Source organism: Pseudochelatococcus sp. B33 (assembly GCF_053570585.1).
Window position 1 is genome coordinate 57,672 of the sequence record NZ_JBSEFH010000021.1, and the last position, 57,671, is coordinate 115,342.

Below are 57,671 nucleotides of genomic sequence, written 5' to 3' on the forward strand. Positions count from 1 at the left end.
CGCCGCCCGGATCGGGCTGACGCATTCCATCTACGTGGAGCACTACGGTCAGAAGTCCGGTACGACCCTGTGTTATCCCTTCACAAGCTGGTTCGTCGGCGCTCTCGAATGGGCCGGCAACGACCTGCAGCGCGCCTGGAAGCTCACGGCGCAGGAGGTGGAATGTGCAGAGCAGCAAGGGCACGATCATTGCGTCTTCGAGGTTGCCCCGGTGTCCTCCTAGGCGCATCCCCACCACTGTTCAAATCACACAAGCTTCACGTGCCGAAAGAACACCCCCATGCCCGCGATGACGCAAGACCTTGTCGACCTGGCCCGCAAACTGATCGCCCTCGACACGATCAACCCGCCCGGCCAGGAAAGCGAAGCCGTAATGTTCTGCGCGTCCTGGCTGAAGAACATCGGGTTCGACTGCACCGTTCATAGTCATTCCCCAACGCGCGCCAGCCTGATCGCGACGCGGGAGCGGGGCAGCGGGCTGCCGCTGTGCTTCAGCGGCCACCTCGACACAGTACCCTTGGGCAACGCTCCGTGGACCCGTCCCCCGTTCGACGGGCTGACAGAGGGAGACTGGCTCTTCGGACGCGGATCGAGCGACATGAAGGGCGGTGTGGCGGCATTTCTGCTTGCATGCCGAGAAGTCACCTCGGTCAAGGGTGGCGTGACGATCATCCTGACAGCCGGAGAGGAAACGGGCTGTGATGGCGCGCGTTGGCTGGCGGAGGCCGGCGTGCTGCCCGCTGCGGGGGCGATGATCGTGGGCGAATCCACGGACAACCGCCCCCTGGCCGGACACAAGGGCGCCTACTGGCTGAAGCTAGTGACGCACGGCAAAACGGCCCATGGCGCCACGCCGGATCGCGGCGTGAACGCCATCCTCAAGGCGACGCCGCTGCTCTCCCGCCTGACCGGGCTCGATCTTGGCGTCTCGCATCCCGTAATGGGGCGGGCGACCTGGAATCTCGGCACGATCCATGCCGGCCTGAACACCAATTCCGTGCCCGACCGCTGCGAGATGACGCTGGATCTGCGCTCGGTCGATGGTATCACGCACGCCGAAATCCGGGATAAGATGGGAGCGCTGGCCGGCCCGGATATCGATATCGAGACGCTTCTCGATCTGCCCGCAGTCTGGACCGACCCCGACGAGCCGTGGTTTGCGCAATCCGCCGGCACCATCGCCCGGATCACCGGAGTCGCGTCCGAACCTGCCGTCGCAAGCTATTTCACCGATGCATCGATCCTGAAGCCGGCGATGCAGGATCTGCCGGTGATGATCCTCGGCCCCGGCTCCGTCGATCAGCCGCACAGCACGGACGAGCATATCCGCATTTCGCGCATGATCGAGGCGGTCGAACTCTATTCCGCACTGCTTCGCGAGTGGGACGGCCGCAAGATCGCGTAACGATCGTAAACCGGGAAGCGTGCTTCCGCCTTACGCCGCCGCCTGTTCGAAAAGCCAGTCCTTGAAGATCCGGATTTCGCGATTTGCCTTCCTGCGGTAGACGACATAGTAGTCGTAATTCGTCAGCATGGTATCGAACGGCGCGACCAGATCGCCCTTCTCGATCTCGGCGGCCAGCAGTTGCGGATTGCTCAGGGCAACACCCTGACCGTTGATCGCCGCATGGATCCGCACGTTGGTGTCGTCGATGAAAACATGGCGCCTCGACCCGAGACTGGCATCTCCGGCCAAGGCGAGCCAACGCAGCCAGTTTCCATATGTCCCCTCGTGCAGCAGCGTATTGGTCCGCAGATCGGAAAGCTGTTGCGGCTTTCCGTCGTTGCCGCAAAGCGTGGGACTGCATACCGGCGTGAGTCCGCAAGGCATCAGGAACTCTACATCCACATCGGGCCAGTTTCCGTCACCGGCGAGGATCGCGATATCGAAATCGTCGCTGTCGAAATCAACTGTGCCGTTCGTATGATTGAGCCTGATCTTGCAATCCGGATGCAGCTCATAAAATCGGGAGAGCCGCGGGGACAGCCAGTTGGAGGAGAGCAACGGACGCAGAATGATGGTTATGACGTTATTCCAGGGCTCCGATTTCGCCTCGTCGACCGCCACGGCTATCATGTCGAATGCGTCGCGCACCGAGCCATACAGGGCACTGCCGGTCTCCGTCAGGCTCAACCCGGATGGCGAGCGCTGGAATAGCGGCTTGCCCATATAGTCCTCAAGCAGCTTTACCTGATGGCTGATTGCGGACTGGGTGACGTTCAGCGCCTCCGCTCCGCGCGTGAAGCTGAGATGACGAGCGGCGGCCTCAAATGCCTTAAGCGCGTTCAGGGGTGGCAGACGGGACATGGATGACAACCTCGCTGACGTCCTTGGAAACCGCTCTGGTCGCTTATGCAGCGTGCGTCAGCCGGCGGTGTCAAGGAAGATGGAGCGGCGGCTCCGGATCACCCTCGCCGCTCGAAGTCTTGCCTTTCAGGGCGCTTCAGCCCCAGATTCTCGCGCAGGGTCGTGCCGGTATAGGCGGAGCGGAACAGCCCCCTGTCTTGAAGTTCGGGCACGACCAGGCGCGCGAATTCGTTCAGTTCGCAGGGCAGGACGGCCGGCTGGATCAGGAAACCATCCACGGCGTAGTTCTCGAACCAGGACTGGATCTCGTCCGCCACGTCCACCGCGGTGCCCTTGACTACGTGCTGGCCGCGACCGATCCCATATTCCTCATACATCTGCTTCAGCGTCAACTCCCGCTCGAAAAGATAGGCATAGCGCGGATTGGTTCGGCGCTCTTCGGCCGAAATGTATTTTTCAGGCAGCGGCTGATCGACATCGCAATCGGACAGATCGATCCCGCCAAAGACGTTCGACAGCAATTCCTTGCCGATCGCCGGATGGATTTTCTCCTGCAGGTATTCGATCTTTTCATCGGCCTCCCTGCGGGTGTCGGCCACGATCACATTCAGCCCCGGCATGATCAGAATATCGCCCTCCTCGCGTCCTGCGCCGACAGCCGCGTTTTTCAGCTCGCGGTAGAATTTCTGACCTTGCGCCAGACTGTGCAGGGGCGTGAAGACGACCTCGGCGTGCTGTGCGGCCAGGCTCGTCCCCGTGACCGAGGCGCTGGCCTGGAACAGCACCGGATAGCCCTGGGGAGGCCGCGCCATGTTAAGCGGGCCGCGGACCCGGAAATAGTCGCCGACATGATCGAGCCGGTGCAGCTTCCGCGGGTCGAAATAGCGCTGGCTCTCACGGTCCCGGAGGAAAGCGTCGTCGGCATAGCTGTCCAGCAACCCCTTGACGACCTCGACGAACTCGCGCGCCCGTTCGTAGCGCGCGGTATGGTCGAAGTGCACGTCGCGACCGAAATTGTAGGCTTCCGACGCATTGCCCGAGGTGACGATGTTCCAACCCGCCCGACCACCGCTGATATGGTCGAGCGAAGCAAATTTCCGCGCGATCTGATAGGGTTCGTTATAACTGGTGGTTGCCGTCGACACGAGGCCGATATGGGCGGTCACAGCGGCGAGAGCGGGCAGGAGCGTCAGCGGATCGAAGAAAACCATATATTGCGGCCAGCGCGACAACGCCTCGAGATTCCCGTCGCGGGTGGCCTGCGCGTCGGCGAAAAAGATCAGGTCGAACTTCGCGGCCTCCGCAGTTTGCGCTAGTTCCTTGTAGTGCGTAAAATTGGTGCCCGCGTCGATCTGCGCTCCTTCATGCAGCCAGGCGGCAATGTGGTTCCCCGTCGGGTGGAAAAGTGCACCTAGCTTGATCTGTTCTTTTCTGACACTCGCCATCACAAACCTCCAGTCCGCAACGCATCACGCCAAGACGCGGGAAGTGTTTCCCGGATGCCCGGCTTCAATGATTCCCGGCGGCCGGCCCCTCCGTTGTCAGCAGCGCCCGCACATCGATCGCGGCGACGCCGCTGGCGTTGGCCATCAGGGGGTTCACCTCGAGATCAACCAGCCGGGAATCGAGTGCTTGAGCCACATCGCCCATCCTTACGATCGCCTCGGCTACCGCCTCCAGAGCGATCCTCGGCCTGCCCCGCCAACCGTCCAGCAGCGGCCAGATGCGCAGCTTGCGCAACATCGCCATCGCCGTCTCCCGGCTGACCGGCGCAAGCGCGATCTGCACGTCGGCAAGAAGTTCAACCAGCGTTCCTCCGGCCCCGACCGCGATCACCGGGCCAAGGCCAGGCTCGTTGCGGATGCCGACCAGGAGTTCGACGTCGGCGTCGAACATGGACTCGACCAGCACCCCGTCGATCGGCGCATCGGGGAGCGCCGTGGCGACCCCGGCCCTGACCGCCTCCCAGGCACGATGCAGCCCCGCTTCGTCAACGATATTGATCTTGACCGCACCGACATCGCTCTTGTGGATCAAATCCCGGCAGACCGCCTTCATCGCCACCGGATAGCCCAGCGTTGCCGCAGCAGCGCAGGCTTCATCCAGATTTGCGCAGAAATGGCCGGCAACCACCGGCACGCCGAACGCCTTGACCAGACCTTTGGCCTCGGGCTCGGTCAACCGCCCCTGAAGGTCGGACAAACCGGCGGGAGGGCGCTTCGGCGCCGACCTCTCCCCGACGCACAGCGGACCAGCGCGCCGCATCTCGCCGTAGGTCATCACCGCGCGCAGCACGCGCACCGCCCGATCGAGCGAATCGAAGAACGGAAGCCCGCGCGACCGGCAATAGGCGCGCGCCCCATCGGCTGCCGCCCCCGGGGTGAACCACAGGACGAAAGGCTTGCCCGAAGCGGCCAACGCCTCGGCCACCTCGGCGCAGATTTCGGTATAGGGACGGGAGGTATTGAGCGCCGCTATCACCGCGGCGACCCGCTCGTCCGCGGCCAAGACTCCGGAGCATGCCCCCGCCACGGCGTCCATACGCCCTGACGCGGCATGGACGCCGCCGAAGTCGACAGGATTGCGGGCATAGGCCGGCAGCAGATGATCGAGCAGGCGGGAACGTGTTCCCTCGCCGGGTTCGGCGAGCCCCAGGCCGTTTTCGGCCAGCTTGTCGGCTGCGATGGTCAGGCTGCCGCCGGAGGTCGAGACCAGCCCGACGTCCCCCTCGCCCGGCATCCCACAACGGATCAGCAGATCGGCGGCACGGATCATATCGTCGGGATCATCCATCAGGATGACGCCATGCTGCTCGCAGACCGACCGCAGCACATCATAGGAGCCGGCGACGCTCGCGGTATGCGACATCGCCGCCGAGACGCCGGCGTCAGTACGCCCGGCCTTGTAGAGAAAAAGCGGCTTGTTTGCGCGGCCGCAAGCCCCGGCAAGCCGCACAAACCGTCGGAGATCCTTGAACTCTTCCATATAAAGGCAGATCGCATGGGTTTGCGCATCCGCGATCATCGCCTCAAGGAAATCGCAGGCTTCGAGATCCGCCTGATTGCCCAAGGAGACGCAACGAGAGAAGCCGATGCCGTCGGTACGCGCCCGGTCGTAAAGAGAGACCATCAGGCCGCCGCTCTGGCTTATCAGCCCGATCTGTCCCGGCAGCAGCCCGTTGTCGTCGAACACAACCGATGAACAGAGTGCGAGATTCCGCGACGGTATGATGAGCCCCATGCAGTTGGGGCCGAGAATGCGCATTCCCGTCTCTCGCGCGATGCGCATCAGCTCTTCCTGGCGGGCCCGCCCGTCGGCATCCGCCTCGGCGAAGCCCGTGGTCACGATAATGCAGCATCCAACCCCCGCAGCCGCGCACTCGCGACAGATGTCGACCACAAGCTGCGGGCCGACCGAGAGCAGCGCCAGATCAACAGGGCCCGGGGCCTCGGCAATATGGGCGACGGCCCGCAGGCCCATGATTTCCGTCTCCTTCGGATGGATCGGCACGATCTCGCCGCCGAAGTCGAATTTCAGAAGCTGGGCAATGACCCTGGAGCCATATTTGGTGGGGTCTTTCGATGCGCCGATCACGGCGACGCTGCGGGGGTTGAGGATCGTCTCGATCCGGGATGGAAGGGGCGCACAGTTGTTGTCGGGCATTTCAGGATCCGGTTAACGTATCTTGTCAGGGCATCGGCTAACTTGTCAGCCTTTCGTCCCGGTCTTGTCCCGCCAGTTCTGCTGGCCCGAGGCGCCTTCGAAGCTGAGCCGGTGCAGCCGGTAGAGGTTCTGGCCTTGCTGGACGGCGGTCTCCCAGGGCAGGTTGAAACCCATGTCGAGCGCCTCCATCTCGACGCGCACGGCATTAGGCGGCATTTTCGCGACTTTCGCGGCAACCTCCTCAGCCGTTTCCAGCACCTTGTTGTCGGGCACGACGCGGTTGATCAGATGGATGCGGCGAGCTTCTTCCGCATCGATATAGTCACCGGTCAGCAACAGCATCGCCGCTTCGCAATAGGGAATGTGCTGCGCAAGCTGCATTCCGGCGCTCATGCCGGCATAGCCATAGGCGACTTCCGGCAGGCCGAATTTCGCACTCTGTCCGGCGATCCGGATACAGGTCAGCCGCAACAGATAAACTACGCCCTGGCCGATGCAATAACCGGAAACAGCGCCGATGATCGGCTTGAAGCGACGCAGCCGCATGATGTCTTCTTCCCAGCCGGGACGCGACGGCTGCTCGCCCTCGTTCTGGTGGAGAAAGAGGTAGGCATCGAGCTCCTGCTCCCGCGTTCGCTCCGGCCTGAAGTTGTTCTTCAAGTCCGCGCCCGCCGAGAAAGCTCGGCCGTCCGCGCCCATGAGAATGCCCACCCGCACATCGGCATCGAGTTCGAACTCCCTCAGATGGAAATAGAGCTCCTTGTGCATCATCGGGGTGAAGACGTTCACCTTCCCGTTGTCGATAATGAAATATCCGATCCCGTCTTTCTTTTCGTAGCGGACAGTCACGTCGAAATCCTTTGAAGAGAAGCACGTCAAAGCAGGAGAGTGTTTTTTCTGGTCCGGCGGGGAACGAGATAACTTGAGCGGCGTCCGTGGATCCGTGCTGTTCGCCGCTCCAGCCGCCCGGCCTCCAGTTGCAAGCGACTGGGTTGGAGGCGGTCAGAGCGAAGCGTTAGGGGAACGGAACCAGTTCCGACTTCACGATATACTGGCCGCTATCAGGATACTGGGCCGCCATTTCCTGAAACTTGCCACTGAAGATCAGATAATTCAGCGACGCGTTGACGAAATTCAGGAAATCGGCCTCACCCTTCTTGACGACCCAGGCGCTCGGATGAATATTGAATGGCTCTTTCAGCAGCGATTTCGCGTTCGGATCCTGCTCGAGATAGCGCTTCGCCGCCGTGGAGTCGTTCAGGCCCGCGTCGGCACGGCCAGCGGCCACCTCCAGGAAGGGTGCGGCCTTGTTCGTGGTGTTCAGCTCGATGAGCTGCGCATTCGGCAGCGCGCGGCGTACGAATTCTGCGCCCGAACCGCCTTGCAGTACGGCGATCTTGACTTCCGGCTGGTTCAGGTCCTCGATCTGCGAGAAGCGTTCCTCGTCCTTGCGAACGACAAAGGACTCGCCGACAAACAGGAGCGGGCGCGTGAAGTCGATCGCCGCCGCGCGCCGGACTGTCATGAAGCTGTCCGCAATCGACAGGTCCACCGCCCCGGACTGGATCGATGCGATCAGGTTGGCGAAGGACAGTTCCGAATATTCGATCTTCACCCCGAGTTCGCCAAAGATATAGTTGGCGGCGTCGACGAAATAGCCGGTCATCTCGCCGGTCTTGGGGTCGCGATCGATCAGGGGAGGATAAAGACTATAGCCGATCTTCACCACTTTATCACGCTGGATGCGGTCGAGAATGCCCTGAGCTTGCGCGGTACTTACCGACGCCATGGCGAGGGCCACGACCGACAACAGCAACACCCCGGTCATTCTGAGGAAATTAAGCAGTCTCATCGTCTTTTTCTCCAGATGATTGGTCATTGTTTGTCACCGTGCGAACGACGGATCCGCTTGAGGAAATCAATCGTCCGGGGATGATTGGGATGGCCGAAGATCTGCGCGGGGGGGCCCTCTTCGGCAATGAGGCCTTCATCGACGAAGATGATGCGATCGGCGATTTCCTGGATGAAGGCCATCTCGTGCGTCGCGATCAGCATGGTCATCCCGTCGTCGGCGAGCTGGCGCATTACTTCCAACACTTCGCCGACAAGTTCCGGATCGAGCGCGGAGGTCGGTTCGTCGAAAAGCATCGCCTTCGGATGCATGGCCAAGGCACGGGCGATCGCCGCGCGTTGTTGTTGGCCGCCCGACAGAGTGCTCGGATAGGCGTGCAGCTTATCCTCCAACCCCACCCGGGACAGGATCGCCATCGCTTCTTCCGTGGCTTCGTCGCGCGGGACCCCGCTTACCATGATCGGCCCCTCGATCACGTTCTGCAGCACAGTCATGTGCGGAAACAGATTGAAGTTCTGGAACACCATGCCGATCTGGGCGCGCAGTTTGGTGAACCGCCGCTCGGTGTTGGGCACCCAATTGCCCCGCGCATTCTGCGAAGCGTCGACCCGCGCGCCCTCGAACCAGATCTCGCCGCTATCCGGCGTTTCGAGGAAATTCAGACACCGCAGCAAAGTGCTCTTTCCCGAGCCGCTACGGCCGATGACGCCGACGACCTCCCCAGGCCCGATCTCGACATCAATGCCCCGCAGGACGCTATTCGCACCGAACGTCTTCTTCAGACCGATGGTCTTAATCATCGACATGCTCATGACCGTTTCGCCCAATACTTCTCAAGCCACCGCGAGAGCCAGATCATCGGCAGGATCAGCGCTGCGAAAGCGATCGCGAGGGCCGTGTATATCTCGAACGGCCGGAAAGTTGTGGTGACGACACCATTCGCCTCGTGCATCAACTCATAGACCGCAAGTGTCGAAGCCAGCGTCGTCAGCTTTACCAGGTTCGCCAACTCATTGATGAAAGGCGGGATCATCCGGCGTACAGCCTGCGGAAGGATGATCCGGCGCATCGCCGTCATGTAGTTCATTCCGATCGCCCGCGCCGCCAGGAACTGCCCTCGGTCGATCGAGGCGATGCCACCGCGGAATATCTCCGCCACATATGCAGCGGTATGCAGGCCAAGCCCGACCACGCAGGCCGAGAATGCCCCCAGCCGAACGCCCAGCAGCAGAGGCAACGCATAGTAAAGCCAAAAGAGCTGCACGAGCGTCGGCGTACTACGAAAGAATTCCACAAAGATCCCGGCCGGCAGACTGAGGATCCTACTCTTCGTGTTGCGCATAATACCGAGCGGAAGGCCGACCATCAGCGACACAAGCAACGACAGCGCCGTTAGCTGCGCCGTTACTATGGCACCACGGACAAAAACTTCCCGATAGTCCCATATGATGTATAGATGCCAATTATACTCCATGCTTCACCTCGAACATAGCAATGCCGGAGGCATGGAGCCAATACACCTGAATCGACTTCGTCCATTTCAGGCTGAAAGCAAACGCTCTTATTGGTTTATTCACGCGATTCCCCACTGACAGATAGATTTATTGGCGCCGGATTTTCCGCCGCGACAGATCGGGCACGCGGCCCGACACACGGGACCGCCACCACAGAAGCAGACTATCTCGATGCCGCACCATGTATCTCCCTGGAAACAGGAAAATACATTGGAGAGTTCCCCTGATGTTATTTATCGTAAATTGACAAATCAACCCTTATTAGTGCATTAAACGCACAAAAACAATCGATATTAATACAATAGTTGAACAAAAAATAACCGTATATGCTAATTTTTATTCATGCATCAACCTGTCGTCACCCGACTGAATAACGCAATTTCCCTGCAGAGCCTCCTCCCCGCCGGAATCACAAACAATCAGACATGCTGCCCCGCATTCCCCCGCGCGGATCGATTACCATTAGACCGGTCGACTAGACAGTCATCGCATTTAATGCTAACTATCGCGCCCTGTCAACGGGAACGACCATGTTGAAACAATTCCATAACAAAGGAGCAAGGGCATGAGGGCGCTGGTAGTGGACCAGGTCGAGGGCAAGACCTCTGCGGCATTGAGGGAGATCGAGCCGGCGCCGCTGGAAGACGGAAACGTGCTGGTGAAGGTCGAGTATTCGACCATCAACTATAAGGACGGGTTGGCGATCGCAAAGGGAGCCCCGGTGGTTCGGAAATGGCCGATGATCGCCGGGATCGACGGGGCCGGGATTGTCGAAGAGAGTGCGGACCCCGCCTTCCAGCCCGGAGACAGAGTCGTGGTGAACGGCTGGGGGCTGGGCGAAATCCACTGGGGGTGCCTGGCGGAAAAGGCGAGCCTCAAGGGAGCATGGCTGCAGAAACTGCCCCCCGCCCTGTCGAACCAGCAAGCAATGGCAATCGGTACGGCAGGCTACACGGCCGCCCTCTGCGTGACAGCTCTCGAAGAGCGCGGTGTGACTCCGGAAAGCGGGGACATCCTTGTCACAGGTGCGACCGGAGGCGTTGGGAGCATTGCGATCTCGCTGCTTTCGCAAGCAGGATTCCGGGTCGTTGCCTCGACCGGACATACGGCCGAGGCGGATTATCTGAAGGAGCTGGGTGCCGCCGAAATCATCGATCGGGAGACGCTCTCCGCTCCCGGCAAGCCGCTTCAGCGGGAGCGCTGGGCAGGGGCCATCGATGTGGCGGGAAGCACCACCCTGGCGAACATTTGTGCATCCATGCAATATGGCGGCACCGTCGCAGCCTGCGGCCTCGCGCAGGGCATGGACCTTCCGCTGACCGTCGCCCCCTTCATCCTTCGCAGCGTCGGACTGATCGGCATCGACTCGGTGATGGCGCCGATGGCCCGCCGCGTCGTCGCATGGGAACGGCTCGCCCGCGATCTGGACATGAAAAAACTTGACGCCATTTCCCGGGTGATTTCTCTAGACGAAGTCATCGAGAACGCCCCACGCATCCTCGCCGGCGAGATTCGGGGGCGTCTCGCTGTGAAGATAGGCTGACGGAGGCTCTCGCTCCGTATTAATAGACGACCGGTTGGTACACGATATGGATCTCAATTCCGAAACCATCTCAAAAAAACCCAAGAAGGCAGAGACCCGTGCCAGGCTCATCCAGATTGGAACCGAGATTCTGTCAGAGAAAGGTCTCGACGCCACCGGTCTGGATGAGGTGCTGCGGCTGTCCGGCGTTCCCAAGGGATCGTTCTATTATTATTTTGAAAGCAAGACCGATTTCGGCCTTGCCGTAGTCGATAACTATGCTTTCCTCTGGGAGCAGAAGCTTACACGCCTGCTGCGCGATCCCAGTGTCACTCCGCTTCAGCGGATTCACAATTATATTTCAGAAAGCATCCGCGGACTGGAAAAATATTCGTTTCGACGCGGATGTCTTGTGGGAAACCTTGCGCAGGAGCTTGCTGTCCTGGACGACGCGTTCCGGGCGCGTCTGCAGCAGGTGCTGAATAGCTGGGCACACTTCCTGCAATCTTGCCTGGATGAAGCCAAGAAAAATGGAGAGCTGGTCGCCGATTGCAACACCAGACAATTGGCGGAGTTTTTCTGGACCTCCTGGGAGGGAGCTATACTTCAGGCAAAACTGTGGCGTTCGACCAAACCGATCGAGCAGTTTCGCGAGGTATTCTTCCGCCTGATCAAAGCCCCGGCGGGCTGACCGGTTCATGGACACGCCGTCCCGAGCCGGCACGGCGGACAGAAATCGGAACCTTACCGCCGCGCCATCTCCTTATTGACGCGTCAATATCGTCCAAAAACGCCACCGTTTTCTGGTTCAATGCTCCATGCATTTGAAAGAATTGCAGGGCCTTTCCGATCGCTTATGATTGGAAAGGCTCTGTGGCGTCGAGCCAGAAAGTGTGCACACTTCTGGAAAAAATTTGATGCTTTAATAAATGGATAGAGTGGCGGCAGCGCGATGCCGGCTGAATGCCCTCCGCTCTAGACCATGTTGATAATGGCCCGTGGCACGGAATTCACCGCTTCGCCTCCGTTTTCGCCGACGATCGTCGTCTCCCCGAGGCCCATGCTCGTGCTCGTGGTCCCGTCGAACAGGATCATGTGCAAAAAGAATACCATGCCCGGCTCGATCACCTGGGGATTACCTGTCCAGAACATCGGCCAGTCCATCCAGGTCGGAGGATATGTTGCACCCAGCGTGTAGCCGCAGGCGCTCATGGCCGCCTCGCCGAAGCCCCGCTTGTCCATGACCTGCTTGTGGAGATCGAAAGTCTCGCCGACGGTTCGGCCCGGCCGAAGCGCTTCCTGACATGCGTCGAGCGCCTCGGCGCAGGCCTTGTACATGTCCTGCTGCAAAACGGAGGGCTCGCCAACGATTACATTATACATGGCGCAGGCATGATAATGGCGATAGGCGGCCGCCGGCTCGAAGAAGACCTGATCCTTCTCCCCGATGATTTCTTCGCCCGTATGGTAGCGTGCAAGCAGCGCCATTTTACCTGCACCTAGCGGCCAGCGGGACGCGGACGGATCACCGCCATTGGCGAGCAGGACCTGCATCATGTCGCCGAATATCGCCTTGGTCGACACGCCGGGGCGACATCTGGCAATGCTTGTCTCGCAGATCAGATCGCATATCTTTCCTGCCTTGCGTACGTACTCGAGCTCTCTCGGGCTTTTGACGAGGCGTAGCAGCCTTACGAGATCCGACGCGTCCACAAGGTTGCAGAAGTCGCACAGGGCGGCATCGACCGCCTTCGCCCTTTGCCCGGTGAATCCGTAGGCATGATACTCGACGCCCAGTTTCCTTCCCGCCATCCCGAAGTCTTGCAGCATATGGCGCAGATCGATCGCGGGATTGGCCGTGTCGCTGTCGCGCCAGATGCGGACGTCCTCGATGATCGATGTCATCATCGACTGGAGGCGATCGATCGGCCTCGTCAACAGCGCGCACCGCCCGTCGGCCCCCAGATACATGGTCTGGAACATGGAGTATCCCGACGTATCGTAACCCGTGAGATAGTACATGCTCTCCTGACGGAAGATGAGCAGGCCATCGAGGCCCTGCGCCTGCATCTGCGCGCAAGCGGCCTTCTTTCTGGCGAGGAATTCTTCTTTCGGAAAATGGAGCGTTGGCATGTGTCTTACCGGCCCTGTGTCACTAAAAGCCTCTATTTGAAGCACTTCGGAATTGCGACGCGGGAACGGATGTATGCTGGCCCCAGCACTAGAATCCGCGCCAAACAAAGTCGTGCATTGCACGATCCGATCCGGCCGGATCGTGCACTAGTCGATATCGGGCCGCTGATGGAACGGCAGCCGATCAACCCTGGGCGTCCACGTCTTCGACTGGATGAGCGACTGAACATGGCTGCAGACCTGATCGAGGCGGGCAAACCATACGTGATCGCACTCGCGCATATAGGCGATCAGATCGACGATCGCCGACAGGCGGGCAAGCCTGCCCGAGAGGAAGGGATGCCAGACGGTGATCCAATGCGCGCCATAGTCCCGAGTCGCATCGAATTCCGCGCGGAAAACTTCCATGGCGCGGCTGGGCGCCGAGATCGGCATCATGAAGTCGAAATCCCGGTTGTGCATGTAATGCGGCCAGTCATCCGATGTCCAGTCGACCGGAAACTCGATCAGGCTGCCCCGCTCGGTCGCCAGCACGGAGGGGATTTCGCCGCCCATCAGCGAGGAATCGTATTCGAAACCGGTGTCTACCAGCAGATCCGCGGACCGGTCCGAAAAGGTAAACCCCGGCGCACGCCATCCCCTCGGCTTCACGCCCACCTGTCTGACATAGGCCTCGATCGCCCGATCGAGCAGCTTCGCCTCTTCCTCCAGTGAAAGATCGTGCGATCTCTCGTGCATATAGCCGTGCAGACCTATTTCGTGGCCGTTATCGAGAAGCAGATCGACCGTGGCGGGATAACGCTCGATGACCCAACCGGGCATGAAGAATGTCTGCTGCAACTCCAGGTTTTTAAGCAGCTCGACGAGACGCGGGATCGCAATCGTCGGCTCATATCTCATAAACGACCGCGTTGAGACGAGCTTGCTCACGCGCTCGCGATGCCGGTAAGCAAGACCGCTTTCGACGTCGATGTCCCACGTGAGTGAAACGCAACACTTTTTGCCCTCGGGCCACGGAATGGGATTGGCAATCATGTCTGGCTCATCTGACAAGGACGCATGACGATCGGGTTCGATAGCGCTGCAGCCGCATTTTCAGGACACGTCCTGCAGCGGGACTGAAACGACATCATAGCCAAAAAGCCACTGAGGGTCCCGCGCTCCGCGCCCGATCTTGTTTTCCTGCGAGGCGAGCTGCACTTCGGCAGTACGCTCGAAACGATTGACCTCGTAAAGCCGGAAGGCGAGTTCCATATCCGTGCCGTCGACAGCTTCAATGCAGCGAACCAGCATTGCCGCATCTTCCACCGCCATGCCGCCGCCCTGCCCCAGATGCGGGGTCATGGGATGAGCCGCGTCGCCGAGCATGGTGACGCGGCCCCTGCTCCACGGACGCTGAGGGGGACGTATCATCATCGGCCAGCGGCTCACTTCCTCGCAATTCTCCAGGACGAGGCACGCATCGGGGTGGAATTCACTAAAAGCTGCCCGCATGTGTTCCAGGGAAATCGGCATCGGCGTCAGCTCATCGCTACGCAATTCCTCGGCGCCTGAGGCAACGATATTGTATTCGCCGCGATCCTCGCGCATGCAGTAAATCAGGACATAACGCTCTTCTGGGCCCCACCAGCGGATATAGTCGGCGAGTTCGAGCCTGCCCTTGAGTTTCGCGGTGGGAGCGACCGCGCGGTAGGCCACATGGCCGAAATAGATGGGCGGCTCGGTTCCGAGCAGATATTCCCTGACCTTCGAGTGCAGACCATCCGCCCCGATGACGGCATCGAACGACAGTTCAGTTCCATCCTCGAAGCGTACCCGAACAGAGGATTCGTCAGACTTCAGCCCCGTCAAACGCTTCCCCAGTTGCACGGTATCCGGCGCAACCGCGGCGACAAGCATGTCATGCAGATCTGCCCGGTGGAACGCCATGAACTCCGAGCCGTATTTCTCAGCAAGCTCCAAATTGTCGAACGTATAGAAGGTTTCACCAGTGTCCCACTTCCGGTTGGACTTGGACAAGGGTCTGATGCCGGTCTCCAGCATCGTCTTTCCAAGACCCATGGCATGAAACACGCGTGTTCCGTTGGGTCCGAAATTAATGCCAGCCCCAAGACGGCGGAATTCGGGCGTCTGCTCGAATACAGTGCATTCATATCCGGCATTCTGCAGGAAAATTGCCGTAGACATTCCACCAATTCCGGCACCGATTATTGCAATATGAGGACGACTCTGTTTCGACATTCGCAATCCATAGTCTCAAGAGCAAAGAAGAGGCTCCTGAAAGTAGAAGCATCTATCAATCTCTAATGATAGAAGGATAAATATTTTGGGCAAACGATATATTTTAATGGGGGTATCGAAATCACTCATGCAATGGCCATAGCCTCCCGCCCGGACGCCGACGATGAAGGCGCCGGCACGCAGGATGCACGGTGGGCATCGCCTCCAGCGCTGCAATCGCAGCCGGATCTTGCGAATTGAAGGGCAGTCAACCACAAGCAACGTGGGCGAGAGGCGACCCGTCGAGGCGCTGAATGGTGCATTTGTATGCGCCATTCGCAGCCGCCTCGTGGTGGAGGCCGATCCGCAGGGCCTCCACCCCTTCGATATTGCCGAGGAAGAGCAGCGATAAGGGGCGGTCCAGATGTCTGACGTGATCTTCCCCCCAAGTGCTGAAGGCACGGCCGACAAGCGCGGCATATTCGGCACAATACAACAGGCCTGCTCCGTTGAATTCCTCAAAGGGACAGGGGCAGAAGCTCGTTTCCTTCTTGAAGCCGTCGTCCGGAGCGGCCCACTGGCGCAAGCCGGCGATTTCTTCGGACAGAAGACTCTCGCGCACCGCTCCTTCAGGCCTGAAATGCTTGACCAGAGAGCGCCCGATGGATCCCTTGTCCTTGCCGGCGCGTGAAACGAAAACGGACTGTACGACAACCATGCCGATCTCGGCGCCGTCCACGGCCAGACAATGGACACTCTCCATCCTGCCGTTGGATACGGGATAAAGGTCGGAGCGAATCGACAGCACGGTATTCGCCCGTCCTCGCGAAAGACGCGCATCCACCTTGAGAGCCGAAGTGGCGGGATAGGCTTCGCCCCCATCCGGGGCGCGAAAGTCGGCATCTTCCAAGCCAAGCCGCCGCGCCAGCAACAACCAGTGGCGGTGTCCGAGTTCCTTCAGCAGCCAGGTCCGCGCCAGACCGAACGGTGTCAAGTGCGGCATACCCAACAGGATATGCGGGTGAAGCGCTCTTTCCATTGGATCCCTGGAACCAGGGGCAGAGAAGCGCCGGCAATCGCGTGGCATTATGTTCATGGGAGGGCTTCCATTTGTGAACTGGAAGAAGCGTGTCCGGGCGCTGCGATCCTGTCGGCAATGAAGTCCGCCAGATGATCCACGATGTATGCGGCGTCCTTGGCTATGCCGAGAAAACGGCCCGAGCCCCAGGTCCACAGCCAGGGCAGGCCGAGCACGTAGACGCCCGGAACTCCGGTAACGCCGCGCCGCTGAACCGGATAGCCGGTTCCGTCGAAAATCGGCAAGGCCGCAAAAGACCAGTCCGACCTGAATCCCGTCGCCCAGATGACGCTGGTGATACCCGCCGCCTCGAGGTCGAGTTCCGTCACTTCCTGCTCCGGTTCCCAGAGAGGTTGGTAGACGCTCGGCGGCGGTGCTTCGATGCCGTTCTCGGCGATATGAAGGTCGATCCGCGCGTTGATGCCGTTATAGATGCGGTCTGCCTCGTCGAGGTTCTGCTTCAGATTAGGCCGGAAGCTCATCCGGCCGCTGGAAACTGTCTCCATGCGACCGTAGAGCTTCATACCTTCCCGTGCGAACTTGCGCAGGTCGATGTCATGACCACCGTCGCGACCGGTGAGATAGTGGTTCGTGTCATGCTTTTTCTTGCCCATGCCATCGTGTTCGATGGTGATTGCGTACTGACCGATATCCGTCAGCCAGTCGACGACGTCACGGCCGCGATAGAAGCGGGCGCAGCGCGGAGCGTTGCCGGTGGCCAGATGGACCTTGCGTCCTGCCAGATGCAGGTCCTCCGCAATCTGGCAGCCCGACTGGCCTGAACCGACCACCAGGACGGCACCTTCCGGCAGCGACGCCGGATTGCGGTAATCGACGGTATGAACCTGCAGGATTGATTCCGGCAGTTTTTCCCCAGCGCGTGGAATAAAGGGATCAGCATAGAGGCTTGTCGCGATGATGACGCTCTCGGTCGACACGGTGCCGGCCGACGTTTCGATCCGGAAACGGTCGCCCTCCGGCTCGACGAGCCTCACCTCGGTGTTTTCCAGAACGGGGGCCCTCACCTTTTCGATGAAACGTTCGAGATAGGCGATGATTTCGTCCTTGACCATGAAGCCGTGAGGATCATTCCCGTCATAGGGATGATCAGGCAGCAAGCATTGATAATTGGGGGTGACGAGGCAGAAGGCATCCCAACGTTCGGTCTTCCATTTGTGTGCGGCGGTCTTCTTCTCGAAGACAATGTGATCGATGCCTGCCTTCTTGAGATAGTAGCTGGCGGAAAGACCCGCCTGACCACCGCCGACAACGACTGCGGTGTAACGCTTCTCGAGAGAGAAAGAGATCATGGGACACCTTTTAAGGGAGAAATTGCTTGATACGGATTTCGGCCTGCGGATCGCGGAAAGCTGTTGCCTTCCGTTCGATGCGCGCAAGCTGGGCGAGAGCAAGTGAACAGGCGTGACCGTAGCGCGCCTTCACACGGTCGCTGGCAATGGTCAGCGCCTGTCGGCTGCGAGCAAGGAAATCAGGCAGCAGATAGCTGGCACCCTCGTCGAAGTAATCGCGGACGACCAACGAGGGCGAATAACATTCCTCATCGCTTCCATCCGGCCAGGTCACCACAAAACGCATTTCAGGCATGGGCCACCTCCGTCTGCTCGAGAAAGGCGCAATAAGCCGGCACGTGGGAAAGCGCGACTGACCGCCACTCATGTCGGGCCGCGACGGTGCGGCCCGCTTCGATGCAGACGCGGCGGATGCCGGCGGACGACACCATCATCATCGCATCTGCGATTGAGGCGGGATTTCTCGGGTCGCACCAGACCGCCGCTTGCGGCGGTACATACTCGGTGAAGGGCGGGGTCGACGAAAGAACCACCGGCACGCCGCTCGCCATCGCTTCCAGAACGACAAGCCCGAATCCCTCCTTCAGCGAGGGAAAGACCAGCGCATCGGCGCTACGAAACAGGGCTGGCATATCCTCGTCCGCGACGCCGCCAAGAATATCAACCGCGTCGGCGACGGTCGGTTTCGCCGCGAGCTCCGCAGCAAATCTCGCCTGATATCCCCGGTGGTCGAGCAAGGACAGGCCGCCGGCAATCCTCAGCCGTGCATCCGGACGGAAAGCCAGCACCTGCGCAAAAGCTTCGAGGATGCCAAGCGTATTCTTGCGCTCCTCGACCCCGCCGATAGCGAGAAAAACAGGGCCGGCAGTTTGCGGCAACTGCCTGGCAAGCCGGAGGTCACTTTCATCCTTCTCTGGCGTGAACCGGGCCGTATCGACACCGTTTCCGATGCAGGTCGCCACGCGTCCGCATTCGTGGAAATAGCGGCGCCAATGGTCGCTGACGGTGAAAAGACGGTCCGCGCAGTCAACTGACCTGGACTGGAGCGCCATCAGGTGCGGGTCGGCGAAGCTGTCGAGATGATGAACGGTGCGACAATACCCCTCGATCAGCCCCCTCTCCTTCAAGGTCGCCATCGCATTGCCTGAAATGCCATCATGGGCATGGAAGAGGTCGAAGCCGGCCGTCCCGTTCCGCTCGAAATGACGCACGTAGTCGTCAATTCGCTGCTCGACCATGGCCGTCATGCCGGATGCCGCTGGCGCGACGGGGAAGCTGTGCAGGACACAGCGCGCAGCGCGGAAGAAGCCCTTTCCGGAGACATCCGGCGCATGCAGCACCACCTGATGGCCGAGATCACAGAGTGCTTCGGAAAGCTGGAGAGCGTGGACCACGCCGCCGCGCGGATTTGTGGAATGGGCAAGCATGGCGATGCGCAGGCTGGTGATCATTCGGCAACCTCCCTGCGATGGAGCTGCATAAGCGGCTGCGAAGCATGGTCCCGGATCAGCGCCTTCTTCTTGCCCGATGACACACTCACCGCCGACCCTTCGGTGACAGCGCCGATGACGGCGGCTGTCAGATCGCGGCCGGCAAAGAGCGAAAGGACGCTCTCCGCATGCTCGGATGGAACCGACAGCAGATAGCCATAACTCGGAAAAGATGCGATCCAGCGCGACAACGTGACGTCAGGGGGAACCGGGATCCGATCGAGATCGATGTCGATGCCGACACCCGAACATTCTGCCAGCATGATTGCCGTGCCGACGATGCCGCCCTGGCTGATGTCCTTCGCTGCTTTCGACCATCCGGCCTCGGCGATCCGGGGCAGGAGATCGAGGTCTGCGCGCAGGCGTGCCGGCGGCGCGGTGGTCGCGGCCTCCCAGTTGTCGAAAGGCTCACGATAGCGTCCGCGATGATCAACAACCGCAATCAGAGCTTCTCCCGGATTCGCGTCGAAGCTGGTCAGCAGCCGCTTCGCCTTGCCGAGTACCGCGACCGAGAGCTGACCGCGATCCGTCTTGAGATTCGTATGGCCGCCGACGATCGGCACAGCGAAGGCTTCGGACGCCGCCTTGAGGCCGGCGAGAACCGGTGCGGCATGCGCTTCGCCATTCGCCCAGATCGCATTGACCACCGCGATCGGGCGTCCGCCCATGGCGGCGATGTCGGAGAGGTTGACCATGACGCCGCACCAGCCCGAGAACCATGGATCGTCAGCCACGAATTCGTTCATGAAGCCCTCGATGGCGAAGAGCAGATAGCCGTCGCCATCAGGGATTGCCGCACAATCATCGCCGACGGCGATAGGTTGCCCGGCCAACCGAAGGCCATCTGCAACACCGGCGATATCGCGCTTGGCCGCAATGCTCCCACTTGCCCGCAAGGCCTCGACGATGGAGTGGAACGCACTTGCCACCATGGTCAGGCCGCCTTTCTGGGAAGAGCGACGAAACCGGCCTCCGGGGAAAAGCACGGCGGATAGTAGTTGAGATCGGCCTGCATGCGCAGATGGGGCCTGCCATGGATCTCCAGTTCCTCGATCACCCTCCAGTGCAGGCGACGGAAGAGCAACCCGTTCTGCGCCTGCACACTGGCGAGGAAAGTGTGGCAGCCCATGGCGTGGGCGGACGAGACCGCAAGCCGGATGAGGGTCGTGCCGAGCGCACCGATCTTCCGGTAATCCGGGTGCACCGCAAGCCGCGAGCCCCACCAGACACCTGGCTCCGCCTCGTGGATGCGGACCGTCCCCACCACGTCGTCGGCAACGACGCCAAGCATCGACAGCGCGACGATCGGCGTGGCAGCGTCATCGATCGCGTCGCGGTCGTCTCCGGCAAACAGGCCCTGTTCGTCACAGAACACGGCGCGGCGTAGCGCGTGCGCGCGATCCCGCTCCCATGCGGAAGTCGCGAATTTCACCTGATACTCGGCGGCGCGAAATATCGGAATCGGATGGACGATCATGCCGTCAGCCTCCTTTCGTAGGTAGAAAGAGCAGAACAGGCGCCGCACTTGCCGCAGCCAGCCTTGATGTCGACGGCCTTCAGCCCGCTCACGACCAGCATTTCGGCCAACGGCTTGAGAATCGAATGCATGAATTCCGGCTTCGGAGTCGGATGGCTTTCCAGCGGTGTTCCAGAGATCGGCACGAAGGGCACAACGAAGGGGTAGACGCCGATTGCGACCAGTTTCTCGCACATGTCGAGAACGGCCTGACGCGTATCCCCGAGGCCGGCGAGGATGTAGGTCGAGACCTGCCCCCGACCGAAAATCTTCACTGCCGACTGGAATGAGGCCATGTATTTCTCGACTGGTACCTGAGCCTTGCCGGGCATGATGCGGGTGCGAACCTCTGGCGTGACGGCTTCGAGATGCATGCCGAGCGTATCGATGCCGGCCTCCTTCATGCGCCCGAACCAGATATCGTCCTCCGGCGGCTCGCATTGCGCCTGGATCGGCAGGTCGACCGCAGCCTTGATGGCGCGCGCGCTGTCGGCGAGGATAGCGGCCCCCCGGTCGTCTCCCTTCGGCGTTCCCGTCGTCATCACCATGTGCTTGACGCCGTCGAGCTCGACCGCTGCTTTCGCGACCTCGGCAAGTTGCTCGGGCGTCTTATGGGCGATGGTACGGCCCGCGGCGAGCGATTGGCCGATCGCGCAGAACTGGCACGTCTTGGTGCGGCTCTGGTAGCGGATGCACGTCTGCAGCACCGTGGTCGCCAACACGTCACGCCCGTGCAGCACGGCGATCTTCGAATAGGGAATACCGTCCGCAGTGACCCTCTCGTAAAAGCGAGGCCGCAGAGGAAAGCTCACCTCTCCCAGAACTTTCCCCTCGCGACTGATCCGGCTCCTGCCTTTGTCATCGGGTTTCTCGACCAGATAGGGGCTTTCGAAGGCCGGTGCTGTATGCACCGGCACCATGACGGTCATGCCATCGATGGTCAGCGCCTTGTGGTCGGAAGGTCCGGCCCCGCCGCGGCGACTTTCGTGACCCGCTTTCGGGTCAACCAGTCTCGCCCCGTAGGACTGCAATTCGTTGATCAGCGTTTCAGTCGAGGGAGACGGCTGAGGGTCCATCAGTTTCGCTCCTGTTCTGTGCGGCCGGAAAAGGGGGGAAGGCGCTGAGGGACGTGACCATCGGCGCGGCGACGCGGTTGTCGAGCGAAAGCTGGAGCAGTTCGGGCCGTGCGTAATGGCCGACTGAATCCATCATGCGCTTGCGCTTGACGATGAGGCTCATGTCGAGATCGGCGATCAGCATGCCCTCGCCTTCCGTCAGCGGCGGCACGACATGCTTGCCCTCCGGCGAGACGATGGCGGTCATGCAGCCCCCGCGCAGCGCCTTCTGCAATCCCCCATCGGGCGTGATGGACCGGATCTGCTCCTCCGTCAGCCAGCCGGTGGCGTTGACGACGAAACAGCCGCTTTCGAGCGCGTGATGGCGGATCGTCACTTCCATCTGGTCGGCGAAGATCGGTCCGACCAACGAGCCGGGGAACTGCGCAACGTGGATGTCCTCGTGCTGTGCCATGAGCGCATAGCGGGCGAGCGGGTTGTAGTGCTCCCAGCAGGCAAGCGCGCCGATGCGGCCGACCGCGCTTTCGACCACCTTGAGACCGGAGCCGTCTCCCTGCCCCCAGATCATCCGTTCGTGGAACGTGGGAGTGATCTTGCGGCGCTTGAGGATCAGGCGGCCATCCGCGTCGAAGACGAGCTGCGTATTGTACAGCGTCCCATGATCGCGCTCGTTGACGCCAAGAACGACGACGATCCCGAATTCGTTGGCAGCGCCGGCAACGGCCTCCGTCGTCGATGAAGGCACCGGCACTGCTTCCTCATAAAGCCGGACATGTTCGCGGCCGGAGAGAACCGGCGGCAGCACGAACGAGAAATAGGGATACCAGGGCACGAACGTCTCGGGAAAAACGACCAGTTCGGCCCCCTTCGACGCAGCGTCCCGGATGGACTCCAGCACGCGGGCGAGCGTCTTCTCACGGGACGTGAGGTCCGGCGCGATCTGGGTGGCGGCCACTCTCACAGTTTTCTTGTCCACGGGCGAGCTCCTTTGGTTTCGGGCAAGCGCGGGACGAGCGGCGTCGCCCCGCGCGAAGGGTCAGAGCGTCCAGGTGTCGAGGATGAACGCGCCGTCACGGCGATGGATGAGGACGAGGTCGAGCACATCGAGGGGGCTGATCGGCTTGATCCCGGGGATCAGCGACGGCTCACCGTGGCCATATAGCGCCTGGAGCGCGAAGCGACAGGCATAGACCTTGCCGCCCTCATCCAGGAACCCTTTGATCTGGTTATTGAAATTCAGGTGCCCCGGAAAGGCTTCGTCGCCGAGCTTCGGAAATCCGCGCTGTACCCCGAGTGTGACGCCCGGACCATACAGAAGGACGGAAGTTTCGAACCCCTTGCGCTGCAATCTCTTGGCCTGCAACAGATTGACGAGGCCGATAGACCCTTCGAAGGCAACCGTGTGGAAGGTAATGAGGGCTTTCTCCCCCTCTTTGGCCTGAACATCCTCGAAAACCTTTTCCTCGTAATCGACGAAGAAATCGCCGGTCTCGTGGGTTGGCTTGGTAACTGCGGGCATTATTTGCTCCTCCGGCTGAAAGGCGTTCCCCAACTGCGGGGCACCTCACCGGATCTGCAAAGCCCGTGCCAAATTGATTCTGGACAAAAATCGCTCAATCGTTGTTCATTTACATTCAATTATACAGTCATTTGAGCGTCATTTGGCGAAATCCGGCTTATTTCCCCTGCATGGAAGTGCCGATTTATGCACCAAATGATAGATTCTTGATACAGTCAATATGCATTCTTTCCTGACCGAGTTTGAGATACCGGTATCGAATTCGAGCTGCAGACCTGGTTTGGCGGGTAGCTCCGACGGAATTCAGACACACGAAGGGACGCGCCCGGAAGAATGGCAGATGACAGACATTGAATGGATCGGTATACAGTCATTTGAACAGGACGGGGAATGACGATGAAGGAATGGCTACCGGATCTCAAGCGCAGCAGCAGTCCGCGTTACATGGCAATCGCCGACCTGATCGAGATGGATCTCAGAAGCGGCGTTTTGGTCGTTGGCGACCGGCTCCCGGCCCAACGCGATCTTGCCCGGCGGCTCGGTATGGATTTCACGACAGTGGCGCGCGGCTATGTGGAGGCCAAGAAGAGGGGGCTGATCGACACCCATGTCGGGCGCGGCACCTTCGTCACGGGAGGTAACGGCAGGGAACGACGCGGCTTTGCGTTCGATCTCACACCTGACCTGCGCAGGCTTCCAGCCATCGACTATTCGATGAACATGCCCCCGGAGCCGGATGACCCCGATCTCGTCCAACGCATGCGCGAGGGGCTTTGCTCGGTTGCGTCCAGCCTCGTGCCGCTCCTGCGATATCAAGGATTCGGCGGTGCCGAGATGGACAAGGATGCCGCAACCGCCTGGCTCAGCCGGCGAAGCCTCCTGCCTTCGCAGGAGAGGATTTTCGTAACGCCCGGCGCCCATCCGGCATTGCTGGCCATTCTCAGTACGCTTGCCAAGCCAGGACAGGTCATTCTTGCGGAGAAGATCACCTATCCGGGCATCCGTTCGATCGCTGCCCAGCTCCGGTTGAGTATGCACGGCCTGCCAATGGACGAACACGGCGTTCTGCCGGATGCGCTGGCGGAGGCCTGCGTAACGCGCTCACCCAAGGCACTCTACCTCAATCCGACGCTTCAAAACCCCACGACACTCACGATTCCGGTCCAGCGGCGGGAGGAAATCTCTGCTGTCGCCCGCAGGTTCAACCTGCCGATCATCGAAGACGACGCCTATGGCTTCATTCCGCCGCAGGCGCCACCGCCTCTCGCCACCATGGTGCCGGACCTGACCTGGCATATCGCCGGGCTTGCAAAATGCATCGGAGCGGGTCTGCGGCTGGCCTATGTCGTGGCACCGGACAGGAAATCCGCCTGGCCCTTCGCTGCAGTCATGCGTGCCAATAACGTCATGGCCTCGCCGCTCAACACGGCACTGGCAACCCGCTGGATCGAAGATGGCACGGCTGACCTGATTTTGCGTTTCATCCGATCCGAATCCGCCGCCAGGCAGCAAATCGTCGCCAGCCTGCTGCCGGCTGGCAGCTACAGAGCAGACCCAATCAGTTTCAACATCTGGCTGCCGTTGAGCAACGGCTGGACGCGCTCAAGCTTCGGGACGCATATGCGCAACAGCTCCATCGGAATCGTTGCAAGCGATGCCTTCACGGTCGACGGCACGCCGGAGGAAGCCGTCCGTATCTGCCTCGGCGGACCAATTACCCGCGAGAAACTCAGAAGCAGCCTGGAATTCATGGTGCATGCACTCAATGGAACCCCGGAAACGGTCGGGTCCTTCGTCTGAAAAAGCGGATACGCACAAGCAGGACCTACCCCCCAACCCGGCCACCGCGACATAGATCTCGCGCCGGCCGGGATGCTTGTCCGCGAACCGGTCGGCGTCGTAGCCGCTGTCATCTGATTAAGCATAACAATCATGTAAGTTGAAAGACAGTCAAACAAGGACGCAAGCATTTTTAGCACGTTCGCCGATAACGGCAAGCAACAAGGAATAGAATAATTCTAATAATTGCCAATGGCGGCCCTCGCTCACGCATGCGTATGGAATTATTCTAATAAATATTCATTGAACAAGGGATATAATATACCTATACACAAGGCGAGATTAAACGAGGCAAGCAGTGGCGCTATGTGGTCCAATCCTCAGATGCTCGCACTCTATCGCACGCATCGGCCGGCGCTCATCAGCTATGCTGCCTCGATTGTCGGCTGTCGAGCTCGAGCCGAAGATGTCGTGCAGGAAGCCTATCTGCGCTTCATGCAAGTAGCGCCGAATGAGAAGGTGTTGCAGCCAGTGGCATATCTTCACCGTATCGTGCGCAATTTGGCGGTCGATTGGAGACGCCGCCTTGACGCAGAGACACGGGGTCAGGAAGAACGGCCTGAACAGATTGTTGACAGCACGCCTACTCCGGAATCCGAGGTGTTATATCGCGACGAGTTGAACTTGCTGGTTGCGGCGCTCGGAGAGCTCCCGGAAGCGACACGGCGTGCATTTGTCATGCATCGTCTCGACGGCATGACACTACAGGTCGTAGCGGAGGAGCTTGGCATTTCAGTCGCCGGAGCTCACCGTCTTGTGCAGAATGCACTTGTCCACTGCGCTCGCCGTCTCGCTGGTGACGACTGAATCGCAGCCTGAAAATTCCTTTGAAAATTCTACTTCCAGAAACGTCTTTTGAATAAGACGTCTTTTTGGACGCGTTCCAGCATTGACGGATGGGCCGCCATCGGCAAATCGAACATATAGGGGTAACATTCGTGCGGACGGGCTTGCTCCTGAAAGAAGCGCGGAGCAGGAACAGGCGCTTGGTCCAGGGAACAATGGGAATATGGCGGAAGCAAGGAAAGAAGAGGAAGACCCACTCCTGGAAGAGGCGTTTGAATTCCTCCTCGCTGTGGAGAGCGCCCCGGAAGACGTGACGCTGCGGGTTGCGCGTGACGCTTGGGTCGCGAAGAGCGAGTTGCACGCTCGCGCTTGGCGACGAGCCGAATATACGTGGCGTCTTTCAGGCGAGCTGTCGAAACGGCCCGAGATGCGAGATCGCGTAGACGGCGCCAGCTTCTCAACTGTGGGCGGGCGAACGCCGCTATCGAGTGCCCGTCCGGCGCCCGTCCAACCGCGACGACGATTTGTATCATCCCGCTGGGCGGCGCTGGCTGCTGCCATGCTGGTAGCGCTCGCGTTCACACTCCAGGCCCCTGATTTGCTGATCCGTATGAAAGCGGACTACGTGACTGGCAGCGCCGAGGTACGAGATCTCCTGCTACCGGATGGATCTCGGCTCTTTATGGATGCCCATAGCGCCGTCGCAGTCGATTTCTCGCCGGAGCAGCGTCGCGTCCGGCTAATCGGTGGCGCCGCATTCTTTGAGGTAAAGTCCGACGCATTGCGTCCATTTGTGGTCACTGTCGAAAGCGCACGCGTGACCGCTGTAGGTACGGCATTTTCCGTCGAAATCGCTAACGGCTGGCTCAGCACGGCGGTCTCCGAAGGGCGAGTGCGTTTCGATCGACAAGGTGCGGATGTCGAGGTTGTGGCCGGAGAGGAGCTTTCTGTAGAACAGGCCTCCGGCAGACACGTGCGACGGTTGCGTGATCCCGCCTATGTTGCAAGCTGGCGAAACAGACGCCTCGTGGCTGACAATGAAACGATTGGCACTATCGTCGACAGGCTGGCGAACCATCACCGTGGCATTATTATCACGCTCGATGGCCAACTGGCGAGAAAGCGCGTTACCGGGATCTATGATCTGTCTCGCCCGATCGATGCACTGCGTGCGGTCGTAGAGCCCTATGGTGGGTCCGTACGCGAGATTTCCCCTTATCTCGTTCTGATTGGGGGGATTTAGCGGCCAAGCCGCAGGATGAAGAATGCCCTGAAAAATTTCCCGCCTTCGTTCGTCATTGTTTTGACGTCGGCATTTGTGCCGCTGGGGCATGCAGCGGTTTCGCTGCGAACGAGGGATTGAAATAGATGGGGCTTCTGGTGTGGGAGAAAAATTGCGGGACAACGCATGAGGGGCGGAACAGGCGTGCAGGCACGTGTTCGATTTGGGGTGGCACAACGGCGCTTGTGTTCTTGCTTGGTGGTCCGGCAGTGGCTCAGCATCCGGAGACGGGCCCGGAGCTCCCTGTCGAACAACAGGCCGGTGAAGTCCGCAGGTTTGATATACCGGCACAACCGCTTTCAAGCGCGCTTACGAGCTTCGGGCGTCAGGCCGGGCTCCAGGTCAGCGCAGCCGCCGGCACCGTGTTGGGACGCGACGCGCCAGCTGTAAGCGGCACGATGACTCCAGAGAACGCATTACGTCTCCTGCTTGCGGGCACCGGCATTGACTATCGAATCCGCAATGGCACTGTCACGCTCGGCCGCAACAGTTCCAGTTCCGAGACGGCTGACGAGGAAGGAACGCTTGTCCTCGATACCATTACGGTTCAGGATCAGGCCGAAAGCGCGTGGGGGCCGGTCACCGGCTACGTCGCGACGCGCACGGCCACCGGTTCGAAAACGGATACCCCCATCATCGAGGTGCCACAGTCCGTTTCTGTGGTGACGCGTGACCGTATCAGGGATCAGGGAGTCTCGACAACGCCGGAGGCGCTGCGTTACACGCCGGGCGTTCTCGCACAGCCCTGGGGCTTCGATCCGCGTTACGATCAGTTCAAGTTACGCGGCTTCGAGATCACTTCCATTGGTGCGTTCAGGGACGGCATGCGCATGCCGACTGCCGGGCTGATGAGCTGGTCATACGATCCATACGGCGTCGAGCGTCTCGAAGTCCTGCGCGGCCCCTCTTCGGTACTCTACGGCGCGGGCTCTCCCGGCGGTATCGTCAACATGGTGACCAAACGTCCGCCGCTGACCCCGCTCCACGAGGTGGAAGTGTCCGGGGGGAGCTATGCCAGAAAGCAGATCAGCGCCGATTTCGGTGGGCCTATCGATGCGGAAGGCATCTGGTCCTACCGCTTCACGGGCCTGTTGCGGGATTCCGATACGCAGGTGGACTTCGTGCGTGACGACCGGCGCTTCGTGGCTCCGGCTCTGACATGGCGACCGAGCGCCGATACCTCTCTGACCGTCTTCGGCAGCTACCAGCACGATTTGTCTTCCTCCTACGGCACCCTTCCCGCGCTCGGCACGCGCTTTGCTACGCCCTATGGCCGGATTGCGCGCAATTTCTTCATCGGGGAGCCGAACTTCGATCGCGTCGAGCGCAAGGCGTATTCCCTCGGCTATGCCTTCGAGCATCGCTTCAACGACAACTGGACCGTGAGGCAGAACCTCCGCTGGGGCTATCTTGAAGCCGATCACGACGTGCTCTATGGCGCCGGTCTGCGGTCGGATCTGCGGACGCTCGACCGCGCCGTTTTCACCGTGGATGGCAAGCTGCGCTCATTCACTGTCGATAATCAGGTGGAGGGCAAGTTCGATACCGGACCATTGACGCATACATTGCTGTTCGGCCTTGACTATCAACATATTCAGGCGCGCTGGACAAATCGTTATTCCGATTCGACCTACGATCCGGACGTGCCGACAATCGATGTCTATGCGCCGCGCTACGGTTACGCGGTACCGATTCCGCCGGTTATCCAGAACAACGAGAATACGCTGTCGCAGGCCGGCTTTTATATTCAGGATCAGGTCAGGTTCGGCGGTCTTATTGTGACGGCCGGTGCGCGCCACGATTGGGCCACCAACAAGCTGAAAGACTATCTTGCCAGATCGATCGATACCCAGGACATGAAGGAACTGACCTGGCGCGTGGGCGTCGGCTACGAGTTTGCCTCCGGCCTTGTGCCCTATGCCGCCTATGCGACGTCGTTCCTGCCGGTGCTCGGCACCGAGCGCTTCGTGGGAAGCGACCGCTCCGGGGGAGCCTTCAAGCCTACGACCGGCGAACAGATCGAGGTGGGCCTCAAGTACCAGCCCGCCGGCACCAACAGCCTGCTGACCCTCTCCCTGTTCGACCTGAAGCAGCAGAACGTGCTGACACCGGACCCCGTCGATCCGCTCTACAGCATCCAGACGGGCGAGATTCACACGCGCGGGATCGAGGTCGAGGCGCAGGCAAGCCTGGCGAAAGGGCTCGACGCCGTCGCCACCTATACCTATACCCACGCCGAGATCAGCAAGGATACGGATCACGACATCGTGGGCAACGCGCCGGCCGTTGCGCCGCGGCACATGGCCTCGTTCTGGCTCAACTACACGCTCCAGGAAGGAACCTTCCAGGGGCTTGGCTTCGGTGGCGGCGTGCGCTGGGTCGGATCAAGCTATGCCGATACGGCGAACAGCTTCAAGAACCAGCCCTTCACAATCGCCGACGCAGCTGTTCATTACGAACGCGACAACTGGCGCATTGCCGTCAATGCCAAGAACCTCTTCGACAAGACATATGTGATCTGCAACGGTAACGACCTGTCCTGCATCTACGGGCCAGGGCGTAGCGTCGTCGCCTCGTTGACCTACCGCTGGTGATCCGTCATTGCCCAATAGAGCAATATCTGTCGGGCCCTTTCGCCCCAGACGTCGCGATGTCGTTGGTACGCTTGCGGGCTTCGTTCTGCTGCCCGCAGCGGCACCGCTTCCGCCAAGGCGCATCGTGGCGCTCGACTGGGGGCTGGCCGAGACGCTGATCGCGATCGGCCTGCCGCCCGTCGGCGTGCCCGAGACCCGCAGCTATGGCGACTGGGTGGTCTCACCCCCGTTGCCGCCGGAAACGGCAGACGTGGGTCTCAGGGTCGAGCCCAATCTCGAAATCCTGCAGCAGCTCGCTCCCGACCTGATTTTGACCATCCCGGACCACGAAGCGATCACGCCGCTCCTCCGCCGCATCGCACCATCGCTTTCATTGCCGATATACGGCTCCGAAGCGGCTCCTTACGCCAATGCGCAGGCCGTCACGCGCCGGCTTGGCATGCTTACCGGCCTGCGCGCGGAAGCCGACCGGCTGATCATGCGCACCGAGGCGACGATGGAGGCCTGCCGCGTGCGCCTTGCCGATATGGAGGAGAAACGTCCTCTGTTCGTGGCTTCCTTCCTGGATGGACGACATGTCCGCATCTATACCCAGAACGGCCTTTTTGGCGCCGTTCTCCAGAAAATCGGAATCGCCAATGCCTGGCAGGGTTCGACAAATGCATGGGGATTCGCAACAGCAAGCCTGGAGACACTAGCGCTGGGTCCCGAAGCGCAGCTGGTGCTGCTGGACCCGTTGCCACGGGAAACAGCACGCACGTTCCGCGATAGCCCGCTCTGGCGCAATCTGCCGATGGTCCGCGCCGGCAGGGTGGCACGCCTGCCGCCTGTGCTCATGTTTGGCGCTCTGCCGGCTGCCATGCGGTTCGCAACTCTTCTGACAGCCACGCTGACCGGGAAAGACATCGATGAGTGACGTGCCCTCCCGGACGACCTCCTGCGGCCCGCCGGCAGACACGGTGTGGCGGAGGTTTCACCATCCGGCATGCTATGTGGCGATAATGGCGTCGGTCGCGGCCTGGCTCAGTCTCGACGCCCTCGCATCGAACCTGCCTCCGGAACTGTGGCTTGCAACGCTCCTGTCACCGGATTTCACCGACCTCAGGCAGCTTGTGACGCGCGAAAGCTTCCTCCCGCGGCTTGCCGTCAGCATCGTTGCGGGAGCGGCACTCGGGCTGGCAGGCGCAATATTCCAGCAGGTGCTGCGCAATCCGCTGGCTTCATCCAATACGCTTGGCGTTGCGAGCGGGGCCCGGCTGGCGCTCGCCATGGCCGGAGTCTGGATGCCGGACCTGCTGCTGGACGGCAGCGAGCCCATCGCCCTGTGCGGCGCTGCCGGCGCATTGCTGCTGGTCCTTGCCATCGCCTGGAAGCAGGGACTTTCGCCGCTTTCGGTCATCATAGCCGGCATGGCGATCAGCTTCGCCGCCGGCTCCGCCGCAGCGGCACTGATCCTGTTCAACGACTATTATCTGACCGCGCTCTTTCTCTGGGGCGGCGGTTCACTCAGCCAGCAAGGATGGGAAACGGCGTGGTTTCTCACCGTGCGCCTTGCAGGCGCCGGCCTCGCCGTTATGCTGCTCATCCGTCCTCTCACGCTTCTGGGTCTTGATGACATCCAGGCGCGCGGACTGGGCCTTGCGCTCGGCCCGATGCGCCTTCTTCTGCTCGGGCTTGCGGTGATGCTCTCAGCCTCGGTCGTGAGCGCCGTCGGTGTCATCGGCTTCGTCGATCTTGCCGCTCCCACGCTCGCCGGCTTCATGGGCGCACGCCATATACGCCAGCGCCTGTTGTGGGCCCCTCCCCTCGGCGCCGCGCTCCTGTGGCTCACGGATCAACTTGTGCTGCGCTGGGCCGGGGATTCCGCCGAAATGGTGCCGACAGGCGCCGTGACCGCCTTTCTCGGAGCACCGTTGCTGCTTTTCATCCTGCCGCGCCTTTCCACGATCGCCGCGCCGGCTGCCGGCGGAATGACGGTCACGCGCCGGCGCCGGCGCCCCTGGCTGTTCATCGGCTCATGCACCATCGGCGCACTGCTGCTCATCTGCGCGACCCTGATGATCGGCCGGGGGCCCCACGGCGTGACAATCGCCGATCCGGAAATGCTTGCCGGTTTGATGCAGTGGCGCGCTCCGCGGATCGAGGCGGCTTTCGCCGCAGGCGTCATGCTGGCAGCCGCCGGCGTGCTGATGCAGCGCTTCAGCGGCAATCCCATGGCCAGCCCCGAGGTGCTGGGCATTTCCACCGGCGCCGCTTTCGGTCTCGTGTCGCTGATGGTTCTCCTGCCGTCGGCTGGCCGGCTGGCCATGATATGGGCTGGTGGCGGAGGTGCGTTCCTAGCCCTCGTCCTCATCCTCTGGCTGGCGAGAGGCCGTCATTTCTCCGTCGAGCGCATTCTCGTTGCGGGCCTTGCGCTTGGCGCCTTCCTGGATGCCTTTGTGGTCACCGTGATGGCCACGGGCAGTCCGCGCGCACCTCTGCTGCTCAATTGGCTGGTCGGCTCCACCTATCGCGTAAGTCCGGGCGATGCGTTGGTGACGGTCGGGCTTGCGGCGGGACTTTTGACGGTGTTGCCGCTTATGGCGCGCTGGCTCGACGTCCTGCCGCTCGGCACCGCTCCGGCGCGGTCGCTCGGCCTGTCCCCGCGCGTCAGCCACCTGTGCATCCTGCTCTTCAGCGCCGTCGCCACCGCAACGGCAACGCTCGTCGTCGGCCCTCTCAGTTTCGTTGGCCTCATGGGACCGCATCTGGCCCGCTTCGCCGGGCTGACCGGCGGTCTGCATCAGGCGCTGGGTGCGGCGCTGATCGGGGGCATGATCATGGCGGCTGCGGACTGGCTTGGGCGGGTGATTTCCCCGACAAGCGCCATTCCCGCCGGCCTGATGGCGACGCTCGTCGGAACGCCGTGCCTCATCTGGCTGCTGCGTCGGCGGTGAGCGGGCCGTTCACATCCGCCTCGCGGCGGGCCAGCAACCGCATCTCACGCACCAGCAGCCCCGCAGCCAGGAGGCTTGCGGCCGCTGCCGCGACGGCAGGCGCCGCCATGAGGCCGTCCAGCCCCCAGAGACCTGGCAACAGCAATACCAGCGGCAGGAGGAGATAACCTTGCGGCGCAAGCGTCACGAGTGCCGCCAGCCGCGTCCTTCCGTTCGCCCTCAGCAGCACGACAAGCACCATCTGCAAACCGAAGAAGGCGAAGAACAGATGCACCGCCACGAGTGCCCGCGCGGCCACGGCCTGCACCTCGATGCTGGACGAAAACAGCGAGACGACCAGCCCCGCCCCGGCAATCATGATCGCCGCATAGGCCAGAGCGAAAACACCCGTGACCTGCACCATGAAACCGAGCGCTTCCCGCACCCGCGCATAGTCGCGGTTGCCGATGGCGTATCCCAGCACGCCCTGGGCGCCGATACAGAACCCGGCAACCGGCAGAACACCCGCCGCAAGAAGACGCAATGCGATCGCGAGGCCCGCAACGCTCTCATCGCCATAGGCGCCGGCCGTCCGGTAAATGAGCATGAAGGTGACCGCGGAAACGATGCTGGCCAATCCAGCCGGCGCGCCGATGGCCAGAATCGGCTCCGCCACCTCCTTCCACAAGGCGCGCGCACTGCCTCGCAACTGGCTGAAGCGCACGCGCAGCAGCCCGAGATCCCGGGAGAAGTATATGAACCAAACGATCATCACCAGGATCTGGGCAACGAGCATGGCCGCGGCCGCGCCCGGAACTCCCCAGCCAAAAACGAAGATGAAGATGGGGTCGAGCACGATATTGACGGCGAAGCAGCCGATGAGGGTCAGCATGCTAAAGCGCGTATTGCCTTCGGCGATGGCGATGAAATCCGCAACGATCTGCATGATCGTCAGCGTCGCCCCGATGGCGAGCAGCGTCGCGTAATCATGCGCCAGGCTGAAAGCGGCCGGCGTCGCGCCGAGCGCTTGCAGAATGGGAGTGAGAAACAGCAGGACGGCGCCCGTAACCGCAAGGCCGGTCGCCATGGCCATGGCGACGGCCATCGTCGCCCCCCGGCTCGCCTCTTCCTGCCGCCGCGCACCCAGCAGACGCGACACCAGCGCGGCCGTACCGACACCGATGGCTTCACCGAAGGCCGCAATCAGGATCGCGAGCGGGAACACGAAACTGACGGCCGCAACCTCCACGGCGCCCAGGATGCCAAGGAAGGCGGCATTGGCGAGATGATGCAGGGCGTTGATGGACAGCCCCGCAACCGCAGGCAACGCCAGCCTGACGATCAGGCGGCGCAGACCGGGAGAGCCGAGATCCAACGGCTCGGGAACCATCATGCGCATGCGCCGGCCCTCATCGGGTTTCACGACAGACGAGCACCGGCGCATAGGCCGGGTGGAACCCGGCGCGACCGTAAAGGCGCTCGAGATGGGTGCCCGCCGCGCATTGCAGGAACACCTGCGCCGCCCCGAGCCGGGACGCTTCCCGCAGAATGCGGCGGACGATCATCAGGCCCAGCCCGCCGCGCTGGCGCGTGTACCGGGTGCCGACGTTGTAGAGACCCGCGAGCGTGCCCGCGACATACAGCGTGGCGCAGGCAACCGGTTCGCCGCCATCCGAAACGACCGCATTGAAAGTGCCGATCCCGGCGGCAGGGCGCCCGGCGGCCAGCGCCGGCACGTAATATTGCCCCACATGGGCATCGATCGGCCCGCCATCGTGGCAGGCGCCGAAGACCTCCAGAAAGGCCGCATCCGGTGCTGGCCCCTCCGTCAGCCGAAAGGAAAGACCCATGTCCTCAAGGTTCTCCATCTCGCCGGCGGCGGCTGCGACATCGGCAACCATCCAGCAGGCGGTATAGGCCGTGGCCCCGTCGAGCCAGTCCCGGGCCGCGTGAGAGAAGGAAAGGAATGCCGGCGCGCGACCGTGCTCCCGCGCGATGTGCTCAAGCCACCCGATATCGCCCGCCTCAAGGCCGACGGCGAAGTTCATCGTGACGTCCGGAATACGATCCGAGAAAACGTAACGCGCCCTACCCGGGCCAGCCACGACGCCCGAAGCGTAATGGACCGCCAGCATGGCGAGATGCGCGTCGACGAGAACGTCGGCGTCAAGCGCTTCGACCGCCCGGTGCCTTCTTGCGGGATCGCTCATGAAGATACCGCCAGCCGGACCGGGGCCGCCGGACGTTCCATTGCCAGATGCGGCAGCCTGTCCACGATCGTGACTGCTATTTCCTGCGCGCGGACAGCGACGACGGAAAGCAGCGTGTCGCTGAGGCCATGCGTTTCCTCTGACTGGCCCTGCACAAAGATGCCGGCGTCGCAATCGTCCGTCGTCCTGAGGCTGTAGTCCCTTTGAACCGCCCGGCTTTCGATATAGGGATCGAGGTGAGCGAACAGAGGGCTGTCCAGCCCACGACGATAGCCGGTCGCAAGCACAACCGCATCGTAGCGATGCAACTCGGTTGTCTCCCCGTCCCCATCGGCAAGGGTGAGGGCGATATGCCGGCTGTCTCCCGCTGCGGCGATGACCTCCCGCCGGTTGCGGAGCGAAAGCCGCGTCCCGCGGGCGACCTGCTGCTCGTAGAAGGCGGTGTAGATGCGCTGGATGAGGTCCTGATCGACAACCGCATAGTTGGTGTTGCGGAACGCCTCGAGGAAGCCTCGTCGGTCCGCTTCCGGCTGGCGGAAGAACGCATCCGTGCTTTCGGGATTGAAAACCTCGTTGACGAAGGGGCTGTCGTCCGACGGCTTCAGCGCCCAGCCGCGCACCACGAGATCGATCCGGGCGTGCCTGAAGCGTCCGCAGAGGTCCACGAAGATTTCCGCCGCGCTCTGCCCGCCGCCGACGACAGCGATGCGGGAACCGGGCACGTCCGATACGCCAGCGGCGTCGATGCCGTCGAGATAGCGCGAGGAGTGCAGAAGGCGCGCGTCGCCCGTCAGCGCCGAAAAGCACGGGGGCACGTAGGGCTGACCGCCGACGGCAACGACGACATGACGGGCCCGGCGCAACGTCTCGCCGCCGGCTCGCGTGCGCGACCGGATATCGAACGCGCTCACGACGTGGCCCTTGATATGCGGCTCGATCGAGAAAACTTCCTCGCCGTAGCTGCAACGATCCTCGAAGCGGGCCGCCACCCAGCGCAGATAGTCGTTGAACTCGATACGACTGGGAAAGAACGTCTTGCGGTTGATGAAAGCCTCCAGACGCCCCTGCTCCGACAGGTAATTGACGAAAGTGTAGGGGCTCGTCGGGTCGCGCAGCGATACGAGATCCTTCAGAAAGGAAATCTGCATGTCGCTGTCGGGCAGCAGCATCCCGCCATGCCAGATAAAGTGCGGCTGCCTTTCAAGGAAATGATAGGAGAGGCCCGGCCGCTCATGCAGCGAAATCTCGTCGAGCGCCAGGGCGAGGGCCAGATTGGACGGTCCGAAGCCGACACCGATAATATCGTAAGTCCGGTCATGAATGCTCATTGGTTTCACCTCCTGACTTGAAATGATCGTTATCTCTCGACCGGCGCGAGGCGCGCCGAAGCAGGCCGGGAGTCGGAAGCGGGCCGGGAATCGAATGCCTGGGGTTCAGCAACGGGGTTCCACATGCGCCCGCCGAAGAAGCGCTCGCGCAGCAGCATCACGAGCAATGCGCGTTTGTGGGGAAAGTCGAATTCCTTGATCTTGGCGAAGCCGGCCTTGTCGAGATTACGAATTTGCTGGAAGTGATCCGCCCGCGGCTCGCCGACGATGCGCTCCGTGCGGCTGTCATCGAGAAAAATGTAATGCATCAGCGAAGGCAGCCACGCTGTCACCCACTGGCGGCCGCGAAAACGATCGTCTCCTATCAGGACATGCCAGCCACGATCGTAGTGGCCGGCCTCGTAGAACGGGCCGAGACGGTTTTCCTTGGCCCAGTAAACCTCGAAATAGCCGAAATCCTCACCATCGAACGAGACGATCAGCGGCAGCATGTGCGGATCGGCGACAAGCCCTTCCAGATAGGCACGATGCTTGTCGATATCGCCTTCTTCCCCCCAGACGGTAGCCACGCGGGGATCGTTCATCCAGTGATGCAGACGCTCCGTATCGCCTTCCACCGTCGCAGCCCGGAGGGAGAGCACGCCGCCGAGCCAGGGAATGAACCGGGCATAGACCACGCCGTCCGGCTTGGGCGGCCGCAGGGGATGGCGACGCCCTTCCGTCATCGTGAAAGACTGCGGATAGGGGCAGGACACCGGATGCGGCAGCCAGAGGTCCGGTTGCTGCCACAGAAGCGCGGCCTTGACGACGAGCCCGCCTCCCGGCCGACCCAACGCCGCACCGGACCTGACGAGCGCCCCGGCAACGGGCTCCCAGCTTTCCGGGTCGAGCGCCGTCTCCTCCCGCTCCGGATGCAACGCGAAAAACGCTTCGAGGCCGGCCAGTGCCGCACATGTCAAATCCGCATCGGCATCCCCCGCTTTCAGAACGAGGCCCCGCCGTTCCTCCGCCGTCAGCAGGGTCGCCAGTGTCGTATCGGCGCCGGCGACGGCAAGACCGCCATCCCTGAACAGAATGTTCAATGGCCCAGCGCCTCCGGGCCCAGCGCCCCCGGGCCCGGCGCCCCCGGCGTTGAAAGCACCGTAAATCGTCTCGCCCGGTCTGCTGCCCGTAACGCCCATAGTCATCTCCTGCCTTCGGTATCGTTCAAGAGACGTATCGGCGAGCCGCATTTTTCAGCGGGATATCCAGTAATCTGCATTTTTAGTGCGCATTGTCCGAAATTTTCCGCCTCCCTGTTCGTCTTTAGGGCAATGGCAGCAGGATGGCGGAGGACGTGATGGCGATCAGCCATGAAGCGACGATTTTCGACGTTGTGACCAATAACGAAGGGCAGTTCTCCATCTGGCCCGCCGACCGCCACCCACCGGACGGCTGGCAGGCCGAGGGATTCACCGGCCCGCGCCCCTCCTGCCTCTCCCATATCGACGAGCACTGGCGGGACATGCGCCAGAAGCGCCTGATTTCCTTCATAGCCGGCGATGAGGGCGCGCAGGCGGCTTCAGCCTGGAGCATGTATCACGGCGCCGGCGCCACCATTCACGAGCTGATCGCCGGACATGCGCGCAACCGGCCCGAAGCGCCCGCCATCATTCAGGGCGACGACGAGACGAGCTTCGCTACGCTGGAGAGGAAGGCGAACCATATTGCGAATTATCTGCTGTCGCGCGGCCTTTCCCGCGAGGAGCGCGTCGGTGTCGCCTTCAACCGATCGCCTGACATGATCGCCGCCTTTCTCGCCATCCTGAAGGCGGGCGCGGCGTTCGTGCCCCTCGACCCGGATCATCCCTCGGACCGGCTATCCTACATGCTGCGGGATGCGAGCGTCAGCCTGCTGCTGACGACGCAGGATCTCAGCACAAAGCTTCCGTCCCTTCCGGGTATGCCGGTCGTCGCCTGCGATGCCGTCGCGAACGACGTGAAAGTCCACGACGATCCCGGCATTGCCATCCATCCCGACCAGCTCGCCTACATCATCTATACGTCGGGCTCCACGGGGCAGCCGAAGGGCGTCGCCGTGGCCCACGGCCCCCTGGCCGCCCATTGCGTTGCGACGGGCGAGCTCTACGACATGTCACCGCAGTCGCGGGAACTTCATTTTCTGTCCGTCAGCTTCGATGGGGCTCATGAACGCTGGATGGTGCCCCTGGCCTTCGGCGGAGCGATCGTGCTGCGTGATCAGACGCTGTGGAGCGCCGCTGAAACGCTCGCCGCCATGTCGCGGCATGGCGTCACCAATGCCGGTTTTCCACCGCGCTATCTTCATCAGGTAGCGGAATGGGCGCTCGAAACCGGGCAAGCGCCTCCGGTCGGGCTTTATTCCTTCGGCGGCGAGGGCATGTCTCCGGCGACATTCGAACTCGTGAAGCGCGCACTGAAGCCGCAATGGCTCATCAACGGCTACGGCCCGACGGAGGCCGTCATTTCGCCGCTTGCATGGAAGGTGCCGGCAAGCGCCACCTTCTCCGGCGCGTATGCCCCCATCGGCCAGGGGGTAGGTCCCCGCCGCGTCTATGTCCTGGATGACGATCTTTCCCCTGTACGTCCCGGCACATCCGGCGAGCTGTTCATCGGCGGCGATGCACTCGCACGCGGATACCATAATCGTCCCGGAGCCACCGCCGAACGGTTTCTGCCCGATCCTTTCGCCGGCAATGGCGGCAGAATGTACCGCACGGGCGATATTGTACAGCAACGCGCGGATGGTGTCGTCGAGTATCTTGGTCGCAGGGATCAGCAAGTGAAGCTGCGTGGGTTCCGCATCGAACTCGGTGAAATCGAGGCGCATCTTGCGGCGCTGGACGGCGTGAGCGCTACCGCGGCCGCGCTGCGCGAGACGCCGGGCGGCGCCATGCTGGTTGGGTACGTCGTGCCTCTGCCCGGCGAAAGCGTCGAGCCCAGATCGCTCCGCGCCAGTCTCGCCACGAAGCTTCCCGACTACATGGTACCCACGTACATTCTCGTACTTGACCGTCTGCCCTTCACACCCAACGGCAAGCTGGACCGGACAGCCCTGCCGACACCGCAGATTGGAGCCGTGACGAAGGCGCCGCCACGCACGCCGCTGGAGGCTGATATCATTCGGATATGGCAGGAGGTGTTGGGCCTTCCGGCTGTCGGAATAGACGACAACTTCTTCGAGCTGGGCGGCAGTTCCCTAACCGCCCTCAAAGTGCTCGCCCGGCTCTCCCGGCTGTTGCCGGAGCGCAGGATCACCATAGCGCAGCTTTTCAATCATCAGACGGTGGAAGCCCTCGCAACCGCCATCGACAGCGGCGCGGAGGAGGAGCATTCAGTCGTCATCTTGCGGGACTCCGGCCGGCAGCCGATGCTCTACTGTTTTCCCGGCCTTCTTGTCAGCACCCGTGAATATGCCCGGCTCGTCAAGCATCTTGGCCCCGACCAGCCGGCGACCGCTTTCATCTGCTATTCGCTGACCGAGGACAGAAGCCGCACCATACGCGTGGAGGAGCTCGCACAGCGCTATGCCGACTACATACGCCGGACCAACAACGGCGGCACCTGTACGCTGCTGGGGTGGTCGTGGGGCGGCATCCTCGCCTACGAGACCGCCCGGCTGTTGGGCGACAGTATCGACATCACCTTCGTCGGCATGCTCGATGTCTGCGCCCTGGATGCGGAGTTTGCAATCGATGCCGAGGTTAGCCTGTCGGAGAGCCAGCGTGCGGACCTCGAGCAGCGTATCGGGATCTGGCTCGGACGCACCCGGATGCGTACCGATTGGGACAGCCTTATCGGCCGCATGGACGCGGAAGTCTATACCCGCTTTCTCGCCTATGTTTTGAACAGTCCCGAGGATCTGCCGCTCGACGGACCGGACATCGGCAGCCGTGAGCACATATTCTGGACGCTGATCGAAAACGCGATGATTTTCCGCAACTATCGTCTTGCTCCGGCTTCTCTTCCTATCCGTGCCTGGATCGCCGAGAAATCGATTGAGCGCGGCTTCCGGCTGGTCGACTGGCAGGACTATTCCGGCCGTGTCGACGCCGTCGAAACGATCCCGGATACGGACCATCTCAGCATAGTCGCAGCAGAAGCCTTTCATAGAAGCTTCGCGACCAATCTCGACGAATGCCTGGCTTTGCGACGGCGCACGCGGCAGGAGAGCCACGCACCGGGCACACTGCTTAGCCCGGTGCCGAAACTGCGGCCGGAATATCCGCTCAACACACCGGCATGAAAAAATAGGATAAACCATGACCAACGCCGGGTCGGCAACGTTGCACAGAAAGGGGCATGCACTTCCAAGTGTGCGGAGCGAAGGTCGAATGCTGGATATTGAAGTGGACGACAGATTCGCATATTGCCGCGACAAGCTTCTTCTTGCTGCCCCGGCAGACAACGAAAATATTCCCTGTCGTACCCTGACCGACAATTATACGTTCAACAGGATCGTCGGGAACTATGGCAGACGATATCCTAGCGCAGATCGCCGTGCGGTCGTTTCCATGTGGACGCAGTATTATTTCGGTGTACTCCTGACGGCATCGACGGTGCAGAGGCTTGTCCATCGACGGCGGTTGCGTCTCGGATTGAATGAACTCGTCCTCTCCTCCAATGCCGCTTACTCCGAGCCGGCCGCATTCGTTCTTCCGGAATCGGGTACTGATGGTGACGATGAATCTATCGAACGGGATCTGCTGACCATACTCGACAATCACGTCGCTCCATTGAGCGTCTCCATCGCGGCCAACACCGGACTTTCTCCCAGGTTATTGTGGAACAACGTTGCAGGTTACCTCGACTGGATTATCAGGGAAATAGGCCGGCAGGTAGATCCCACCCTGGCAGAAAGGGCGCTGCCCATACTGGACAGGCCGGAGTGGCCGGAAGGCAGGCGAAACCCCATGTTTGGTATGCTCAGAGCGACACGCGATAATCAAGGCGAATGGATCCTTCAGCGCAAGGTCTGCTGCCTTCGCTATTGCCTTCCCGGTGTGGCCGGCTGCGGAGAAGTATGCCCTCTCCCGAGCCGTCGAGCAGGCGATGGATGATTGACGGCAGGCAACCGCCGTGCTGCATCCCCGAGCCTCGAGGTCTTCGACGGCTACCGCAACGCGCTCGCCGCTAACAGGGCGCAGTTCTATCTCGACGTGGCATCGGGACCTTTCTATGGCTTCAACCGGCCGGGTGCGACGGTATCGCAGGGTATCATCGAGAACTGGTGGCGGCAGGGCATGATGGGTGGCGCGCCGGCGCACTATGAAGGCATCAAGGCCTTCTCCGAGACGGACCAGACCGATGATCTGAAGGCGCTCACCGTGCCGACGCTTATCCTGCAGGGTGATGACGATCAGGTCGTGCCTTACAGGGACGCGTCGGAGCTGCAGGCGAAGCTCATCAAGAACAGCACGTTGAAGATTTATCCCGGCTTCCCGCACGGCATGCTGACAACCCATGCTGACGTGATCAATCCGGATCTTCTGGCGTTCGTCAAAGCCTGACGCCACGTGGCGCGGCGCCTGCGCCATCGAGGCATCATCCCTTCCCGGCCGGCGCGCTTCGCGGATCGAGGCGCGCCGGTCGGGATTGCCCGTTTTCGCCGGTCCTTCGCGATGGACAATGCGTACAAACGCCACAAGCCCTGCTCATTGTCGATCCCGGACCCGACGGCAGGGTCCGGATAGGGCCGCAGAATTGCCTGATGCACCGCGCTGCGCCGGGCCATCGGAGACGGCCGCGACGGGGCGCGGTACATCGTCAACATCGCCGGCAGGGGCTATTGCTTTGTCGCTCCGGTCACGCGCGGCGAACCGGATGTCCCCTCCCCGCCTGCCGCTTCCCCGGAGGCCCGGTCCACAGCCCGTATGCCATCGCCGCCCCGTCCGCTCCTGGGGCGCCAGAAGGTGGTGAACAGTCTCGGCGAGCTGCTGATGGCGCGGCGGTTCGTCAGCATCGTCGGATCGGGAGGCATCGGCAAAACCGCGGTGGCATCAGCCATTGCCGAGACGTTGTGGGCTGAATTCGGCGAAGGGAACGTTGTCTTCGTTGATTTCGGCGCTGTTTCCGAACCCGATCTGGTTTCCGGCGCAGTCGTTGCGGCGGTTGAAACTCGAAGCCAATATCGGACGACTCAACATCAATCTGTTCGGATACGATCATCATCTGCGGGCCGAGCTCGCGATGGCGCGTTCTCTGTGGCTCAGGGGCTCTTCCGACACCGCGTATCGGATGATCCTCGGCGTCGTGGACAAGGCCGAGCGATCGGATCTTCCGGAGGATCACGGCCTGGCTGCTGCTCACGCTATCCCGGTGCTGCTCTGGAGCGGCAACACTGAAGAGGCTGGCGAGCACATCGAGCGCCTGGTCGGGCATGCCGAGAAACATTCCCTGAAGAGTCATGCGGCCGCCGCCCGTGCACTGAAGGGCGAGTGGCTCCTGACGACCGGAGAGCCTTCGGCCGCAGTGGAAACGCTGCAGCAAGGACTGGAAATGCTCTACCGGGAGCAATTCCGCATGATCATTCCAGGCGCATCCAGAGCTCTCGCCGAAGCCCTGGCGCGATCCGAAAGGCATGACGAGGCGCGCGCGACAGTCGACAGAGCCATCTCCTCCGCCCGGGAGATGGGCCAGAAGTACTGGCTTCCCGAGCTTCTTCACACGCAAGGCCAGATCCTCCTGGCCGAACCTTCTCCCGACATCGAAGCGGCCGATCGACGAAGAGCGACCCATTGACGAACATATCGGGAACAACTAGATTTCGTCCATGGCTCCGATGACCCTTCAACGCAAGCTTGCCATCCTGTCGGACGCGGCGAAATACGATGCCTCCTGCGCCTCCAGCGGAGGCGAGAAACGGGATTCGAGGCAAGGAGGTGTTGGATCCTCCGGCGGCAGCGGGATCTGTCATGCCTATACGCCGGACGGGCGCTGCATCTCGCTTCTGAAGATCCTGATGACCAATTTCTGCATCTTCGACTGCGCCTATTGCATCAACCGGGTCAGCAGCAATGTCGAGCGGGCGCGTTTCTCGGTTGCGGAGGTGGTGTCGCTGATGCTGGAGTTCTACCGCCGCAACTATATCGAGGGCCTGTTCCTCTCCTCGGGCATCATCCGCTCGCCCGACCAGACCATGGGCGATATGGTCCGCATCGCCCGCACGCTGCGCGAGGAGCACGGCTTCAAGGGCTACATCCATCTTAAAACCATTCCCGATGCCGCGCCGGAGCTGATCCGCGAGGCGGGGCTGTGGGCCGACCGGCTCTCCATCAACGTCGAGCTGCCGCTGGATGGGAGCGTGCGCAGGTTCGCGCCTGAAAAGCGTCCCGAGACCATCCGCGCCGCCATGGCGCAGGTGCGGCTCGAGGGCGAGGCGGCGAAGGACAAAACCCACACCGGCCGCAAGCCGGAGCGCTTCGCCCCGGCCGGACAGAGCACCCAGATGATCATCGGTGCCGACGGCGCCGATGACATGACCATCCTGTCGAGCGCGACACGGCTCTATACCGGCTACAAACTGCGGCGGGTCTATTACTCGGCTTTCAGTCCGATTCCCGACGCCTCATCGGCCCTGCCGCTGATCAAGCCGCCCCTGATGCGCGAGCACCGGCTCTATCAGGCGGACTGGCTGCTGCGTTTCTACGGTTTCAGCGCCGAGGAGATCGCGACCGGCGCGCGCAAGGGTCATCTCGACCTCGATATCGATCCCAAGCTCGCCTGGGCCCTGCAGCATCGCGGGCTGTTTCCGCTGGACGTGAACCGCGCCTCCCGCGAGATGCTCCTGCGGGTGCCGGGTTTCGGCGTGCGCACCGTGGACCGGATTATCGCGGCGCGCCGCGACCGCTCGCTCCGGTTCGAGGATCTGGCCCGCATGGGGGCGCTCATGAAGAAGGCGCGTCCCTTCATCAGCCTGCCGGGCTGGACACCGCGCGGCCTGACCGACAGCGCCGATCTGCGGACCCGGTTCGTATCCCCACCCCAGCAACTGAGTCTGCTGTGAGCTACAGCGTTACCTTGCCCGAGCACGACACTCTCAAGGCCTGGCGCGAGGCGGCGCGGCGCGCGATCAGCCACCGGATCGCGCCCGATGCGATCGACTGGAACGGCGCGGACGGCCTCTTCGCCGCAGCCCCGCTGCCCGATCATGCTGGAGCGCATGAGGTTCGCGTGCCGCAAGCCTTCCTGAAGCTGGCTGGCTCCGTGATCTGGCATTCCGCGCCCGAGCGCTTCGCGGCCCTCTATCAGGCGCTCTGGCGTCTCGACCGGAACGAGGGCAACCCGCTCTCGCAGGCAGACCCGCTCGGGCGCAGGCTCTCCCTCATGTCGAAGGCCGTGGGGCGCGACATCCACAAGATGCACGCTTTCGTGCGCTTTCGCGAATTGCCCTCCGCCGGTGCCCGCCGCAGCTTCGCGGCCTGGTTCGAGCCCGAACACAATACGCTGGAGCCGGGCAGCGCCTTCTTCGCCCGGCGCTTCGCCGACATGGACTGGCTGATCGCAACGCCCCGACTGACGGCGCGGTTCGAGGCCGGCCGCCTCACATTCAGCCCCGGCAGCACGCGCCCCGATCTGCCCGAGGACGCCTCACAGACGTTATGGGCAACCTATTTCGCCAATATCTTCAACCCGGCGCGCATCAAACTCGATGCGATGCGCGCGGAAATGCCGAAAAAGTACTGGAAAAACCTGCCGGAAACCCGGCTGATCCCGCAGATGCTCGCAGATGCCGGGGCCCGCGTCGCCCGGATGCGTGAAGCCGGCGCAAGCCGGCCGCGCGCGGGTGCGGCGACGGTCTCCAACCGCTATCGCGCGACCCTGCCGCAAGCGCCCGAACGGCCCCGAACGCTGGAGGAGGCGCGCGCGGCCGCGCTGCAATGCCGACGCTGCAGCCTGTGCGAGGCCGCCACGCAAACCGTGTGGGGAGAAGGGCGGCCCGACGCTCAAGCCATGATCGTCGGGGAACAACCCGGCGACCGCGAGGATCTGGAAGGCCGCCCCTTCGTGGGCCCGGCAGGCCGGCTTCTGCGCGTAGCGATGACGGAAGCCGGCCTCGATCCGGCGAGCACATGGCTCACCAATGCCGTCAAGCACTTCAAGTTCATGCCCCGAGGCAAGCAGCGCCTGCACCAGAACCCGAACCGGGGCGAAATCACGCATTGCCGCTGGTGGCTGGGGTTGGAGCTTGGTTTGATCCGGCCCCGGATCGCTGTCGCACTTGGCGCCTCGGCGGCGTTCGCGCTCACCGCTGACGGGAGCCCTCTCTCATCCCGGCGAGGGCATATCGAGACCGGGCTGTATGGCGGGCCGGTACTGATCACCTGGCACCCGGCCCATATCCTGCGGGTTCGGGATGAGGAACGCCGGCTCGCGGCGCACGGCGAGCTGGTAGCGGATCTGCGCCGGATGGCAGCGGAACTTGCCAGCCTGCCACGCGGATACGACTGGAACCACAACGAAACTGCCGCGTTTGAGGAAAACCCGCGGCGGCAGCCGGACGCTTCCCGCCGTTTCCCGACAGCAGACCTGACAACGGAAGACAGGACTCATGCACAACGCTGACGCCGCCACCCGCGAGGACGATCTGCGCACCGGCACCCCTTTCTGGGTGAAGACCCCGAATTCAGCGGTGAAGGCCGAGCCGCGCCTCGGAAAAGAGCGTTTCGACGCTGTTGTCGTGGGCGCTGGCATCAGCGGCGCGCTTGTTGCCGAGGCGCTGACGCGGGCGGGTCAATCCGTGCTGATCCTTGACCGTCGCCCGGCGGTCCGCGGGTCCACTCCGGCATCGACGGCGATGATCCAGCATGAGATCGACGTGCCGCTGACCCGCCTGCGCCGGCAGATCGGCACGGATCACGCCGATGCCGCCTGGCGCCGCTCCGTTGCGGCGGTGAACGATCTGCTGGTTCTGGCGAAGAAGCTGAAACTCGACTGCCAGATGCGCGCCAAACCCGCGATCTACCTCGCGGGCGACGACATGGGAGCCCGCGCGCTCGCCGCCGAAGCCAAGGCGCGCTCCGAAATAGGCATCCGCGCGGACTATCTCAAACGTGCCGAGTTGACGGCCCGGTTCGGGATGGACCGCTCCGCGGCCATCCTGTCATACGATTCCGCCTCTGCCAATCCTGCACAGCTGACGGCGGGACTGCTGCACGCCGTGCTGTCACGCAAGGCGCAGCTCGTCTCGCCGGTCGAGATCGCCGACATGGCCGAGTTGCCGGGCGGCGTGGCGCTCGCCACCCGCGCCGGCGAGGTGATCGTGGCGGAGCATGCGGTCTTCTGCACGGGCTACGAGTATCTGCCGCAAATGAACACGAAATCGCATCATGTCACCTCGACCTGGGCGCTGGCCTCGAAGCCGCTCAAGGGGCTTCCCAATTGGCTGAAGGACACCATCGTATGGGAAGCATCCGAACCTTATCTCTATTTCCGCACAGAAGAAGCGGGCCGCATCATCGCCGGCGGAGAGGATGAAGAGGCGAACGACACCAATTCGGACCCGGAGAAACTCGCACGCAAGGCAAAAGTCATTACCGGCAAGCTCGCGGAGCTGACGGGCATTCGTATCGGGAAGCCCGCTTACATCTGGTCCGCTCCCTTCAGCGTCACCGACGACGGCCTGCCGATCGTCGATCGCGTTCCCGGACATGAGCGCATCTTCGCTGTGATGGGCTTCGGCGGCAACGGCATCACCTTTTCAATGATCGCCGCGCAGATCGTGGCCGCGGCAATCGCCGGCAAGCCGGACCCGGATGCGGAGATCTTCCGCTACCGATGATATGCAACAATTCTTTCAACGTGTTCAGGACCATGACCGCGCCGGAGTAGTCATCAAGCATGACCGACCTTGTCCAGCTTCGCCCCGAGGGCCTCTACTGCCCGGCCGGCGACTTCCACATCGACCCCTGGCGCCCGGTGGCACGCGCGGTGATCACCCATGGCCACAGCGACCATGCGCGCGCCGGCATGGGCGAATACCATGTCGCAACACCCGGCTTGCCGATCCTTCTCTGGCGGCTTGGGGACCAAGCCTATCACCCCCATGCCTACGGCGAGGTGTTCACGCTGGGTTCCGCCCGCGTGTCGCTGCATCCGGCAGGTCATGTGCTCGGCTCGGCACAGGTGCGGATCGAGGCGCATAGTGAAATCTGGGTGGCGGCCGGGGACTACAAGCGCCAGCCCGACCCGACCTGCGCTCCCTTCGAGGCGGTGCCCTGCGATGTCTTCATCACCGAGGCGACCTTCGGGCTGCCGGTCTATCGCTGGCCTGAAACGGCCGGGGTGGTGCGCGAGATTCTGGATTGGCGCAGCGAATGCGCGGCCAACGGAGAGGCAGCCATTCTCTACTGCTATGCCCTGGGCAAGGCGCAGCGGTTGCTGGCGGAGCTCGCCATACAGGACGATCAGCCAGTGTGGCTGCACGGCGCCATGGACCCGGGCGTCGACATCTATCGGCGGGCGGGCATCACGCTCGCCGAAACCCGGCGCGTGGTCGACGCGGAAAAGGGTGAGAGCTTTGCCGGCCGTCTGGTGCTGGCGCCGCCATCGGCTGGCGGCTCGCCGTGGCTGCGGCGGTTCCGGCGCGCCCAGCAGGGCTTCGCCTCGGGCTGGATGCGCATTCGCGGCAACCGCCGCCGCCGCAACTACGACCGCGGCTTCGTGATATCGGACCATGCCGACTGGCCCGATCTGCTGCGGAGCGTGCGCGAGACCGGTGCGCGCCGCGTGATCGCTACCCACGGCGACACCCACGCCCTGGTGCGCGCGCTGCGCGAGGCAGGCGTGGACGCCGGCGCCTTCCACACCGAATTCGGAGGCGAGGAGAATTGAAGCGCTTCGCAGCCCTGTTCCAGCGCCTCGACCGCAGCACGGCCACGCTCGACAAGCGCGCGGCCCTGGTCGCCTACTTTCGCGAGGCGCCGCCACGCGATGCTGTTTGGGCGCTGTGGCTTCTGGCCGGCAACAAGATCGGCGGCGCGCGCGCCCGGCTCGCCGGCAGCGGTGAGCTTCGCACCTGGATCGCAGAGGTGAGCGGGACACCCGACTGGCTGGTCGACGCGAGCTACGATCAGGTGGGCGACCTCGCCGAAACACTGGCGCTGCTGCTCGACGACCCGCCTCACGGCACCGATGAAATCTCGCTCGCGGACTGGATCGAAATGCGGCTGCTGCCCGTCGCCAACGCGCCGGAAAGCGAGCGGCGTGCCGTGGTGGAAATAGCATGGCGCACCCTGCCCTTCGCCGAACGCTTCCTGTTCAACAAGCTGCTGACCGGCGCCCTGCGTGTCGGCGTGTCACGCGGCCTGGTGCAGCAGGCGCTGACTGAGCTGTCGGGCGTGGAGATCGCACTGATCGCCCAGCGGATGCTGGGCCAGTGGACGCCGTCCGCGGCGTTCCTTGCCGATCTGCTGTCGCCGGAAGCGCGGCCGGGCGATACTGCCTCGCCCTATCCGTTCTTCCTCGCCTCGCCGCTCGAACAGCCCGCCGAGGCGCTGGGCGCCATCGAGGACTGGTTGCTGGAATGGAAATGGGACGGCATCCGCCTGCAGCTCATCCGCCGCAACGGCGATATCGTCCTGTGGTCGCGCGGGGAGGAGCGGCTGGACGGCCGCTTCCCGGAGATCGAGGCGGCGGCGCGCGCCCTGCCCGAAGACGCGGTCATCGACGGCGAACTGCTTGTGTGGACGGAAGGCGATGCGCCGCTGCCCTTCGCGGCGCTCCAAACCCGCATCCAGCGGCTGAAACCGGGCGCGCGCACGCTCAGCGAAACGCCGGCACGGCTGCTGGCCTACGATCTGCTGGAGCTGGGCGGGAAGGATCTGCGTGGACATTCGCTGACGGACCGGCGTGCTAAGGTCGTCGCGCTGCTCGACGCGCTCGATAACCAGCGCATCGCCCTCTCTCCCGAAGTGGCAGCACGCGACTGGACCCACGCCGCGACCTTGCGTGACGAGGCCCGCGCGCGCGGCGTGGAGGGGCTGATGCTGAAGCGCCGCTCCTCCACCTATCAGCACGGCCGGCGGCGGGGGGACTGGTGGAAGTGGAAGGTCGATCCGCTGACGATCGATGCAGTGTTGATCTACGCGCAGGCGGGCCACGGCCGGCGCAGCACGCTCCACACCGACTATACCTTCGGCGTCTGGGATGGCGATGCGCTGGTACCCGTCGCCAAGGCCTATTCCGGGTTGTCGGACGCCGAGATCCTCGAACTCGACGGCTGGATCCGCCGGCATACCCTTGAACGCTTCGGCCCGGTGCGCTCGGTTGCGGCGGAACAGGTATTCGAACTGGCCTTCGAGGCCGTGAACCTGTCGAAGCGGCACAAATCCGGCGTCGCAGTGCGGTTTCCGCGCATCCTGCGCTGGCGCAGGGACAAGCCCGCCCGCGAGGCCGACCGGCTGGACACGTTGAAGGCGCTGACACGGTGACGCCGCCCCGCCGCTTCGATGCTCCCCTTGCCGCGTGGTTCGACAGCCTCGGCTGGAAGCCGGCACCGTTCCAGCGCTCGGTGTGGAAGCACTGGATTGCCGGCGAGTCCGGCCTGCTGGTGACGCCGACAGGCAGCGGCAAGACGCTCGCGGCATTCGGCGGCATGCTGCTCGAAGCGCTGGCCGGCAGCGCTTCCCCACGCGGCCGGCGCCTGCGGCTGCTGTGGGTGACGCCGCTGCGCGCGCTGGCCGCAGACACGGTGCGCGCTTTACGCGAGCCCATCGCAGCGCTCGGCCTGCCGTGGACGGTGGCGCTGCGCACCGGCGATGCCTCGGCCCGCGACCGCCGCCTTGCGCGGCAAGGAGCGGCCGAGGTGCTCGTCACCACGCCTGAATCGCTGGCGTTGCTGCTGTCCTATGCGGATATGGGCGAGCGGATGTCCGGTCTCGACGGCATCGTCGTGGACGAATGGCATGAGCTGCTCGGCAACAAGCGCGGCGTGCTGCTCCAGCTCTGCCTCGCCCGGCTGCGCGCGCTGGCCCCGCAGGCGCGCATCTGGGGCCTGTCGGCGACGCTCGGCAATCTGGAGGAAGCGCGCGATGTGCTGCTGCCGCATCGCCCGGATGCCCCCATCGTGCGCTCAGCCCGCCCGCGCCCGCTGAAACTCGAAACCCTGCTGCCCGAACCGGGGGAGCGCTTTCCCTGGGCCGGACATCTCGGCCTGTCGCAGATCGGCCGCGTGCTGGAAACTCTGAAAGCCGCGCGCACAACCCTCTTCTTCACCAACACCCGCGCCCAGGCGGAGCTGTGGCACAGGGCGTTGGAATCCGTGTGGCTCGACGATCCGTCGACACTCGCCCTCCACCATGGCTCCCTCGACCCACAATTGCGCGCCGCCGCCGAGCAGGGCCTGCGCGACGGCAGCATCCGCTGCGTGGTGGCGACATCCAGTCTCGATCTCGGCGTCGATTTCCCGGCCGTCGATCAGGTCCTGCAGCTGGGCAGTCCGAAGGGCATGGCGCGGCTGCTGCAACGGGCCGGCCGCGCCCGCCACCGCCCGGGCGAGAGCGGGCATATCATCTGCATCCCCACGCATGCGCTGGAACTGGCGGAATACGCCGCCGTCAGGCGCGCGCTCGCCGCCGGGCGCATCGAGGCGCGCGCGCCGCCCCTGTTGTCTCTCGACGTGCTGGCCCAGCATTGCGTCACGCTGGCGCTCGGTGGCGGCTTCACGGCGGACTCCCTCTATGCCGAAGTGCGCGGCACCCATGCCTTTGCCGCCTTGTCGCCCGAGCAATGGCAGGCGGTGCTCGACTTCATCGTGCGCGGCGGGGCGGCACTCGAGAACTACCCGGATTTTCGTCGGGTCGAGCGGGACGCGGAAGGGCATTTCCGCGTCCTCGATCCGCACATCGCCCGGCGCCATCGGCTGTCGGTGGGCACGATCACGTCCGACGGCGCGGTGCAGGTGCAATATCTGCGCGGCGGAAAGCTCGGGACGATCGAGGAGAGCTTCATCAGCCGCCTGCGTCCGGGAGACCGGTTCCAGTTCGCCGGCCGGACGCTGGAGTTCGTGCGCCTGGAAGCGATGACGGCCTACGTGCGCGTCACCCGGCGGCGCGATGCCAGTGTGCCACACTGGCAGGGCGGACGCATGCCGTTGTCGAGCGAGCTCGGCGAGGAAGTGGAAGCGATCCTGGCCGGGCCGCGCGACAGCGCCGAAATGCGGCGGCTGGGCCCGCTGCTGGACCTGCACGCGAGCCTGTCGGCCCTGCCGACCCCCTCCACGCTGCTTGCCGAGTTTCTGCGCACGCGCGAGGGTTGGCATCTCTTCCTCTACCCGTTCGCCGGCCGCGCCATGCACGAAGGGCTCGCTGCCCTGCTGGCGTTGCGCTGGGCAAGGCGCGGGCCGAACAGCTTTTCCTATGCCGTCAACGATTACGGCCTGGTGCTGAAGGCCGAGGCCGAAACGGACATCGACCCCAAAGGGCTCGCCGCGCTGCTTGCCGAGGGGGATCTCCTCGCCGACCTGCGCGACAGCATGAACATGGGCGAGCTGGCGCGTCGCCAGTTCCGCGACGTGGCGCGCGTCGCCGGCCTGCTGCCGCCCTCCCTTCCCGGCCACGCCGCCCGCACCGTGCGGCAGTTGCAGGCGTCGAGCGGACTGCTGTTCGACGTGCTGAAGCGCCACGATCCCGGACACCTGCTGCTGGCGCAGGCCGAACGCGAAGTGCTGGAGGCTCAGCTCGACGTGCGCGGGCTCGCGGCCACCCTCGACCGCTGCCGTGCCCGCCGCATCGACCTGGAACGGCCGAAGACACTCACGCCGCTGTCATTCCCGCTATGGACCGAGGCGATCCGCGGCCAGCTCAGCACCGAGGACTGGACGACCCGCGTGCGCCGGGCCGCCGAACGGCTGGAGCGCCGCCATGCATGACGTGCTGCCCATCGATATCGCCGGGGAAAGGCTCGACCTTCATGCCGACCGGGCCCTCTACTGGCCAGCAAGAAACAGCCTGCTGATCGCCGACCTGCACCTGGGCAAGGGAGACAGCCTGCGCGCCGCGGGCATCCCGGTGCCGACCGGCGGCAGCGCCCATGACCTTGCCCGCCTCGACGCGCTGATACGGCGGCTTGGGGCAGAACGGCTCTGGATTCTCGGTGACCTCTTGCACGGCGCCCGCATGGCCGGCTCATGGCGCGAGCATTGGCGCGCCTTCCGCCAACAGCATGCGTCGCTCGATATCCGGCTCGTCACCGGCAATCACGACGGGGCCGCGCCGAATGCCGGCCTCGACATCGCCTGTCATCCTGACGAGATCGAGGATGGGCCGTTCCTGTTGGCCCATCAGCCGGCACGGCATGCGCCGGCGGGATTGCTGCGGATTTGCGGCCATCTGCATCCGGTCGTGCGCCTGCCCCGCCTGCCGGGCCGCTTTCCCGCTTTCGTCATCGGATCGAGCCAGATTGTGCTGCCGGCATTTTCCGCCTTCACCGGCGGCACCCCCGCCGATCCACTTGCCAGACGCGTCGCCTGTGTGAACGGCCATCTGCTCAGCATGCCTGCCGGACACAGCCTCTGACTTATCCGGCAAACGGCCGGCTCCGAGGGCGTGAAAGATCTGACATTCCGGACTGGAACCAATCGATCCCGCGGACGTTATTGCGCAGTTGGATTCCCTTTTCAGGCAATGCGATGGCGCAAGATCTCCTCCCCTCCACCCCTGATGCGCCCGGCCCGGGCGAGCAAGCCGATATCGTCAGGCTTGCCGCGTGGCTCATCGTCGGCTCCATTGTCCTCGCCGGGCTCTACATCGGGCAGGACGTCCTGATCCCGCTCGCCATCGCCTTTCTCATCAGTTTCACACTGAGCCCGCTCGTGACCTGGCTCAATCGCATTGGCCTGCCGCGGCTGCTGTCCATCATCACCGTGATGCTGACTGTCGGTATTCTGCTGGCGGCGCTCGGTGTCCTGATCGGTTCCCAGCTCCGGATCCTGAGCGCGCAGCTGCCCACCTATCAGTCGACCATCCGCTCGAAGATCGACGAACTGAGCGTACAGATGAAGGCTCCCGGCATCCTCGACGGTGCCCTGCAAACGGTCCAGACGGTCCAGACCGAGGTCAGCGCCGCCGTCAAGAGCGCGGACGAAACGGTGCCCATGCAGCGTGTGGAGGTCGTGCCGCCCCCGACGTCCCCCTTCGAAACGGCCATTGCCTGGCTTGTCCCCGCGCTTGCGCCACTGGCGACCGCAGGCATTGTCACGGTGTTCGTCTTCCTGGCGCTGCTCGATCGCGGCGACCTGCGCGACCGGCTGATCCGGCTCATGGGCGGGAACCTTCACCGCTCGACCGATGCGATGGAAGAGGCGGGCCGGAGGATATCGAAATATCTCCTCATGCAGCTGGTCGTGAATGTCTCCTACGGAATCCCGATGGCCATAGGGCTGTGGTTCATCGGCGTGCCCGGCTGGATCCTCTGGGGCACCCTTGCCGCGCTGATGCGCTTCATCCCGTATGTCGGGCCGCTGCTGTCGGCGATCATCCCGATCTCACTGGCCTTCGCCGTCGATCCGGGCTGGGACATGGTGATCTGGACGGTCGTGCTGATCGTCGTTCTGGAAGTGGTCAGCAACAACATCGTCGAGCCTCTGCTCTACGGCACCAGCACGGGCCTGTCGGCGATCTCGCTGATCGCGGCCGCAACCTTCTGGACGGCGCTCTGGGGGCCGGTCGGGCTGATCCTTTCGACGCCGCTCACGGTCTGCCTGCTGGTCATCGGGCGGAACCTGCCGCAGCTGCAGTTCCTCGACACGTTGCTCGGCTCCACGCCGGCCCTGGACATACCGGCGCGGATCTATCAGCGCCTCATCGCCGATGACGCCGATGAGGCCATCGAAATCGTCGAGGAAGCGATCGGCGACGGCAGTGTCACCGAATTCTATAACAACCACGGAATCGAGGTCTTGCGGCGAGTCAGCGAGGACTACATGAACAATGCGCGCGCCGAGCATCGTCTGCGCGTCGCGAACGGCATGGATGTGCTTCTCGATGACCTGCGCGCGCAACATCCTGCAATGCTTGATCCCACCACGCCGCCCCGGGTGGCCTGTATCGGCGGCAAATGGGAGATCGACAGCGTGGCCGGCGAAATGCTGGTTCATGCACTCATGCTGGAGGGCATACCCTCTGTCCCGCGCCGCGAGGGGATCGTCACCGCCCGCTACATCGACAAGCTGGATCTCGACGGCATCGAAATCGTCTGTCTCAGCTATTTCAGCGACAATCCGGAGTCCTCCATCCGAACCTTTTGCCGCCGCCTGCGTCACCGCTGGCCAGGCACGAAAATCGTTCTGGCGCTCTGGAACGCGCCCGGCGCGCTGCTTGCACCGGCGCAGGTGCAGGCGCTTGGCGCCGATGAAGTTGCTGTCTCGGTCGACGAAGCGGTGCAGCGCATCCATCGTCTGCTCCTCCCCACCGAGGCGCTTGCAGCCCGGATCGCCGACGCCCCCGAAAACGACGCCGCGCGGGTCGCGGCTCTGGCGGCGACGGAGGTCCTCGATGGCCGCGCACGCGAGGATCTCGATGCGCTGGCCAGACGGGCGACGGAAGTGTTCGACGTGAAATTCGCAGTGATCTCGGCTATCTCTGCAGATCGCGAATTCATCATCGGGCAGAGCATGGAACTGCCCGGCCAACTGACGCGGGACGGCACCGATATGATTACCATGCGCCGCGAAGACGCGATCTGCGATCATGTCGTCGCCTCCGGCGAGATACTGGTCATCAATGATACCGAACGCGATCCCCGCTTCGCCGACCACCCCGCGATCCGGCTCTGGCGCACGCGCTTCTATGCGGGTGCGCCCCTGACAACCGCGAACGGCATGGTGCTGGGGGCGCTATGCCTGCTGGACACGGAGCCCCGCAAGCTGAACGACGAGGAATTGTCCTTGCTCGACACGATGGCCGCGGACGCCGTCTCTCTCATCACGGGTGAAGACGCCGCCGAACGCGCGCCGCACGGTGAAAAGGACAGGCACTCGGCAATCCTGGGACAGGCCGTTCCCGAGTGAGGAAACGGAACCCGCCGGACAGATTACCCAATGCGGGGCACGCTTGGAGCGGCGGGCATTTTCGGCCCGCGGGCGGCATTCAGCGGCAAAATAATGCGAAGCTCTCGTCATTACCGTGCCATGCGCGGGACTTTGTATCTATTCTAAATCATTGTTGTTGAAAGATTTTTCGTCGAAGACTACTTTGATTTTGACGGCCTGGAATCGCCTCCGGGGTCAGATTTCGAGACGTGTGGATGCGGGTGCTTGGCAAACCTGGTACGGCGACAAACGGCGAAAACACAGCCTGAGGCATCGAAGCCAGTCGGGGTTCCGACAGGTGGCTCGGCGTCTGTCGGTTTCCTTTCCCCAATCGCCCTGTGTCCGCCCGGGAAGCGATAACCGTGCCCACCGCGCTGAATGCCATATTTGCCATGCACCGGCGATCGCTGTTGTGGAGCGTTATGCGGATTGTACGTGATCCGCAGACGGCCGAGGATCTTGCGCAAGAAACCTATCTGAGGGCGCGTAACGCCCTTGAGACCAGACCAATCGATCATCTTGAGGGCTTTCTCTATCAGACGGCCCGCAATCTGGCACTCGACCATCAGCGCCATCGCAAGGTCCGGGAAAAATATGAGGAGTTGGGCGTTGCCCGGGAGGCAATCGAGCAGGTGGTGCTGGATGCGCCTTCGGCCGAAGAGGACCTGATCGAGCGGGAACGGCAACGCCTGCTCGACGAAGCGTTGCAGGGCCTGCCCGTAAGAGCACGCACGGCATGGGCACTCTCGCAGGTCGATGGCTGGACATATGCACAGATAGCCGAACATCTGGGCGTTTCCCGCAATACCGTCTATAACGATATCAAACTGGTCATGGGGCATTGCCACGATGCGCTCGCCCGCCTGGAGCGGGGCTGATGCCCCCACCGCCGGGAACGCGGATCAATGCAACGTCCCTGAACCGACATCCGGACTTGCTCAAGCGGCCGTCCCGGGCGCCGAAAAGAGGATTCTTGTGACGGTGCGGTCCCTCAAACGTCTCATTATTGAGAGCGTCCGATCAAACGACGTGCGGATGGCCTGAGTGGGACACGAGCGGAGAGAGGACCCCAAAGAGGGCGGCGGCTATCGGCACCCCGATCCGGTGACGGACGAGGCGCTCGACTGGTTCATGCGTCTGCAGGAAGACACGGATGCCGGGACGATCGCCGAATTCGAGAATTGGCAGCGGGGCGATCCGCGACGTGTAGAGGCCTTCGAGAGGCTCGCCCGCATGCACGCCATGCCAGTGCTGCGCAAGGCCACCCTGATGGACGCCGAGCGGCTTGGCGTGCGCACCGATTATCCTGTGCCACCCCGACATCATCGGCGATGGGTTCCGGCTGTTTCCGCGATCGCAGCGGTCCTGCTGATCGTCGTCGCATGGCATCAGTATCCAGCACTGGTGCTGCATCTGCAATCGGACTACCTGACAGCAACCGGCGAACGCGAGACGATCCAGCTTCCCGACGGTTCGAGCGTCATGCTGAACACCGCGTCCGCCATCGCGATCGATTTCGGGGGCAGCCGGCGGCGCGTCACACTTCTCAACGGTGAGGCGTTCTTTGACGTCCGGCATGACGAAGCCCGGCCCTTCGCGGTCGCCGCCCATTTCTCGGAAGTCGAGGTCAAGGGCACGGCCTTCGGCGTCCGCACCGATAGCGCCGAGGATGTCGTGCTGCTCGAACGCGGCAGCGTCGAGGTCAGCGGCACCGGGCAGGGAGCCGAATTCGCCGTGCTTGCGCCCGGGCAGATGATCGTCGCCACGGCCGCGGGGCTCTCCGCCGTCCGTGAAGCCGATCCGTCACGGTCACTTGCATGGCGGGAAGGCAGGATCGTGTTCCATGACAGGCCGTTCCGAAACGCGCTTTCGGATCTGCGGCGCTATTACCGGGGCTCCGTGATGGTCGTGACGGACGGTTTTGCGGACCGCACGGTCAGCGGCAACTATCGCATCGACGATCCGGAGGCCGCGATCCGGACTCTGGCGGCCTCGGTCGGCGCCTCCGTGACCCGCCTTCCAGGCGGCATCCTGATCCTCCGTTAAGTTCCGGACTTTTTTTGTGACGGCCCCATCCCGTCGACGTCTTCATTGGTGAGGGCGGAGTTTGCGCACGGAGCGCCGGCAGTCCTCGAAACCGGATCATGGGGTTTGCGCAGATGGAAGAACGGGGGATGACGGGCAGTCGCAGGGGCTCGATCGCTCGCAATAAGGTCACGGCAAAGCAGCGTCTGGCGATTGCCCTGCTCGGGTCGACGATCCTGGGTTGTAGCGTGCTTGTGTCTCCCCCGGCTGTACGCGCGCAAACCCGGCAGACGAATGCCGATCAGGCCGTTCGCTTCTCGATTGCGGCGCAGTCGCTCTCGTCGGCGGTTGATGCATTCAGCCGCGCCACGGGATGGCAGATCGGCTATTCCTCGCGGATCGCACGGTCGACGACGACACGCGCAGTCTACGGCACCATGTCGCCT

General features: G+C 62.8%; 47 protein-coding genes and 1 pseudogene (2 of these 48 cut by a window edge). 25 read left to right on the top strand and 23 right to left on the bottom strand.

Annotation, left to right across the window (positions count from 1 at the left end; translation table 11 throughout):
• Both ACUSIJ_RS21395 and ACUSIJ_RS21400 read left to right on the top strand, forming a co-directional pair.
• Positions 1-223, top strand: partial view of a DUF5943 domain-containing protein gene (locus ACUSIJ_RS21395; protein ID WP_449310454.1) — the end only. 317 nt of this gene lie to the left of the window's left edge; 223 of the gene's 540 nt are visible here — the last part of the coding sequence; the start codon falls outside the window, past its left edge; its stop codon occupies positions 221-223.
• A gap of 57 nt (positions 224-280) precedes the next feature.
• Complete coding sequence (locus tag ACUSIJ_RS21400; protein WP_449310455.1) at positions 281-1,405, top strand: M20 family metallopeptidase; 1,125 nt, start codon at positions 281-283, stop codon at positions 1,403-1,405.
• A 30-nt stretch (positions 1,406-1,435) separates the two neighbouring features.
• On the opposite strand, the gene gcvA is transcribed toward ACUSIJ_RS21400, so the two are convergent.
• The 7 genes from gcvA to ACUSIJ_RS21435 form a co-directional block, all read right to left on the bottom strand.
• On the bottom strand, positions 1,436-2,308 hold the full coding sequence (gene gcvA, locus ACUSIJ_RS21405; protein WP_449310456.1) for a transcriptional regulator GcvA: 873 nt from the start codon (positions 2,306-2,308) through the stop codon (positions 1,436-1,438).
• A 98-nt stretch (positions 2,309-2,406) separates the two neighbouring features.
• Positions 2,407-3,753, bottom strand: coding sequence for an LLM class flavin-dependent oxidoreductase (locus ACUSIJ_RS21410; protein WP_449310501.1), 1,347 nt, complete (start codon positions 3,751-3,753; stop codon positions 2,407-2,409).
• 64 nt (positions 3,754-3,817) lie between these two features.
• A complete protein-coding gene (locus ACUSIJ_RS21415; RefSeq protein ID WP_449310457.1) occupies positions 3,818-5,971 on the bottom strand; it encodes an acetate--CoA ligase family protein in 2,154 nt (717 codons plus the stop codon).
• A gap of 45 nt (positions 5,972-6,016) precedes the next feature.
• A complete protein-coding gene (locus ACUSIJ_RS21420) occupies positions 6,017-6,820 on the bottom strand; it encodes an enoyl-CoA hydratase/isomerase family protein (protein ID WP_449310458.1) in 804 nt (267 codons plus the stop codon).
• Positions 6,821-6,986: 166 nt separating this feature from the next.
• Positions 6,987-7,850, bottom strand: coding sequence for a substrate-binding periplasmic protein (locus ACUSIJ_RS21425; protein ID WP_449310459.1), 864 nt, complete (start codon positions 7,848-7,850; stop codon positions 6,987-6,989).
• Entirely contained in the window at positions 7,847-8,635 is a 789-nt protein-coding gene (locus tag ACUSIJ_RS21430) for an amino acid ABC transporter ATP-binding protein (protein ID WP_449310460.1), read from the bottom strand. Before ACUSIJ_RS21430 ends, ACUSIJ_RS21425 begins: the two co-directional genes overlap by 4 nt.
• Positions 8,632-9,297: an amino acid ABC transporter permease gene (locus ACUSIJ_RS21435; RefSeq protein WP_449310461.1), complete on the bottom strand. Its 666-nt coding sequence runs from the start codon at positions 9,295-9,297 to the stop codon at positions 8,632-8,634. Before ACUSIJ_RS21435 ends, ACUSIJ_RS21430 begins: the two co-directional genes overlap by 4 nt.
• Before the next feature lie 605 nt (positions 9,298-9,902).
• Here ACUSIJ_RS21435 and acuI point away from each other — a divergent pair.
• Together acuI and ACUSIJ_RS21445 are read left to right on the top strand one after the other, a co-directional pair.
• Positions 9,903-10,880 (top strand): acrylyl-CoA reductase (NADPH), encoded by a 978-nt coding sequence (acuI, locus tag ACUSIJ_RS21440; protein WP_449310462.1) that lies wholly within the window; start codon positions 9,903-9,905, stop codon positions 10,878-10,880.
• Between the two features lie 46 nt (positions 10,881-10,926).
• Entirely contained in the window at positions 10,927-11,550 is a 624-nt protein-coding gene (locus ACUSIJ_RS21445) for a TetR family transcriptional regulator C-terminal domain-containing protein (RefSeq protein ID WP_449310463.1), read from the top strand.
• 284 nt (positions 11,551-11,834) lie between these two features.
• Here the strand turns inward: ACUSIJ_RS21445 and ACUSIJ_RS21450 are convergent, their stop codons facing one another.
• The 12 genes from ACUSIJ_RS21450 to ACUSIJ_RS21505 form a co-directional block, all read right to left on the bottom strand.
• Positions 11,835-12,992: a M24 family metallopeptidase gene (locus ACUSIJ_RS21450; RefSeq protein WP_449310502.1), complete on the bottom strand. Its 1,158-nt coding sequence runs from the start codon at positions 12,990-12,992 to the stop codon at positions 11,835-11,837.
• Between the two features lie 147 nt (positions 12,993-13,139).
• The gene (locus ACUSIJ_RS21455) at positions 13,140-13,892 is read right to left on the bottom strand and encodes a polysaccharide deacetylase family protein (protein WP_449310464.1); all 753 of its coding nucleotides are present in this window, start codon (positions 13,890-13,892) and stop codon (positions 13,140-13,142) included.
• 195 nt (positions 13,893-14,087) lie between these two features.
• Positions 14,088-15,233 carry an FAD-dependent monooxygenase gene (locus tag ACUSIJ_RS21460; protein WP_449310465.1) on the bottom strand — a complete coding sequence of 382 codons (1,146 nt, stop codon included), beginning with the start codon at positions 15,231-15,233 and terminating at the stop codon, positions 14,088-14,090.
• A 247-nt stretch (positions 15,234-15,480) separates the two neighbouring features.
• Complete coding sequence (locus tag ACUSIJ_RS21465) at positions 15,481-16,251, bottom strand: Pnap_2097 family protein (protein ID WP_449310466.1); 771 nt, start codon at positions 16,249-16,251, stop codon at positions 15,481-15,483.
• A gap of 53 nt (positions 16,252-16,304) precedes the next feature.
• The gene (locus tag ACUSIJ_RS21470; protein WP_449310467.1) at positions 16,305-17,600 is read right to left on the bottom strand and encodes an MSMEG_0569 family flavin-dependent oxidoreductase; all 1,296 of its coding nucleotides are present in this window, start codon (positions 17,598-17,600) and stop codon (positions 16,305-16,307) included.
• Between the two features lie 10 nt (positions 17,601-17,610).
• Complete coding sequence (locus ACUSIJ_RS21475; RefSeq protein WP_449310468.1) at positions 17,611-17,895, bottom strand: MSMEG_0570 family nitrogen starvation response protein; 285 nt, start codon at positions 17,893-17,895, stop codon at positions 17,611-17,613.
• Entirely contained in the window at positions 17,888-19,051 is a 1,164-nt protein-coding gene (locus tag ACUSIJ_RS21480) for an MSMEG_0565 family glycosyltransferase (protein WP_449310469.1), read from the bottom strand. The genes ACUSIJ_RS21475 and ACUSIJ_RS21480 overlap by 8 nt, the downstream gene beginning before the upstream one ends.
• Entirely contained in the window at positions 19,048-20,022 is a 975-nt protein-coding gene (locus tag ACUSIJ_RS21485; protein WP_449310470.1) for a sll0787 family AIR synthase-like protein, read from the bottom strand. Before ACUSIJ_RS21485 ends, ACUSIJ_RS21480 begins: the two co-directional genes overlap by 4 nt.
• A gap of 2 nt (positions 20,023-20,024) precedes the next feature.
• On the bottom strand, positions 20,025-20,567 hold the full coding sequence (locus tag ACUSIJ_RS21490) for an MSMEG_0567/Sll0786 family nitrogen starvation N-acetyltransferase (protein ID WP_449310471.1): 543 nt from the start codon (positions 20,565-20,567) through the stop codon (positions 20,025-20,027).
• Positions 20,564-21,682, bottom strand: a complete 1,119-nt coding sequence (locus ACUSIJ_RS21495; RefSeq protein WP_449310472.1) for an MSMEG_0568 family radical SAM protein — start codon at positions 21,680-21,682, stop codon at positions 20,564-20,566. Before ACUSIJ_RS21495 ends, ACUSIJ_RS21490 begins: the two co-directional genes overlap by 4 nt.
• On the bottom strand, positions 21,654-22,658 hold the full coding sequence (locus tag ACUSIJ_RS21500; protein WP_449310473.1) for a Nit6803 family nitrilase: 1,005 nt from the start codon (positions 22,656-22,658) through the stop codon (positions 21,654-21,656). Before ACUSIJ_RS21500 ends, ACUSIJ_RS21495 begins: the two co-directional genes overlap by 29 nt.
• A 60-nt stretch (positions 22,659-22,718) precedes the next feature.
• Positions 22,719-23,201, bottom strand: coding sequence for an MSMEG_0572/Sll0783 family nitrogen starvation response protein (locus ACUSIJ_RS21505; protein ID WP_449310474.1), 483 nt, complete (start codon positions 23,199-23,201; stop codon positions 22,719-22,721).
• Between the two features lie 396 nt (positions 23,202-23,597).
• Between ACUSIJ_RS21505 and ACUSIJ_RS21510 the strand changes: the two genes are divergently transcribed.
• The 6 genes from ACUSIJ_RS21510 to fhuB all read left to right on the top strand — a co-directional run bounded on the left by ACUSIJ_RS21510 (position 23,598) and on the right by fhuB (position 32,638).
• Complete coding sequence (locus tag ACUSIJ_RS21510) at positions 23,598-25,001, top strand: aminotransferase-like domain-containing protein (protein WP_449310503.1); 1,404 nt, start codon at positions 23,598-23,600, stop codon at positions 24,999-25,001.
• A gap of 363 nt (positions 25,002-25,364) precedes the next feature.
• Positions 25,365-25,847: a sigma-70 family RNA polymerase sigma factor gene (locus ACUSIJ_RS21515; protein ID WP_449310475.1), complete on the top strand. Its 483-nt coding sequence runs from the start codon at positions 25,365-25,367 to the stop codon at positions 25,845-25,847.
• 202 nt (positions 25,848-26,049) lie between these two features.
• On the top strand, positions 26,050-27,069 hold the full coding sequence (locus ACUSIJ_RS21520; protein ID WP_449310476.1) for a FecR family protein: 1,020 nt from the start codon (positions 26,050-26,052) through the stop codon (positions 27,067-27,069).
• A gap of 125 nt (positions 27,070-27,194) precedes the next feature.
• Entirely contained in the window at positions 27,195-29,702 is a 2,508-nt protein-coding gene (locus ACUSIJ_RS21525) for a TonB-dependent siderophore receptor (protein ID WP_449310477.1), read from the top strand.
• A 124-nt stretch (positions 29,703-29,826) separates the two neighbouring features.
• The gene (locus ACUSIJ_RS21530) at positions 29,827-30,618 is read left to right on the top strand and encodes an iron-siderophore ABC transporter substrate-binding protein (RefSeq protein WP_449310478.1); all 792 of its coding nucleotides are present in this window, start codon (positions 29,827-29,829) and stop codon (positions 30,616-30,618) included.
• A complete protein-coding gene (gene fhuB / locus ACUSIJ_RS21535) occupies positions 30,611-32,638 on the top strand; it encodes a Fe(3+)-hydroxamate ABC transporter permease FhuB (RefSeq protein ID WP_449310479.1) in 2,028 nt (675 codons plus the stop codon). Before ACUSIJ_RS21530 ends, fhuB begins: the two co-directional genes overlap by 8 nt.
• On the opposite strand, the gene ACUSIJ_RS21540 is transcribed toward fhuB, so the two are convergent.
• From ACUSIJ_RS21540 to ACUSIJ_RS21555, 4 genes are read right to left on the bottom strand one after another with little or no spacing between them, the layout of a single operon-like run.
• Positions 32,613-34,016, bottom strand: coding sequence for an MATE family efflux transporter (locus ACUSIJ_RS21540; RefSeq protein WP_449310480.1), 1,404 nt, complete (start codon positions 34,014-34,016; stop codon positions 32,613-32,615). The two genes, fhuB and ACUSIJ_RS21540, sit on opposite strands and share 26 nt — an antisense overlap.
• A 10-nt stretch (positions 34,017-34,026) precedes the next feature.
• Positions 34,027-34,827 (bottom strand): GNAT family N-acetyltransferase, encoded by an 801-nt coding sequence (locus ACUSIJ_RS21545; protein ID WP_449310481.1) that lies wholly within the window; start codon positions 34,825-34,827, stop codon positions 34,027-34,029.
• Positions 34,824-36,155, bottom strand: a complete 1,332-nt coding sequence (locus ACUSIJ_RS21550) for a lysine N(6)-hydroxylase/L-ornithine N(5)-oxygenase family protein (protein WP_449310482.1) — start codon at positions 36,153-36,155, stop codon at positions 34,824-34,826. Before ACUSIJ_RS21550 ends, ACUSIJ_RS21545 begins: the two co-directional genes overlap by 4 nt.
• 29 nt (positions 36,156-36,184) lie before the next feature.
• Positions 36,185-37,237 (bottom strand): GNAT family N-acetyltransferase, encoded by a 1,053-nt coding sequence (locus ACUSIJ_RS21555; protein WP_449310483.1) that lies wholly within the window; start codon positions 37,235-37,237, stop codon positions 36,185-36,187.
• Positions 37,238-37,494: 257 nt separating this feature from the next.
• Here ACUSIJ_RS21555 and ACUSIJ_RS21560 point away from each other — a divergent pair, with 257 nt between their 5' ends.
• The 15 genes and pseudogenes from ACUSIJ_RS21560 to ACUSIJ_RS21630 all read left to right on the top strand — a co-directional run.
• The gene (locus ACUSIJ_RS21560; RefSeq protein ID WP_449310484.1) at positions 37,495-40,419 is read left to right on the top strand and encodes an amino acid adenylation domain-containing protein; all 2,925 of its coding nucleotides are present in this window, start codon (positions 37,495-37,497) and stop codon (positions 40,417-40,419) included.
• Positions 40,420-40,507: 88 nt separating this feature from the next.
• A complete protein-coding gene (gene fhuF / locus ACUSIJ_RS21565; protein WP_449310485.1) occupies positions 40,508-41,233 on the top strand; it encodes a siderophore-iron reductase FhuF in 726 nt (241 codons plus the stop codon).
• A 36-nt stretch (positions 41,234-41,269) separates the two neighbouring features.
• A pseudogene (locus ACUSIJ_RS21570) lies at positions 41,270-41,683 on the top strand (alpha/beta fold hydrolase); the annotation flags it as partial.
• 535 nt (positions 41,684-42,218) lie between these two features.
• On the top strand, positions 42,219-42,914 hold the full coding sequence (locus ACUSIJ_RS21575) for a tetratricopeptide repeat protein (protein ID WP_449310486.1): 696 nt from the start codon (positions 42,219-42,221) through the stop codon (positions 42,912-42,914).
• 40 nt (positions 42,915-42,954) lie between these two features.
• Complete coding sequence (locus ACUSIJ_RS21580; protein ID WP_449310504.1) at positions 42,955-44,178, top strand: putative DNA modification/repair radical SAM protein; 1,224 nt, start codon at positions 42,955-42,957, stop codon at positions 44,176-44,178.
• The gene (locus ACUSIJ_RS21585; RefSeq protein WP_449310487.1) at positions 44,175-45,737 is read left to right on the top strand and encodes a UdgX family uracil-DNA binding protein; all 1,563 of its coding nucleotides are present in this window, start codon (positions 44,175-44,177) and stop codon (positions 45,735-45,737) included. Before ACUSIJ_RS21580 ends, ACUSIJ_RS21585 begins: the two co-directional genes overlap by 4 nt.
• A complete protein-coding gene (locus ACUSIJ_RS21590) occupies positions 45,724-46,953 on the top strand; it encodes an NAD(P)/FAD-dependent oxidoreductase (protein WP_449310488.1) in 1,230 nt (409 codons plus the stop codon). Before ACUSIJ_RS21585 ends, ACUSIJ_RS21590 begins: the two co-directional genes overlap by 14 nt.
• Before the next feature lie 59 nt (positions 46,954-47,012).
• Positions 47,013-48,005 (top strand): ligase-associated DNA damage response exonuclease, encoded by a 993-nt coding sequence (locus tag ACUSIJ_RS21595; protein ID WP_449310489.1) that lies wholly within the window; start codon positions 47,013-47,015, stop codon positions 48,003-48,005.
• Positions 48,002-49,603, top strand: coding sequence for an ATP-dependent DNA ligase (locus ACUSIJ_RS21600; RefSeq protein WP_449310490.1), 1,602 nt, complete (start codon positions 48,002-48,004; stop codon positions 49,601-49,603). Before ACUSIJ_RS21595 ends, ACUSIJ_RS21600 begins: the two co-directional genes overlap by 4 nt.
• Positions 49,600-52,041, top strand: coding sequence for a ligase-associated DNA damage response DEXH box helicase (locus ACUSIJ_RS21605; RefSeq protein ID WP_449310491.1), 2,442 nt, complete (start codon positions 49,600-49,602; stop codon positions 52,039-52,041). Before ACUSIJ_RS21600 ends, ACUSIJ_RS21605 begins: the two co-directional genes overlap by 4 nt.
• On the top strand, positions 52,034-52,687 hold the full coding sequence (pdeM, locus tag ACUSIJ_RS21610) for a ligase-associated DNA damage response endonuclease PdeM (protein WP_449310492.1): 654 nt from the start codon (positions 52,034-52,036) through the stop codon (positions 52,685-52,687). Before ACUSIJ_RS21605 ends, pdeM begins: the two co-directional genes overlap by 8 nt.
• Before the next feature lie 113 nt (positions 52,688-52,800).
• Entirely contained in the window at positions 52,801-55,179 is a 2,379-nt protein-coding gene (locus ACUSIJ_RS21615; protein WP_449310493.1) for an AI-2E family transporter, read from the top strand.
• 383 nt (positions 55,180-55,562) lie between these two features.
• Positions 55,563-56,078 (top strand): RNA polymerase sigma factor, encoded by a 516-nt coding sequence (locus tag ACUSIJ_RS21620; protein WP_449310494.1) that lies wholly within the window; start codon positions 55,563-55,565, stop codon positions 56,076-56,078.
• A gap of 166 nt (positions 56,079-56,244) precedes the next feature.
• Positions 56,245-57,246, top strand: a complete 1,002-nt coding sequence (locus ACUSIJ_RS21625; RefSeq protein WP_449310495.1) for a FecR family protein — start codon at positions 56,245-56,247, stop codon at positions 57,244-57,246.
• 98 nt (positions 57,247-57,344) lie between these two features.
• Positions 57,345-57,671, top strand: the start of a protein-coding gene (locus ACUSIJ_RS21630; protein WP_449310496.1) for a TonB-dependent siderophore receptor. It continues 2,160 nt past the right edge of the window; 327 of the gene's 2,487 nt are visible here — the first part of the coding sequence; its start codon is at positions 57,345-57,347; its stop codon lies off the right edge, out of view.

Bases quoted from the DNA above. Each gene is read 5' to 3' on its own strand.
- ACUSIJ_RS21400 (WP_449310455.1), top strand. From the start codon at position 281: ATGCCCGCGATGACGCAAGACCTTGTCGACCTGGCCCGCAAACTGATC.
- gcvA (WP_449310456.1), bottom strand. From the start codon at position 2,308: ATGTCCCGTCTGCCACCCCTGAACGCGCTTAAGGCATTTGAGGCCGCC.
- ACUSIJ_RS21410 (WP_449310501.1), bottom strand. From the start codon at position 3,753: ATGGCGAGTGTCAGAAAAGAACAGATCAAGCTAGGTGCACTTTTCCAC.
- ACUSIJ_RS21415 (WP_449310457.1), bottom strand. From the start codon at position 5,971: ATGCCCGACAACAACTGTGCGCCCCTTCCATCCCGGATCGAGACGATC.
- ACUSIJ_RS21425 (WP_449310459.1), bottom strand. From the start codon at position 7,850: ATGACCAATCATCTGGAGAAAAAGACGATGAGACTGCTTAATTTCCTC.
- ACUSIJ_RS21430 (WP_449310460.1), bottom strand. From the start codon at position 8,635: ATGAGCATGTCGATGATTAAGACCATCGGTCTGAAGAAGACGTTCGGT.
- ACUSIJ_RS21435 (WP_449310461.1), bottom strand. From the start codon at position 9,297: ATGGAGTATAATTGGCATCTATACATCATATGGGACTATCGGGAAGTT.
- acuI (WP_449310462.1), top strand. From the start codon at position 9,903: ATGAGGGCGCTGGTAGTGGACCAGGTCGAGGGCAAGACCTCTGCGGCA.
- ACUSIJ_RS21445 (WP_449310463.1), top strand. From the start codon at position 10,927: ATGGATCTCAATTCCGAAACCATCTCAAAAAAACCCAAGAAGGCAGAG.
- ACUSIJ_RS21450 (WP_449310502.1), bottom strand. From the start codon at position 12,992: ATGCCAACGCTCCATTTTCCGAAAGAAGAATTCCTCGCCAGAAAGAAG.
- ACUSIJ_RS21455 (WP_449310464.1), bottom strand. From the start codon at position 13,892: ATGAGATATGAGCCGACGATTGCGATCCCGCGTCTCGTCGAGCTGCTT.
- ACUSIJ_RS21460 (WP_449310465.1), bottom strand. From the start codon at position 15,233: ATGTCGAAACAGAGTCGTCCTCATATTGCAATAATCGGTGCCGGAATT.
- ACUSIJ_RS21465 (WP_449310466.1), bottom strand. From the start codon at position 16,251: ATGGAAAGAGCGCTTCACCCGCATATCCTGTTGGGTATGCCGCACTTG.
- ACUSIJ_RS21470 (WP_449310467.1), bottom strand. From the start codon at position 17,600: ATGATCTCTTTCTCTCTCGAGAAGCGTTACACCGCAGTCGTTGTCGGC.
- ACUSIJ_RS21475 (WP_449310468.1), bottom strand. From the start codon at position 17,895: ATGCCTGAAATGCGTTTTGTGGTGACCTGGCCGGATGGAAGCGATGAG.
- ACUSIJ_RS21480 (WP_449310469.1), bottom strand. From the start codon at position 19,051: ATGATCACCAGCCTGCGCATCGCCATGCTTGCCCATTCCACAAATCCG.
- ACUSIJ_RS21485 (WP_449310470.1), bottom strand. From the start codon at position 20,022: ATGGTGGCAAGTGCGTTCCACTCCATCGTCGAGGCCTTGCGGGCAAGT.
- ACUSIJ_RS21490 (WP_449310471.1), bottom strand. From the start codon at position 20,567: ATGATCGTCCATCCGATTCCGATATTTCGCGCCGCCGAGTATCAGGTG.
- ACUSIJ_RS21495 (WP_449310472.1), bottom strand. From the start codon at position 21,682: ATGGACCCTCAGCCGTCTCCCTCGACTGAAACGCTGATCAACGAATTG.
- ACUSIJ_RS21505 (WP_449310474.1), bottom strand. From the start codon at position 23,201: ATGCCCGCAGTTACCAAGCCAACCCACGAGACCGGCGATTTCTTCGTC.
- ACUSIJ_RS21510 (WP_449310503.1), top strand. From the start codon at position 23,598: ATGAAGGAATGGCTACCGGATCTCAAGCGCAGCAGCAGTCCGCGTTAC.
- ACUSIJ_RS21515 (WP_449310475.1), top strand. From the start codon at position 25,365: ATGCTCGCACTCTATCGCACGCATCGGCCGGCGCTCATCAGCTATGCT.
- ACUSIJ_RS21520 (WP_449310476.1), top strand. From the start codon at position 26,050: ATGGCGGAAGCAAGGAAAGAAGAGGAAGACCCACTCCTGGAAGAGGCG.
- ACUSIJ_RS21525 (WP_449310477.1), top strand. From the start codon at position 27,195: ATGGGGCTTCTGGTGTGGGAGAAAAATTGCGGGACAACGCATGAGGGG.
- fhuB (WP_449310479.1), top strand. From the start codon at position 30,611: ATGAGTGACGTGCCCTCCCGGACGACCTCCTGCGGCCCGCCGGCAGAC.
- ACUSIJ_RS21540 (WP_449310480.1), bottom strand. From the start codon at position 34,016: ATGCGCATGATGGTTCCCGAGCCGTTGGATCTCGGCTCTCCCGGTCTG.
- ACUSIJ_RS21545 (WP_449310481.1), bottom strand. From the start codon at position 34,827: ATGAGCGATCCCGCAAGAAGGCACCGGGCGGTCGAAGCGCTTGACGCC.
- ACUSIJ_RS21550 (WP_449310482.1), bottom strand. From the start codon at position 36,155: ATGAGCATTCATGACCGGACTTACGATATTATCGGTGTCGGCTTCGGA.
- ACUSIJ_RS21560 (WP_449310484.1), top strand. From the start codon at position 37,495: ATGGCGATCAGCCATGAAGCGACGATTTTCGACGTTGTGACCAATAAC.
- fhuF (WP_449310485.1), top strand. From the start codon at position 40,508: ATGCTGGATATTGAAGTGGACGACAGATTCGCATATTGCCGCGACAAG.
- ACUSIJ_RS21580 (WP_449310504.1), top strand. From the start codon at position 42,955: ATGACCCTTCAACGCAAGCTTGCCATCCTGTCGGACGCGGCGAAATAC.
- ACUSIJ_RS21590 (WP_449310488.1), top strand. From the start codon at position 45,724: ATGCACAACGCTGACGCCGCCACCCGCGAGGACGATCTGCGCACCGGC.
- ACUSIJ_RS21595 (WP_449310489.1), top strand. From the start codon at position 47,013: ATGACCGACCTTGTCCAGCTTCGCCCCGAGGGCCTCTACTGCCCGGCC.
- pdeM (WP_449310492.1), top strand. From the start codon at position 52,034: ATGCATGACGTGCTGCCCATCGATATCGCCGGGGAAAGGCTCGACCTT.
- ACUSIJ_RS21615 (WP_449310493.1), top strand. From the start codon at position 52,801: ATGGCGCAAGATCTCCTCCCCTCCACCCCTGATGCGCCCGGCCCGGGC.